Source organism: Flavobacterium sp. UBA6135 (assembly GCF_002428305.1).
GTDB lineage: Bacteria > Bacteroidota > Bacteroidia > Flavobacteriales > Flavobacteriaceae > Flavobacterium.
Genome location: NZ_DIVJ01000015.1, coordinates 1 through 55,930, shown reverse-complemented (window position 1 = coordinate 55,930; position 55,930 = coordinate 1). Strand labels below are relative to the sequence as shown.

General features: G+C 36.2%; 47 protein-coding genes and 1 pseudogene. 17 read left to right on the top strand and 31 right to left on the bottom strand.

Annotated features, from left to right (window positions below; all coding sequences use genetic code 11):
- From B3L86_RS04875 to B3L86_RS04850, 6 genes are all read right to left on the bottom strand, one after another.
- The coding region (locus tag B3L86_RS04875; RefSeq protein WP_291115691.1) for a hypothetical protein at positions 1 to 674 on the bottom strand (674 nt) is incomplete at its 3' end.
- Positions 671 to 2,038 carry a T9SS type A sorting domain-containing protein gene (locus B3L86_RS04870; RefSeq protein WP_291115688.1) on the bottom strand — a complete coding sequence of 456 codons (1,368 nt, stop codon included), beginning with the start codon at positions 2,036 to 2,038 and terminating at the stop codon, positions 671 to 673. The genes B3L86_RS04870 and B3L86_RS04875, both read right to left, overlap by 4 nt.
- 96 nt (positions 2,039 to 2,134) lie before the next feature.
- The gene (locus tag B3L86_RS04865; protein ID WP_291115685.1) at positions 2,135 to 3,505 is read right to left on the bottom strand and encodes a T9SS type A sorting domain-containing protein; all 1,371 of its coding nucleotides are present in this window, start codon (positions 3,503 to 3,505) and stop codon (positions 2,135 to 2,137) included.
- A gap of 113 nt (positions 3,506 to 3,618) precedes the next feature.
- Positions 3,619 to 8,583: a PKD domain-containing protein gene (locus tag B3L86_RS04860; protein ID WP_291115683.1), complete on the bottom strand. Its 4,965-nt coding sequence runs from the start codon at positions 8,581 to 8,583 to the stop codon at positions 3,619 to 3,621.
- Positions 8,584 to 8,810: 227 nt separating this feature from the next.
- On the bottom strand, positions 8,811 to 10,835 hold the full coding sequence (locus tag B3L86_RS04855) for a tetratricopeptide repeat protein (protein WP_291115681.1): 2,025 nt from the start codon (positions 10,833 to 10,835) through the stop codon (positions 8,811 to 8,813).
- A 69-nt stretch (positions 10,836 to 10,904) separates the two neighbouring features.
- Entirely contained in the window at positions 10,905 to 11,102 is a 198-nt protein-coding gene (locus B3L86_RS04850) for a hypothetical protein (RefSeq protein WP_291115678.1), read from the bottom strand.
- A gap of 115 nt (positions 11,103 to 11,217) precedes the next feature.
- On the opposite strand from B3L86_RS04850, the gene B3L86_RS04845 reads away from it, so the two are divergent.
- On the top strand, positions 11,218 to 11,886 hold the full coding sequence (locus tag B3L86_RS04845; protein ID WP_291115674.1) for a response regulator: 669 nt from the start codon (positions 11,218 to 11,220) through the stop codon (positions 11,884 to 11,886).
- Between the two features lie 187 nt (positions 11,887 to 12,073).
- Here the strand turns inward: B3L86_RS04845 and B3L86_RS04840 are convergent, their stop codons facing one another.
- The 7 genes from B3L86_RS04840 to recG form a co-directional block, all read right to left on the bottom strand.
- Positions 12,074 to 13,345, bottom strand: coding sequence for an adenylosuccinate synthase (locus B3L86_RS04840; RefSeq protein WP_291115671.1), 1,272 nt, complete (start codon positions 13,343 to 13,345; stop codon positions 12,074 to 12,076).
- A 42-nt stretch (positions 13,346 to 13,387) separates the two neighbouring features.
- A complete protein-coding gene (locus B3L86_RS04835) occupies positions 13,388 to 13,837 on the bottom strand; it encodes a Fur family transcriptional regulator (RefSeq protein WP_291115668.1) in 450 nt (149 codons plus the stop codon).
- Positions 13,838 to 13,968: 131 nt separating this feature from the next.
- A complete protein-coding gene (locus B3L86_RS04830; RefSeq protein WP_291115665.1) occupies positions 13,969 to 16,188 on the bottom strand; it encodes a RelA/SpoT family protein in 2,220 nt (739 codons plus the stop codon).
- Positions 16,189 to 16,302: 114 nt separating this feature from the next.
- Entirely contained in the window at positions 16,303 to 17,085 is a 783-nt protein-coding gene (locus tag B3L86_RS04825) for a TrmH family RNA methyltransferase (RefSeq protein WP_291115662.1), read from the bottom strand.
- Positions 17,086 to 17,097: 12 nt separating this feature from the next.
- Positions 17,098 to 18,399: an amidohydrolase family protein gene (locus tag B3L86_RS04820; RefSeq protein WP_291115660.1), complete on the bottom strand. Its 1,302-nt coding sequence runs from the start codon at positions 18,397 to 18,399 to the stop codon at positions 17,098 to 17,100.
- 11 nt (positions 18,400 to 18,410) lie between these two features.
- Positions 18,411 to 21,407: an amidohydrolase family protein gene (locus B3L86_RS04815; protein WP_291115657.1), complete on the bottom strand. Its 2,997-nt coding sequence runs from the start codon at positions 21,405 to 21,407 to the stop codon at positions 18,411 to 18,413.
- Between the two features lie 176 nt (positions 21,408 to 21,583).
- Positions 21,584 to 23,689, bottom strand: coding sequence for an ATP-dependent DNA helicase RecG (recG, locus tag B3L86_RS04810; RefSeq protein WP_291115654.1), 2,106 nt, complete (start codon positions 23,687 to 23,689; stop codon positions 21,584 to 21,586).
- 244 nt (positions 23,690 to 23,933) lie between these two features.
- On the opposite strand from recG, the gene B3L86_RS04805 reads away from it, so the two are divergent.
- Positions 23,934 to 26,000, top strand: coding sequence for a M1 family metallopeptidase (locus B3L86_RS04805; protein ID WP_291115652.1), 2,067 nt, complete (start codon positions 23,934 to 23,936; stop codon positions 25,998 to 26,000).
- 12 nt (positions 26,001 to 26,012) lie between these two features.
- Here the strand turns inward: B3L86_RS04805 and B3L86_RS04800 are convergent, their stop codons facing one another.
- Both B3L86_RS04800 and B3L86_RS04795 read right to left on the bottom strand, forming a co-directional pair.
- A complete protein-coding gene (locus B3L86_RS04800) occupies positions 26,013 to 26,615 on the bottom strand; it encodes a transglycosylase domain-containing protein (RefSeq protein ID WP_291115650.1) in 603 nt (200 codons plus the stop codon).
- Between the two features lie 11 nt (positions 26,616 to 26,626).
- Entirely contained in the window at positions 26,627 to 27,151 is a 525-nt protein-coding gene (locus tag B3L86_RS04795; protein ID WP_291115647.1) for a hypothetical protein, read from the bottom strand.
- A 264-nt stretch (positions 27,152 to 27,415) separates the two neighbouring features.
- Here B3L86_RS04795 and B3L86_RS04790 point away from each other — a divergent pair, with 264 nt between their 5' ends.
- The 11 genes from B3L86_RS04790 to guaB all read left to right on the top strand — a co-directional run bounded on the left by B3L86_RS04790 (position 27,416) and on the right by guaB (position 36,662).
- Positions 27,416 to 29,740 (top strand): ATP-dependent helicase, encoded by a 2,325-nt coding sequence (locus tag B3L86_RS04790; protein ID WP_291115645.1) that lies wholly within the window; start codon positions 27,416 to 27,418, stop codon positions 29,738 to 29,740.
- A gap of 114 nt (positions 29,741 to 29,854) precedes the next feature.
- On the top strand, positions 29,855 to 30,013 hold the full coding sequence (locus tag B3L86_RS04785; protein ID WP_291115641.1) for a hypothetical protein: 159 nt from the start codon (positions 29,855 to 29,857) through the stop codon (positions 30,011 to 30,013).
- Positions 29,995 to 30,372, top strand: a complete 378-nt coding sequence (locus B3L86_RS04780) for a GxxExxY protein (RefSeq protein ID WP_291115638.1) — start codon at positions 29,995 to 29,997, stop codon at positions 30,370 to 30,372. The genes B3L86_RS04785 and B3L86_RS04780 overlap by 19 nt, the downstream gene beginning before the upstream one ends.
- 263 nt (positions 30,373 to 30,635) lie before the next feature.
- Positions 30,636 to 31,112, top strand: a complete 477-nt coding sequence (locus B3L86_RS04775; protein ID WP_291115636.1) for a DUF6495 family protein — start codon at positions 30,636 to 30,638, stop codon at positions 31,110 to 31,112.
- 42 nt (positions 31,113 to 31,154) lie between these two features.
- Positions 31,155 to 33,161: an NAD-dependent DNA ligase LigA gene (gene ligA / locus B3L86_RS04770; protein ID WP_291115633.1), complete on the top strand. Its 2,007-nt coding sequence runs from the start codon at positions 31,155 to 31,157 to the stop codon at positions 33,159 to 33,161.
- 94 nt (positions 33,162 to 33,255) lie between these two features.
- Positions 33,256 to 33,501 carry a type II toxin-antitoxin system ParD family antitoxin gene (locus B3L86_RS04765; protein WP_291115630.1) on the top strand — a complete coding sequence of 82 codons (246 nt, stop codon included), beginning with the start codon at positions 33,256 to 33,258 and terminating at the stop codon, positions 33,499 to 33,501.
- A complete protein-coding gene (locus B3L86_RS04760; RefSeq protein ID WP_291115627.1) occupies positions 33,501 to 33,800 on the top strand; it encodes a type II toxin-antitoxin system RelE/ParE family toxin in 300 nt (99 codons plus the stop codon). Before B3L86_RS04765 ends, B3L86_RS04760 begins: the two co-directional genes overlap by 1 nt.
- A gap of 183 nt (positions 33,801 to 33,983) precedes the next feature.
- The gene (locus tag B3L86_RS04755; protein ID WP_291115624.1) at positions 33,984 to 34,154 is read left to right on the top strand and encodes a hypothetical protein; all 171 of its coding nucleotides are present in this window, start codon (positions 33,984 to 33,986) and stop codon (positions 34,152 to 34,154) included.
- A gap of 405 nt (positions 34,155 to 34,559) precedes the next feature.
- Positions 34,560 to 34,784 (top strand): type II toxin-antitoxin system RelE/ParE family toxin, encoded by a 225-nt coding sequence (locus tag B3L86_RS04750; RefSeq protein ID WP_291115621.1) that lies wholly within the window; start codon positions 34,560 to 34,562, stop codon positions 34,782 to 34,784.
- A 27-nt stretch (positions 34,785 to 34,811) separates the two neighbouring features.
- Positions 34,812 to 35,096: an addiction module antidote protein gene (locus tag B3L86_RS04745; protein ID WP_291115618.1), complete on the top strand. Its 285-nt coding sequence runs from the start codon at positions 34,812 to 34,814 to the stop codon at positions 35,094 to 35,096.
- A gap of 93 nt (positions 35,097 to 35,189) precedes the next feature.
- Positions 35,190 to 36,662 (top strand): IMP dehydrogenase, encoded by a 1,473-nt coding sequence (gene guaB / locus B3L86_RS04740; protein ID WP_291115616.1) that lies wholly within the window; start codon positions 35,190 to 35,192, stop codon positions 36,660 to 36,662.
- A 47-nt stretch (positions 36,663 to 36,709) separates the two neighbouring features.
- Here guaB and B3L86_RS04735 read toward each other — a convergent pair whose 3' ends face one another.
- The 3 genes from B3L86_RS04735 to purB all read right to left on the bottom strand — a co-directional run bounded on the left by B3L86_RS04735 (position 36,710) and on the right by purB (position 40,654).
- Positions 36,710 to 38,593 (bottom strand): monovalent cation:proton antiporter-2 (CPA2) family protein, encoded by a 1,884-nt coding sequence (locus tag B3L86_RS04735; protein ID WP_291115613.1) that lies wholly within the window; start codon positions 38,591 to 38,593, stop codon positions 36,710 to 36,712.
- Positions 38,594 to 38,596: 3 nt separating this feature from the next.
- Positions 38,597 to 39,199, bottom strand: coding sequence for an NAD(P)H-dependent oxidoreductase (locus B3L86_RS04730; RefSeq protein ID WP_291115610.1), 603 nt, complete (start codon positions 39,197 to 39,199; stop codon positions 38,597 to 38,599).
- 108 nt (positions 39,200 to 39,307) lie between these two features.
- A complete protein-coding gene (gene purB / locus B3L86_RS04725; RefSeq protein WP_291115606.1) occupies positions 39,308 to 40,654 on the bottom strand; it encodes an adenylosuccinate lyase in 1,347 nt (448 codons plus the stop codon).
- Between the two features lie 138 nt (positions 40,655 to 40,792).
- Between purB and B3L86_RS04720 the strand changes: the two genes are divergently transcribed.
- A complete protein-coding gene (locus B3L86_RS04720; protein ID WP_291115603.1) occupies positions 40,793 to 41,200 on the top strand; it encodes a hypothetical protein in 408 nt (135 codons plus the stop codon).
- Here B3L86_RS04720 and B3L86_RS04715 read toward each other — a convergent pair.
- The 3 genes from B3L86_RS04715 to B3L86_RS04705 are packed head-to-tail and all read right to left on the bottom strand — an operon-like array spanning position 41,187 to position 43,264.
- Positions 41,187 to 41,879, bottom strand: a complete 693-nt coding sequence (locus B3L86_RS04715) for an SIR2 family NAD-dependent protein deacylase (protein WP_291115600.1) — start codon at positions 41,877 to 41,879, stop codon at positions 41,187 to 41,189. The two genes, B3L86_RS04720 and B3L86_RS04715, sit on opposite strands and share 14 nt — an antisense overlap.
- Before the next feature lie 60 nt (positions 41,880 to 41,939).
- Positions 41,940 to 42,734, bottom strand: coding sequence for an anti-sigma factor (locus tag B3L86_RS04710; protein WP_291115597.1), 795 nt, complete (start codon positions 42,732 to 42,734; stop codon positions 41,940 to 41,942).
- Positions 42,731 to 43,264: an RNA polymerase sigma factor gene (locus B3L86_RS04705; RefSeq protein WP_291115594.1), complete on the bottom strand. Its 534-nt coding sequence runs from the start codon at positions 43,262 to 43,264 to the stop codon at positions 42,731 to 42,733. The genes B3L86_RS04710 and B3L86_RS04705 overlap by 4 nt, the downstream gene beginning before the upstream one ends.
- A gap of 54 nt (positions 43,265 to 43,318) precedes the next feature.
- Between B3L86_RS04705 and B3L86_RS04700 the strand changes: the two genes are divergently transcribed.
- Positions 43,319 to 43,993, top strand: a complete 675-nt coding sequence (locus tag B3L86_RS04700; protein WP_291115592.1) for a TrmH family RNA methyltransferase — start codon at positions 43,319 to 43,321, stop codon at positions 43,991 to 43,993.
- Positions 43,994 to 43,995: 2 nt separating this feature from the next.
- Here the strand turns inward: B3L86_RS04700 and B3L86_RS04695 are convergent, their stop codons facing one another.
- From B3L86_RS04695 to B3L86_RS04680, 4 genes are all read right to left on the bottom strand, one after another.
- Positions 43,996 to 44,769, bottom strand: a complete 774-nt coding sequence (locus B3L86_RS04695; RefSeq protein WP_291115590.1) for a carboxypeptidase-like regulatory domain-containing protein — start codon at positions 44,767 to 44,769, stop codon at positions 43,996 to 43,998.
- Between the two features lie 111 nt (positions 44,770 to 44,880).
- Entirely contained in the window at positions 44,881 to 46,755 is a 1,875-nt protein-coding gene (locus tag B3L86_RS04690; protein WP_291115587.1) for a DEAD/DEAH box helicase, read from the bottom strand.
- Positions 46,756 to 46,906: 151 nt separating this feature from the next.
- The gene (locus B3L86_RS04685) at positions 46,907 to 47,479 is read right to left on the bottom strand and encodes a non-canonical purine NTP diphosphatase (protein WP_291115584.1); all 573 of its coding nucleotides are present in this window, start codon (positions 47,477 to 47,479) and stop codon (positions 46,907 to 46,909) included.
- Between the two features lie 522 nt (positions 47,480 to 48,001).
- Entirely contained in the window at positions 48,002 to 48,367 is a 366-nt protein-coding gene (locus B3L86_RS04680; RefSeq protein ID WP_291115581.1) for a DUF2200 domain-containing protein, read from the bottom strand.
- Between the two features lie 193 nt (positions 48,368 to 48,560).
- Between B3L86_RS04680 and nhaA the strand changes: the two genes are divergently transcribed.
- On the top strand, positions 48,561 to 49,889 hold the full coding sequence (gene nhaA, locus B3L86_RS04675; RefSeq protein WP_291115578.1) for a Na+/H+ antiporter NhaA: 1,329 nt from the start codon (positions 48,561 to 48,563) through the stop codon (positions 49,887 to 49,889).
- A 337-nt stretch (positions 49,890 to 50,226) separates the two neighbouring features.
- On the opposite strand, the gene B3L86_RS04670 is transcribed toward nhaA, so the two are convergent.
- From B3L86_RS04670 to B3L86_RS04655, 4 genes are read right to left on the bottom strand one after another with little or no spacing between them, the layout of a single operon-like run.
- The gene (locus tag B3L86_RS04670; RefSeq protein WP_291115575.1) at positions 50,227 to 51,000 is read right to left on the bottom strand and encodes a sulfite exporter TauE/SafE family protein; all 774 of its coding nucleotides are present in this window, start codon (positions 50,998 to 51,000) and stop codon (positions 50,227 to 50,229) included.
- On the bottom strand, positions 51,001 to 51,432 hold the full coding sequence (locus B3L86_RS04665) for a DoxX family protein (RefSeq protein ID WP_291115572.1): 432 nt from the start codon (positions 51,430 to 51,432) through the stop codon (positions 51,001 to 51,003).
- Position 51,433: 1 nt separating this feature from the next.
- On the bottom strand, positions 51,434 to 51,913 hold the full coding sequence (locus B3L86_RS04660; protein ID WP_291115569.1) for a hypothetical protein: 480 nt from the start codon (positions 51,911 to 51,913) through the stop codon (positions 51,434 to 51,436).
- Between the two features lie 2 nt (positions 51,914 to 51,915).
- Positions 51,916 to 52,545 (bottom strand): class I SAM-dependent methyltransferase, encoded by a 630-nt coding sequence (locus tag B3L86_RS04655; RefSeq protein WP_291115566.1) that lies wholly within the window; start codon positions 52,543 to 52,545, stop codon positions 51,916 to 51,918.
- A 749-nt stretch (positions 52,546 to 53,294) separates the two neighbouring features.
- On the opposite strand from B3L86_RS04655, the pseudogene ltrA reads away from it, so the two are divergent.
- Positions 53,295 to 54,639, top strand: a pseudogene (gene ltrA / locus B3L86_RS04650) (group II intron reverse transcriptase/maturase).
- Between the two features lie 81 nt (positions 54,640 to 54,720).
- Here the strand turns inward: ltrA and B3L86_RS04645 are convergent.
- Together B3L86_RS04645 and B3L86_RS04640 are read right to left on the bottom strand one after the other, a co-directional pair.
- On the bottom strand, positions 54,721 to 55,326 hold the full coding sequence (locus B3L86_RS04645) for a hypothetical protein (protein ID WP_291115563.1): 606 nt from the start codon (positions 55,324 to 55,326) through the stop codon (positions 54,721 to 54,723).
- Between the two features lie 70 nt (positions 55,327 to 55,396).
- Complete coding sequence (locus tag B3L86_RS04640) at positions 55,397 to 55,876, bottom strand: hypothetical protein (RefSeq protein ID WP_291115560.1); 480 nt, start codon at positions 55,874 to 55,876, stop codon at positions 55,397 to 55,399.
- Positions 55,877 to 55,930 lie beyond the last annotated feature (54 nt).

Below are 55,930 nucleotides of genomic sequence, written 5' to 3'. Positions count from 1 at the left end.
GCTTCATATTGAATGTGTACTTCATTTTGAGCCGGGTTGGGATAGAGCAACAAGTCTCTTTTTTGAGTATTCGAGCTTGTGTCGGGTGTGTTGTTGGCTCCATGTTGGCTTTTTGCATTTTCACAACGTTCGATGTCGATTGGAAAGTTATATATACAAGGAAATGATTGTTCCCCGTCACTATATGAGCCCAGCAACTGCCAGGTGGAAGTTCCTCCCGTATGTCCGCTTAACGGAATAATTGTAACATAATAATTGTCGGTACCCGGAGTTATGGTGAGCGTTGACGGCACACTAATTAGCTGTTGGTTGCTGTTGGTTAGCGTTGCGGTAAAGTCTGTCCCCCAGTTACTTGTAATGCCAAGTTCCACGGTGTACCAGCATAAGCCGTTTTCGTGGGCCACTTCATCGTAGGTAATCGAATTTATCGTTATGTCCTCAATTGGACAATTTTCACAATTAGGCTCTACTTGCATCGTCATTGGTTCACTTTCCATCGTACATAAGCCGCTGTTGAGACCTAACGTATAGGTCCCTGAATCATTTAATGTGTAGCTATTAGGAATCCCACCTGTTCCGGAATCATCCGAAGACTCATTCCAATTCCAGCTCCAACTTTCCATTGGTGCATTTGGTCCTAATGTCTGATTCCAATGTGTACAGCAATTTATCAAATCTTACAAATTTTTTCAAAAGAACTATTCCCTTCCTCATCACTTACTTTAATTAAGTAGTAACCTGCCGCCAATGCATCCAGCGAGAGTTGGTTAGTACCGGACTCAAGTGAACCTTTTTTCAAAAGGAGTCCATTGAGGTTATACAGTTCATACGTACTCTTGTTTTTTAGTTCAACAGTTAGTAATCCTTTTGTAGGGTTGGGGTAGAGGCTTATTTGTTTTGGAGCAGCAATTTCCGGCGTATCCAAAACACAAATCGATGAAATTTGCACGGGAACATTAGAACCTACTGTTGTGCCATTGCCAAACTCACCATGAGTATTAAACCCCCATACCCAAACAGTGCCATCGGTTTTGGTAGCAACTCTAAAATTAAATTGATTTGTATCTATAGTTACCCAATCAGTATCAGTACCAATTTGTGTGGGAATTAATAAATTTGAGGTGGAGCCATGACCTAACTGACCGCTGTTATTATATCCCCAAGACCAAAGTGTACCATCTGATTTTATGCCATAAGAGGTATGTGTTCCTGCAGATATATATATCCAAGTATCGGTACTTATTTGAATTGGATTAAAGCTGGAGTTTGTGGCATTGTTACCTAATTGGCCATTATGTCCGGAGCCCCAAGACCAAAGATTTCCATTTGTTTTAAGAGCAAGTATGTGTGAAGCACCAGCCGATAATTTACTCCAATCGCTAGCTGTATTTAACTGAGTGGGAGTTGACAAACTTGAAACAGCAGATGATCCTAAAAGCATCCCCGAATTGGCTCCCCATCCCCATACTGTACCGTTTGCTTTTATTGCAAAAGAGGTATTGGTCGAAGTTGTTTCAACATCCACCCAATCATTTGCTGAACCAATTTGAACGGGATTGAGTTGATTGGCTACGGTACCCCCAATTACTTGGAAGAAATCGTTTTGCCCCCATCCCCAAATCGTACCATCTGTCTTCAGAGCAATAGTAAAAAATCTTGCGGCTGCTATTTTAGACCAATTGGAGGAAGTACCTATTTGTAAAAAAATATTGGAATTAATAGCTGTGCTTCCAATTCCTAAACCTCCGTACAAGTTGTCGCCAGATCCCCATAAAGTGCCATTGTTTTTGATAGCAAATGTATTAGCTACACCACTTAACACTATTTCCCAATCATTAGCAGTTCCCAACTGGATTGGTGTAGGTTCATTATATGAAGTATTACCCAATTGACCGTACTCTGCATAGCCCCAACCCCACAGCGTTCCGTTAGGCTTTATTGTTGTTACATGATTTCCTCCCACTGAAAGTTCGCCAAAGCATTGACTGTAAACTTGTGAAGTAATTATTAATAAAAGTAAGAGTATTTTTTTTTGCATGATGTTTATTTTTCCTCCCCCCAACCCCCTCCAAAGGAGGGGGAGACGAGACGGAGATTCGTTGTGTTTTAGTATTTGGATAAATTAAAATTTTAATTATTCTTTGATGACTTTTTCAACTCCACTATTCCCATTTTCATCATACACTTTAATATAGTAGCAACCGCTTGCTAAGGCATTTAAATCAATTGCATTGGCACCCGTTTCTAAAGCCCCTTTTTTCAAAAGCATACCGTTTAAAGCATATAATTCATACGTGCCGGTATTTTGTACTTCGATGGTTACAAGGTCTTTGGTAGGGTTGGGGTAGAGCGTTATTTTTTTTGGAGCAGCAATTTCAGGAGTATCAAGGACGCAAATAGATGAAATGAGCACCGGAACAGATGAGGATGTGGTTGTACCATTACCAAACTCTCCAAAGTAATTATCACCCCATGCCCAAACGGAGCCATCGGTTTTAGTGGCGACTGTGAAGTCATAATTTTTAGTATCAATAGTAACCCAATCGTTATCCGTCCCAATTTGTGTTGGAACTAATAAATTAGTGGTGGTTCCTTGTCCCAATTGTCCACTATTGTTTCTACCCCAAGACCATAATGTTCCATTAGATTTTATTCCGAATGATGTTTGACTGCCCGCGGCAATATAAATCCAAGTATCAGTGCCTATCTGTATTGGGTTAAAGCTTGAATTTGTCGCATTATTCCCCAATTGACCATATGTTCCATTACCCCAAGTCCATAAAGTTCCATTAGTTTTTAAAGCCAGTATATGAGAAGAACCCCCTGCTGCTAATTTACTCCAGTCAGTCGCGGTATTTAACTGGGTAGGCGTTGAAAAGCTAGAAACAGCAGATGAACCAAGTAGCATTCCGGAATTAGCTCCCCAAGCCCATAGCGTTCCATTTGATTTTATGGCAAAAGCGGTTCTATCGGATGTTGTTTCTATTTCTACCCAATCAGTTGATGATCCTATTTGCGATGGAGTTAGTTGATTGTTGATGGTACCATTGGCTATTTGAAAATAATCATTTTGACCCCATGCCCAAATCGTACCATCAGTTTTTAATCCAACAGTAAAAAAATTAGCGGCTGCTATTTTAGTCCAATTGGTAGCTGTTCCTATTTGTTGGAAGGAAGTAAATAGGATGGCTGAAGATCCTACGCCTAGACAACCATATTCGTTATTACCGGTACCCCATAAAGTACCATTGTTTTTGATTACAAATGTATTCGCTACTCCGCTTACCACTGTTTCCCAATCCGTTGCTGTACCTAATTGAATGGGTATTGGTTCGTTCCAAGAGGTATTGCCTAATTGTCCGTATTCTGCATAGCCCCAACCCCATAAGGTGCCGTTAGGTTTAATGGTTGTTACATGTGCTCCACCTACTGAGAGGTTTCCGAAGCATTGGGAGAAAGCTTGGGAAGTAATTAGTAATAAAAGTAAGAGTATTTTTTTTTGCATATCGTTTAGTATTACTGTTAAAAAGTAGATTTTGGTGTGACTAAATATAGTAATTTTTTTAAAAACCCAAAACCCTTCTCTTTTTGAGAAGGGTGTTTTGAGTTTTAAAATTTTTATTCAATTACTAACTTTTGTTGCCAAATCTTACCATCGGTTTGTTTAATTACAACCAAATAAATACCTGCAGGATAGACTCCCGTGGTTACATTCCATTCACCGGAAACAGTAGATGTACTATGTTCCGCTAATGCTCGACCTGTTAAATCATACAAAGTGATGGTAGCGGTTGTGCTTAGATTGTATTGCACTGCAACTGATTCTTTGGCCGGATTGGGGAATAAGTTTACTTGGTGTTCCAACCCTTCACCCACTTCTGTTTCCGCTAAAGCTGTTTTAGAAAATTCGTTGTTTTCTTCACACTCATAAGTCGTTAAACTAAAGTCGAGCTGACATAGGGTATACCCATTTTCACCTCCCGGTAAATTACCTTGCAACAACCAATCAGTGGTACCACCTATAATTGGACCTGTAGGTATGATGGTGAAGGTATAGAGTGTACTATTGGGATCGATTGTAAATGATGCGGGTGTAATGATCGCATTGTTGGAAGTGTTTGAAATTGTTGCTTGGTAAGGTGTCCCAGCAACATTTAAAATCTCCAACTCAACAGTGTTTGAACAATAAGGCGTATTGTTTACACTGATACTCTTCAAGAAAGGCTTAGAGGTTGGGCATCCATCACAAGAAACCGTTTGATACTGCAACGGTTCTGAAGTTACTGTGCAACCCCCATTGGCAATACTCATGGTATACGAACCCGGATTGTTAAAGAAAAAATCTTCGGGAACAGAATCGTTTCCTGCATTTTGAATTTGATTATCAAATTCCCAACTCCATTCGCCAAAAGTTACACTAGGTCCAATCAGCTGATTTAAATCTGTATCACAATCCGCAAAACAGCCTTTTGGGAACACCCATAAATAATTTTCAGGGTTTTTGGGAACATCTATTTGAGCAGAGGTACTGCAATTACCCAATACAGCTGTGACACGATAGGCACCCCCTTCAAGCACAGTAATCGTACTAGAGTTTCCTGTTTGAGTGACGCCATTACTCCAATGATAAGTAACAGGATTTCCATTGGAAGCAGTGGCTGTCAGGGTCACTTGATACGGGTTACAAGAAACACTCGTTGCTATATCAATATAATTAACCAACTCGGTAATTATAAATTGATGGGTAACAATTCTGGAACACCCATCTAAAATGGCTTCTAATTGTACCGTATTTACTTGTCCACCGTACAAAAGGGGATAAATAAAAAGAGGGTTCGAATTGTCTTGGTTATCAGTAGAAAGTACACCGTTAAGGGTCCAATTTAAAGTGGTTGCATTGCTTACTGCTTGAAGCGAAATGCCATTTTCGGATTCACAAAATGAAGTAGGCCCTACTATTTTTGCAGTGGGTGGAATTTTGAATAGTGGACTGATTCTTGAAGGTGTGTGGTATTCACAATTATTCTCACTAAATACTTTTACCCAGTAATTACCGGGAAGGGATACATCTATATGGTTGTTTGGTGTTTGTGCTGAGATTGCTTGGTCATTGTTCATCCAAATAAATGAAGTTGCCTCACAGTTATCGTTACCGGGTTGGTATTTTAATCGTATGTATTGGTTTTGGCACACTTCCGCCGGACTTGGGTCAGATATGATGTCCCCATCAAAGCAAGGTTCAGGAATGTCGACTTCATAATCTAACATAAGCGTACAGCCCAACGGACTTTTGATGACTACTTTTACGAGATAAGGACCTGGATTGTTGAACACACGGCTTGGAGATTCATTTGTATTGTTTACATCACTTTCAAATGTCCAAAAATAGGTAGAACCGGGAGGGGGTAAAAAATTAAATTTAAATCCTACTGCTGTATCATGACAAGTAGCAGGTGGATCTAAGTAAATCTCAATATTCGGATTTAACCCTTGTAAGTTAACCGTCATTGTTTTTATACAGGTAGGATACAGCACACCGTCATAGTAGCCATTGATGCTTAGTTCAAAGGTATAGTTTCCGGGAGCCAAACCATTTAGTTCTAAGTTAGAAATAGGCTGTAAACCGGATGGGTAATTGGATGTTAAGGAATACATCAATTGAACCGTTGTATTGGTTACTTCCGAGTAAATCACACTGTTGTCAAAAAATGTTACATCAAATGTGTTATTTGAGTTGCAGACAGTGCTATAGGAGAAATCAGGTTTGTAGGGAATGACTACTTGTTCTACGACAGAATAATAATAGATGCTACCACCACCTGGACATAAATATCCCACTTTGTAAATAATGTGGTACTTACCTGGTTCGCCAGTTAATACATTTCCGTTTACTGTATAGTTTCCACTTCCAGTGCCAAAAACATTCCATGTTTCACTGTAAGGAGTTCCGGTATAAGTGCCTTGAAAAGTAATTGTATTACAACTTGATAAATAGGAAGTGTTGGTAACTGTTTCAATAACTTCACAAGAACCCACACCTGGACATACTTCGACTATATTAATAATATTAGACGGAGCTTCACATAAATTATTACGAATAGCTATAAAATGATAGGCACCATAACTTAAACCTATGGATTCATCAATTACTAAACTACTCCCTGTTGCCTCTGAAATGGGATTCCCATTGTAGTACCATTGTACTGAAATGATATCTAATGGATTAGAAGCTACTTGCAATGTTGCATTGATGTTTCCAGTACCACAGAAAGCATTTCCAAAGGAACTACTTAAGGAAGCAATAGCCGGAGGATTGGGTAGTACATCAACACTTGCCGTAGCGATATTAGTTGCTCCGCAGCCGTTGGCATTGACAATGTAGGCAGTTATTGTTGGCGTAATAATGCCCGTGGTATTGTTAATGAACGATTTGGTATACGTTACATCATCGATTATATCAGCCCCACCAAAATTCCAAACCACCACGGAGCCAGGTGCCAAGGTTAAACCATTTAAACCTTTCACTTCAAAATGAACTTCATAATTAGAACCTCCGCAAATAGAGGTAACCGACTGGACAATTTCAATTTGAGGTACCGGAACGATTGTGATTGTTTTGAAGAATTGAGGAGCAGGGTTTAGTGTGCATTTGTTGATGGTTAGCACCAGATCTACTGTTTGTGTAGTAGTGATATGATTCCATAAAACTGAAACAGTTTGCGTTCCTTGCCCACTGATGATGCTACCTAAATCGGGGTTGCTTAGTGACCATGTGTAGGCATCGCCATCGGAGTGTAAATTACCCGACCCGGGGTCGATTACTTTATAAATGGCTGAGCTATTTGCACAAACGGTATAAGAATTGTTTGCGGGATTATCATTTACAATTGCTGCTTTGACTATTTTTTTGTTTACCGCAATAGATTTTGCCGTTGATTGACAAACAATTGGAGAGACCGATTCTGCCATTGCCGATACAGTAGCAGGAAAGGGCCCTTGGAATGTAATGTTTACAGAAGTTCCTGTATTGGAACCCACAATGGTTCCTCCAGAAGAAACACTCCAAACATAATTGTAATTGGGATTTGGGTTTGAAATAGTATAGGCAATTGGGCTGTTCGGACAAATAGAAGCTTCCCCAAAAATTGCTAACGGTGCGGGTGGTGTAGCTGTTACACTAATTGCTTTTTGAACTTGGCAAAAACCATTCGCACTAGCAATTAAAATGTAATCACCGGCAATAGGAAAATTATAGGTAAAATATTGATTTGTTACAGTTGTTTCCGTAGTCCCATTACTCCTTTTTAGGATCCAACTTGCTATTACGTTTTGAGATGTTGAAAATGAGGAAGAGCTATTTTGACAAACGGCATTATTACCTACAATTGCTAAAGGTTCGGAGACGGTAATTTGAAATTCAGCTTGACCTCCACATTTTAATAAGGTGTTCATGTAGGTGACACGTAAGGTTAATGTCCCTGATACTAAAGGTTTGACTACAATTTCATTCCGTTGGTCGGTCGTAAATACGTCTGCTAAATCTTCATTTTCGTTGCCGATAATTTCCCATTGGAAGTCAGTGGTAGGCCATTGCGGTAAGGAAAACACACCTTGTTTTCCAAGGCACAAAGAAGTAGGGCCTTGAATTGTTCCATTCGTTTGTATGACGGGAATTTTAATGGTTGTAGGTTCCGGGCATTCCACATCGCAATATTGCGGATTAAATGTTACATATCCAAAGCCATATTGGTCTACATGATTCCAAAGCACCTCTACATTACCATCACTTTGAGAAAGAATTTGTCCACCTTCAACCGACCAGTCAAAATTGTTTTGGCAAATTTGTGCCCCATCAAAAGGTAACGAATAAATTTGAGATTGATTTTCGCAAATTACACCCGGACATGTGATATCAAAACCTCTATTACCAACATTAATATTCATTTGGAATATTGAAGAACAATTACAATCATTAGTAACTTTTAAAACAACATGAAAAGTATCGCTGTACGAATAGGTGTGAGAAGGCTCAAATTCTGCTGAGGTTGTGCCATCCCCAAAATCCCAATGATACGTCATGTTAGGTGCAGAAAAATTGTTAAAATACACTACTTGATCAATACAAGAATTGATATCTTGTAGATTACTATAAGAAACAACTTCAAAATAGACCTCAGGTATAACTACTTTTTCAATACAAATACTTTTAGTAATGATTGAATTACCATTCGTTATTATGAATGATAAATTAGCTAAGCCAATTGCACTCCATTGTATTGTACGAGAATTAGCTGTTTGTCCGATAATTGAACCACCGCTTACATTCCATATAGTTGTTGAACCTGTGGGTAAATTGTTAATAGTATATGTAACAACGCTGTATTCACATACTCTGATACATTCCGTATCTTCGATGTCTTCAATATCCCATTTGTTTATCCGGATATTTTCTTGACATCCTACTTCTTTGTCCCAAGAGAGTGAAATGCCTGATTGTGCATTGCTGTTTTGGACAGTTATCCAAAACAAAACGGATAGCATGATTTTCCATACGAAGCCGTTTAATGAGTACTTGTTTTTCATATTCAGTAGTTTTTAGTTCTAAATACTTCAGTAGGTTTTTGGTTAGTTGAAGTATTTTTTGCTAAACTAAGGCTTGTGTTTTGAATAATTTTACGGTTTTTTTGGCTTTTTTTTACGGTTTTGGGAGGAGAGGGTGAGTTTAAAGGTTTAAGAGTTTAAAGGTTTAAAAGTTTAAGAGTTTAAAGGTTTAAGAGTTTAATGTCTTGTCCTAAAAAAGAGTACTGTTTTTAATGAATGTAGGTAATCATTAGTTGTGTTCCTGAAGGAGAAGTTGATTCAATTTTGTAGTGGGCACCAATGAGTTGGATTCGTTCTTTTAAGTGAACCATTCCGATGCCTTTAGAGGTGGGGTTTTCAGTTATACCAATACCATTATCACTAATGATTAGCGTAAGGTTTTTTTCTGATTCAACAGTCAGCGTTACAGAACACAGCGTAGCTTGTGCGTGTTTGTGGACATTTGCAATCCATTCTTGAAGAATGCGGTATATGTGTATTTTTGAAATATTTGAAATGGCATTCCATTTTTCAGGATCGTCACATTCGTACTTAAAAAGTGTAAGACCTATATTGTTGTTGTCTTTGGTGAATTCTTCCACTAAATTAGTAAATTGAGCTTTTTCAAAACCGTTTGTAATTTTTAAGGAATGGGATAGTTCTCTGATTTCATTTTCAATTTCATGCAAATGATTAATGTACCTTTTTTTCTTTTCTACCGCTGATTCTTCGTGGTTAGTAATTATGGCTCCCAACCCCATACGAACGGCATAGACCCTATTCATTATGTTGTCATGCAGTTCTTTTGCTATTTCAGCTTTTTGAAATTCTTTTGCTTGTGTTATTTTTTCTTGTTGCTTATTTAAAAGTTCAAATAATTCATCGTTGGCCAGTTTTTGTTCTTTTAAATGTGCTAGTTCCTTATTTTTTTTATTGATGTATCCTTTAATAAAGAAACCTATAAAAATACAGCCCAGCCCCACAAGAAAATAGAGGAGATGTAGATTTTGTTTTGACAACAATCTATTGTCATTTTCCAATTGTGCTGTTTCGTATTCAATTCGTGCAAATTGGTTTTTAGTTTTACGCTGTTGTTTGGTGATGCTATCTGTAAGGGAAAGGTATTCATTATTGTAGTGTTTTTTATCGGGGGCATATACCGTTAGCTTTCTGAGTGCTTTTAATCTTTCGTCATTACTTTTTACTACTACTGCTTTTGTGTATGCTTTTTTTAAATAGGAAACTACACGTGTTGTGTCTTTTTTAAGTTCGTAATAGTCAGCCACGTAGAAATCATTATACAATTTTAAAGTTTGATTGTTTAAGCTATCAGCCATCTTCATGGCTGTTAGTAATAAAGGATATGCTTTTTCCAAATCACCGCTTTTCATGTATGCATTCGCTAAATTGCCAGTAATTACTGTATATTCATACGGCCAATTGTTTTTTATGTTTATTGTAGTTAAAGGAAGTAGTTTATTAATGGAAAGGTTGTATTCACCCTTGATTTCGTGAAGATTACAGAGATTGACGGTTGAGGTTATGGTGCAATACGTTATTTGATCATCAGTGTAACCATTTTTTTTCAATACTTGAATTTCATCTAATGCCTTTTTGTGGTATTCAAATGCTTCCTTGTAATCTTCTAATTTTTCAAGACAATTTGCAAGCAATGTCAAACAATTGTATTTGAGGTCGTGTTTTTTTGAAGATTGTAATAAATGTAAGGCCTTTGAAACTTCTACTTCACATTCAGAGTAATTGCCGCTATAAAATAACATATAAGCTTTGTTAAATTTCATACCGGCGGTATTGTCATCATCATTCAAATTTTCATAAATTTTCTCTGCTTTCAGATAATAATAATAAGCACTATCTCTTTGGTTTAATTCAAATGTATCACCCAAGTAATAAAATGCTTTGGCCATTACTACAGAATCATTTACTGCTTTTGACAGGTTAAGAACTTTTTTACTTAAGTTATACGATGAATTGTAATCATCTAAATAGTAGTAGGAAACAGCAATTTTTAAATAGTCATTCCTTGTGATAGAATCATTAGGAAAAGAGCTTATTTTTAAACTTAAAGAATCTAAATGTTTTTTTTGTTGACTTGTATTTAGTGCTACATAAACAGAATCATTGAATAAACTTTTAGTAGAAAAAAATTTTAGATTTGTAGGCTTTTCTGAACATGAAAAGAACAGTATTAGCGTGATCAAGCTAAGCAAAATAAAAGAGGGGCGATCTTTCATAATTTTTAAAAAGTATAAATATAAAAAAAAACCACACTTTAAATGTGGTTTTTTAGAGAAAATGGCTTCTTAAATTTTAGTTTTAGGGTTTATAGGATTTCCTTCCTCATCAAATTCAGGGTCATCGTTAAATTCATCCAAGATTTGATTGTTACCGTCAGTAATTTCAGTTTGTACTTTTAATTCCATACCCTCTTCCTCAGCAGAACAAGATACGAGTGTTAGAAAAAATGCTACACAAGCGATTGCTACCAGATTGTTTTTCATAATTCAATGATTTTAAGTTTATATTGTAGTGCAAACTAGTACCATTGACTAAAATGATTTTACGGAAAAACCGTAAAAAATTGATTATATTTGTTGGAATTTGAATTAAATTGTTATGAAATTAACTGATATACTTATAGTTGATGATCACCCAATGACTGTAGATAGTTATGTTAGCTTATTACAATTAGATGCAACATTTGAAAATTGTACTTTTACTAAAGCCTATAGTTGTGGTGAAGCTTTTCAAAAGATTAAATTTATAAAAGCATCCAATAAAAGGATACAGTTTGCCATTTTAGATATTAATTTACCTCCTTTTGAGGATACTCATATTTTTAATGGAATTGACTTGGCTAGGTTTATAAGGAAAGAATTTCCGATGTGTAAGTTGTTATTTTTAACAATGCGAACCGAACCTGTTTTGGTTGATCAAGTTATAAAAATGGTAAAACCCGAAGGTTTTATTTCTAAAAATGATATTAATTACGAAACATTTTCACTTTTTTGCAATGAAATTATGAAAGGATTCTTTGTTAAAAGCAATGCTATTCAACATGCAATGGGGACACTTTTAAAGGAAAATATTCATTGGGATTCACATGACAGTCAAATTGTACTTTTATTGTCTGAGGGTGTAAAAACAATTGAATTGCAAGAGTATATTCCCTTATCTATGAGTGCCATAGAAAAACGAAAAGCATCGATTAAATTACAATTATTGAAAGGGAAAGGGAGTGATAAAGAATTAGTGAGCACTGCCAAATCTTTGGGCTTGATTTAGAGTTTAAGAATTTGGCTCCAACCCTACATGGCTTGTCTTTAATCTTCTTTAAAGTTATTGCAGTACAAGTCACAATGTGAACTTAAAATAAAAACATACAAAATTAAAAACAGCATCAAAAACGTTTTGATGCTGTTTAAATGTACTATATTTTGGCTATTAAGCTGTGTCGTTTATTGAGGACTAATTATTTCTGTATTGTCTGAGTTCTGTCAGGTCCTACAGAAACCACTTTGATTGGCACTTCCAATTCTTTTTCAATGAAAGCCACATAATCTTTAAATTCTTCCGGCAATGCCTCATAAGAAGTTAAACCCGTTAAGTCAGCTTTCCAGCCTTTTTTCTCCACAAACACAGGCGTTACATTTTCCGGCTCAATGTTATAAGGGAAGTGGTTGATGATTTCACCTTTATAGGCATAAGCAGTACAAACTTTTAACGTTTCAAAACCGGATAGTACATCGCCTTTCATCATGTATAATTGGGTGACACCATTCACTTGAACAGCATACTTTAAAGCTACTAAATCCAACCACCCGCAACGGCGAGCTCTTCCGGTAACGGAACCAAATTCATTACCAACGCGAGCCATTGTTGCTCCGTCTTCATCAAACAGTTCCGTAGGAAACGGTCCGCTACCCACACGAGTAGTATAGGCTTTGAAAATCCCGAATACTTCTTTCACTTTGTTGGGAGCAATTCCTAAACCGGTGCAAGCTCCGGCTGCGGTAGTGTTTGAAGAAGTAACAAAAGGATAGGTTCCAAAATCAATATCCAATAACGAACCTTGGGCTCCTTCTGCTAAAATGGATTTTCCTTCTTTTAGAGCTTGATTTAAAAAAGCTTCACTATCAATAAATTTCAACGTTTTTAAAACTTCTATGGAAGCAAAAAACTCATCTTCCATTTCTTTTAAGTCATATTGTAGATTTACATCGTAGAAAGCAATCATGGCTTCGTGTTTGTCGGCCAAGGCTCTATAACGTTCTTTAAAATCAGCCAATTCAAGATCGCCGATTCGGATTCCGTTTCTTCCGGTTTTGTCCATATACGTTGGACCAATTCCTTTTAGAGTAGAACCGATTTTTGCTTTGCCTTTGGCTGCTTCCGAAGCGGCATCAAGCAATCGATGGGTAGGTAAAATTAAATGGGCTTTTCTGGAAAGAAATAATTTTGAACTGATGTTTAAATTGAATTTTTCCAATCCTTCCAATTCTTTTTGAAAAACAACCGGGTCTATCACTACACCATTTCCAATAATGTTGATGGCATTTTTATGAAAAATTCCGGATGGAATGGTGCGTAATACATGTTTAATCCCATCAAATTCCAGGGTGTGTCCTGCATTTGGACCTCCTTGAAAACGAGCAATTATATCATAATTTGAAGTAAGAACGTCGACAATTTTTCCTTTACCTTCGTCGCCCCATTGTAGTCCTAACAGTAAATCTACGGTCATCTTTTTGTTGTTTGTTGTTTAGTTATAGTTAGTATAAATATTTTATTCAGTAGTTGCTTTTTTATTTCCATACAGATAAAGGGAATGGTGGTGTATTTCAATTCCAAAAATCTCTTCAATCGTTTTTTTGATTTGCTGAATTCTTGGGTCACAAAACTCAATCACTTCTCCCGTATCAGTCATTATAATATGATCGTGTTGTTTGTCAAAATACGATTTTTCATAGTGGGCTTGATTTTGACCAAATTGATGCCTTCTGACCAATCCACATTCCAGCAAAAGTTCTATGGTGTTATAAAGCGTAGCTCTACTGACACGATAGTTCTTATTTTTCATTTTGATATACAAAGATTCGATGTCAAAATGTTCGGTACTATCATAGATTTCCTGAAGAATTGCATAGCGTTCGGGTGTTTTACGATGGCCTTTTTCTTCAAGGTATTTCGTAAATACATTTTTTACTATATCCTGGTTGTTTTTTGTGTTGTCCATAGAAGAATTCTATCAATTGCGGCAAAGATAAGGATATTTTTAGGATTAGAATTTATTGCGATTTACTATTTTTTATACGATCAAAAAACCTAGCAAAATTGCTGTTTTAGCAAATTATTTTGTGTCCTTTTTTAGTTTCTTGTGTGAATTCGAGTTACTTTATCAATACCGTCAATTTTCTTGATATTTTCAATCAAACGTTTTAAAATGGTATTGTTTTGAACCACAACCGTTACTTGTCCGTTAAAAATTCCGGCGTCACCACTCAAGGAAATACTTTGAATGTTTACATGCATTTGGTTTGAAATAACTTTTGTCAATTCGTTGGTTAATCCCAACGTATCCATACCGGTAATGTTCAAGACGGCTTTAAATTCTTCCTGAGAGGAATCAATCCATTTGGCAGTGATAATGCGATAGGCATAATTGGACTGTAGACTGATGGCGTTTGGACAATCTTTGTGGTGTACTTTTATGCCGTCATTAATGGTTAAAAATCCAAAAACATCATCGCCGGGAATAGGGTTACAACAAGAGGATAATTTATAATCTAATTTGTCTTGCTCTGAACCAAAAACCAGCATGTCAAAGTTTTTGCTGATTTCATTTTTTTGAATTTGTTCTGAGGCAACAGAGGGAGAACGTTTAATCTTTTTGAAGAAATTGATTAATGTGTTTCCTTTTTGAGCCGCAAAATCTTTTAGTTGTTGGTTGTCAATGGTGCCAATTCCTACGCGATAAAATAAATCCAAACTGGTTTTTAAATGGAAATAATTGACCAATTCGTTGACTGTAGTTTCGTTAAGTGTCACTTTTAAATGACGCAACTTTCTGGTTAGTAGTTCCTTTCCGTCTTCGGCAATTTTTTTGGTATCCTCGTTTAAAACGTTTTTAATTTTGTTTTTGGCTCTTGAAGTTGTTACATAATCCAACCAGTGCGAATTTGGTTTTTGATTGGCAGAAGTTATTACTTCTACCTGATCGCCACTATTTAGCACATGATTTAAGGGGACTAACTTTCCATTTACTCGTGTGCCTCGGGTTCTGACTCCAATTTCGGAGTGAATGCTAAAGGCAAAATCTAAGGAGGTAGCTCCTTTGGGTAAACTTTTGATTTCTCCTTTGGGTGTAAAAACATAAATCTCTTTTGAATAGAGGTTCAATTTGAAATCTTCCACAAAATCGACCGCATTAGAAGCGGAATTTTCCAGAGCTTCTTTCAATAAATTCAACCAAGTATCAAGACTGTTTTCTTCACTCAGGCCTTGTTTGTATTTATAATGGGCAGCATACCCTTTTTCAGCAATTTCATCCATTCGCTCACTTCGCACTTGAATTTCCACCCAGCGTCCTTTTGGTCCCATCACCGTGATGTGAAGGGCTTCATAACCGGTTGATTTTGGAGATGAAATCCAATCACGCAATCTACTCGGACTCGGACGGTAATGATCGGTTACAATGGAATAAATTTTCCAAGCCAAGAACTTCTCATCGTGTTGGTTGGATTTATAAACAATTCGCAGAGCAAATTTGTCATACACTTCATCAAATGAAACACCTTGTGCCAGCATTTTTCTTCGGATAGAATAGATGGATTTTGATCTGCCTTTTAGTGTATATTCTATGCCTTCTTCATCCAAAGATTTTTTTAGTACATCAGAAATTGAAGCAATGTATGCTTCTTGTTCTTGTCGGCTTTCTTTTAATTTGCTGAGAATATCATGATACACCTCGGGTTCCGTATACTTTAAACCCAGATCTTCCAATTGCGATTTGATGTTATAAAGCCCCAATCGATGGGCAAGAGGAGCATAAATATATAAGGTTTCGGATGCAATTTTGGCTTGCTTATAATCCACCATAGCTTCCATGGTTTGCATGTTGTGCAAGCGATCGGCCAACTTGATAAGAATTACGCGAACATCATCATTTAAGGTAAGCAGCATTTTTCTGAAATTCTCTGCTTGCATGGAGATTTCCTGATCGGTTTTAACTTTAGCAATTTTTGTTAAACCATCAACCAATTGAGCGATTTTAGGATTGAACATTTTTTCAATATCCCTAACAGTAATGGCTGTATCTTCAACCACATCATGCATTAAAGCGGCTGCAATGGCTGTGGCACCAAGACCTATCTCTGAAGCAACAATTTTTGCAACAGCAATTGGGTGAAAAATATACGCCTCTCCTGATTTGCGTCGTTGGTCTTTGTGGGCGTCAACAGCTACATCAAATGCTTTTCTGATAATCTTTTTATCTTCAGCAGTTAATGTTTGATAACTAATGCGTAGTAACTCTTTATATTCCTTGGCAATAGCCTTATTTTCTTGTTCTATATCAATCTCTGTCATAGCAATCTCTATCTGTTACTAAAAGTAGGACAAAGTTTTTAATTGTGCAAATGTAAAATGGAACGATTTTACTACATTACTTTAATAAACCTAGGCGTAAAATTTTTAAAAAAATCAGAAACCTCGTTGTCTTTTTGCTTCAAACAATAAAATAGCGGCTGCAACCGAAACATTCATAGAGTCAATCTCACCTTGCATGGGTATCACAATATTTTGTTTGCTTTGCGTTCGCCAAGGTTCCGTTAAGCCTATAGCCTCTGTACCCACAACAAGTGCCGTTGGCGTGGTATAATTTTCTAAATGATAGCTGTTTGAATTTTGTAATGTTGCCGAATAAATAGCAATTTTATTCGATTTCAGATACGCAATAATTTCTTCCGTAGTACCCACAGCTATTTGATTGGTAAACAAGCATCCCACACTGGAGCGAATGATATTCGGATTGTATAAATCACTTTTTGGATTGGCAATAATCACAGCATCACTATTTGCTGCATCGGCTGTGCGAAGTAAAGCTCCTAAATTACCCGGTTTTTCAATGCCTTCAGCTACCAGAATTAATGGATTTTCAGAAAGTTTTAAATCAGCTAATTGATGATTTTTTGATTTTGCCACTGCTAAAATACCTTCGGTAGTATCGCGATAGGCTAATTTTTGATATACTTCTTTCGATAGTTCAATGCAGTCAATACCTGAGTAGGATTCTAATGTTTTTTTTGAAATCAATTCCGGTAAAAACAGTAGAGTTTCCAATTCATAACCGCCTTTTAGTGCCAATTCAATTTCTCGTTTGCCTTCCATTAAAAACGTGCCGGTTTGTTTGCGGGTTTTTGATTTTTCCTGCAATTGGACTAAGAATTTTATCAAAGGATTTTGAGAAGAAGTTATTTGTTTCAATGTCTTCCGATTTTATTTCTTTTGTTGTTCAAATTTACCTTTGTAACGCTCATACAATTCATCCTGACGGCTGTCTAAACTGATCATCCGGCCATCAATAAAAGCATGCGTCACTTTATTGGTTTTCATGTCTAAAGCATCACCTTCTGATATAAACAGTGTGGCACTTTTATTGTGTTCTAGAGTTCCGTAATTTTCTGAAATTCCCAGTATTTCTGCTGCGTTTGAAGTAATTAATTGTAACGCCTCTTCTTTGGTTAAACCCCAAGCCGCACAAGTTCCTGCATAAAAAGGCAAGTTTCTGGTTTGCATGCGTTCCATGTCCCCTTGGTTTTGAAGTGCAGTTAAAACCCCTTTTTTAACCAATAAAGAAGCATTTTTATAAGGCAAATTAACATCTTCATCTTCCAGTAGCGGCAAATCATGAACGCGTTTTAATAAAACGCTTACTTGATTTTGTTTTAAATCATCTGCCACTTTAAAAGCATAATACCCACCCACAATCACCATTTTAGCGATTTTGTTTTTTTGTTTAAATAAAAGAGCATCGCGTATTTCTTTTTCGCCATCAGCATGTACATACAATTTTTTTGTTCCGGCTTGCAAACCGTTCATCGCTTCCAGTGAAATGTCTTTGTTTTTTCTATCGCCACTCAAATAATTGGAGGAAAGCGAAAAGAAGTCTTGAATCGCTTTTATTTGATTTTCATACTCTTTATTGGCTTCAATGCCTCCCGGTTCTGCCCACCATCCGGTTCTGACATAGCTTCGTGGCCAGTTTAAATGAATCCCTTCGTCGGCTTTAATAACAGCATCTTCCCAATTCCAGGCGTCCAATTGCACCACGGAAGAAGTTCCGGAAATTCGTCCGCCACGAGGTGTGATTTGAGCTAACAAAACGCCATTCGGACGTGTGGTTTCCGTAATTAATGATTCTGCATTATATGCAATGATACTTCGAATGTGCGGATTCATTTCGCCCATTTCTCTAACATCATCACTGGCTCTTACCGCATCAATTTCTACCAATCCTAAAGTTGAATTAGGAGCAATAAAACCCGGATAAATATGGTGATTTTCATCGACTGTAATTACAACATCATGTTTGGCCGGTTTGGCTAACCTGCCATCAACAACATATTGAATTTTTCCGTCAATGATGGAAATCATGCTGTGTTCTTGAGTGGTTCCATTACCAATATGAGCCGTACCGCCGATAATTAAAATGGATTGGTTTTGTTTTGCAGCCGGAGTTTGTTGTCCCCAACTAAGTGAAACCAATACTAACGAGATATATAGTGTGTATTTTTTCATGAGTATAAAAATTAAAATTCTTCAAGTAGCGTGTCACAATGGTAATGTTTCACTTCTCTTCGTTTAGGGGTTTGCGTTTTACTGCCTTTGTTTTTAGCGTCAAGCAACTGATTGATCATCAGGTTACGCTCTTTTTGAATGTTTTCAATGATCGCTTCTGATTGTTCTAAATCATAAAAGACAATACCGTCAATAATTGTTTTTTCCACTTTGGCATAAATAGATAGCGGACTTTCGGACCAAAGCACCACATCGGCATCTTTGCCTACTTTTATACTTCCCAATCGGTTGTCAACCTGAAGTAATCGTGCCGGATTTAAGGTTACAAAATTCCAGGCTTCTTCTTCAGAAACATTGCCGTATTTCACAGTTTTTGCCGCCTCTTGATTCAACCTACGTGACATTTCAGCATCGTCAGAATTGATAGAAACCAAAACACCTTCGCCTTGCATCAAGGCAGCATTGTGTGGAATAGCGTCTTTTACTTCGAATTTATATCCCCACCAATCAGAAAAAGTGGAACCTCCAACGCCATGAGCCGCCATTTTATCGGCCACTTTATAGCCTTCTAAAATGTGAGTAAAGGTTTGAATTTTAAATTGGTACCTGTCGGCCAACTTCATCAGCATATTAATCTCAGATTGCACATAGGAATGGCAGGTAATGAATCTTTTTTTGTTTAAAATCTCAACCAAAACTTCCATTTCAATATCATATCTTGGTTTTATTTTAGTTTTACTTTTGGAGGCGTTATAGGTTTTCCATTCTTTTTCATACGCTAAAGCTTGGGTAAAATAATCTTCATAGACTTGTTCAACACCCATTCTTGATTGCGGAAAACGCGAGCCTCCAGTTCCCCAATTGGATTGTTTTACATTTTCTCCCAAAGCAAATTTGATGTATTTTGGAGCCTCTTTCACTAACATTTCTTCCGGTGAATAGCCCCATTTTAATTTGATAAAAGCAGCTCTTCCTCCAATTGGATTGGCAGAACCGTGTAATAAATTAGCAGAGGTCACACCGCCTGATAAATTTCTATAAATGTTGATGTCTTCGGAGTTGATTACATCTTCAATGGTTACTTCGGCAGATGAATTTTGACCGCCTTCGTTTACGCCACTTGAAATGGCAATGTGTGAATGTTCGTCAATAATACCCGCCGTTAAGTGTTTTCCGGTGGCATCAATAGTTTTGGCATTTGCACCGCTAATGTTTTTTCCAATTCGGATGATTTTACCGTTTTGAATTAAAACATCGGTTTCTTTTAAAATCCCTTCCGATTCACCGGTCCAAACCGTTGCGTTTTTAAACAAAAGGGTTTCCTGTTTTGGTTTTTCTTTGTTACCAAAAGCCACATTGGGATAGGCGATAGGTACCATTTCAGGAACTACAATTTCTTCTGTCGGTTTTTCTTTTACCTTATTGGGTTCTTTTAATTTTGCGGACCAAGGGATTACGCTTCCATCTTCTAAAGTTGCGGTTCCTTTGAAAGCGGCATTATCAAAAACACCGTTTAATCGCATGTAACCTTTTGCCGTGGTGTCTTTGCTTTTTACCAACAAATTAATCCAAGGGTCATTGAATTGTGTTTTGGTATCAAACGAAATACTGTCTTTTGTTATTTTGGCTTCAGGTTTTGCCGCTTCCCCTTCAATTTTTAATTCATAGTTTATTTGATTGATCACTAAGTCATAGGTTCCTCTGCTATCCAATCCGTCAAATTTTGACAGGATGGTTCGGTTACCTTGCACCCAATTTTCGTGAAGGATGGTTTTCGATTCAAATAAATCGCCGGAGGTTATAATGAAATTGGCTAAGCTTCCTTTTTTTAAACTTCCTAAATTAGCGGATTGATTCAATAATTGTGCAGGAATTGTGGTTAATGCAGCCAACGCTTTTTCTTTCGGCAAGCCATAAGCCACAGCTTTTCGCAATTGCGTTAAAAATTCTTTTTGATTTTTTAAATCGGAAGCCGTTAAAATAAAATTGACATTGTTTTCTGCCAGTATTTTTAAATTGAACGGAGCTTGGTTCCAAAATTTCATATCGGTTAAACTCACTTGATAGGCCAAAAAAGAGTTGGAAACATCATAAGCTTCCGGAAATTCTAATGGAATAATATAAGTGGCTCCTGTTTTTTTAATTTCTTCAATACGTTCAAATTCGTTTCCACTTCCTTTGATGAGGTAGTTGACGCCAAATTCTTTACCAATTGTTGCTGCTCGCAAGGCATTCAGTTTATCGCCTGCATTAAAAATTTGGAGCAATTTTTTATTTTGATTGAAAGCATCCAAAGACAAATCAACAGTTTTTGAATTTCCTTTTTCATACCATTCCGCATCGTGATAGACCTGACGAAGCAAAGCCATACTGCCCATTAATGACGATGGATACGCCTGACGGGAATTTCTACTACGTCTGAAAGTAAAATGTTGTGACACTTTTTGATTTAAAATACGCGTTGCATTATTATCAGCGTCGTTTAACGTCCAAAGTAAACCCGTTCCGGCAATAATGCCATCGCTATTGTGACTTACAACCGTTCCAAAACCAATTTCTCGAAGTCCGGCAGCTGATTTGGCATCATAGGTTACATTTTCAAACGCTTGGTATTCGGGTTTGATATGGTCATTCCAATAATAACCTTGTCGGGAAGGTTCGTAAGAGGTTGCATTCATTCCTCCGCCACGTGGTGTAGCCGGAGGTTTCGCCATACCAAATTCACTATACAAATCAATAAATGACGAATAAATGGTTTTGCCCGTTGCATCAATAACCGTTACATTTTTAGGAATAGTAATGTTGGTGCCAATCTCTACAATACGATCACCTTCCAACAAAATAGTAGCTTTTTCTAATTTTTGAGTTGGTGAAACATAAACAGTTGCATTGGTGATTGCAATTTTGGATTTGAAATTTTGACGAACACCGTCATTTTTTGGAAAATAGTCTTGTGCAAAAAGTGGGATTACAAACAAGATAAAAAACACGTGAATAAAGTTTCTCATGTACAGGGTTTTTAAAATAAAAGCCATAAATGTACAGAAAAATTAAATGATTGAAACGAAAAATACGTTTATAAATGATGAAAATCACTTCAAGACAAAAAAAAACTAAAGTAAATCAACTTAAACTCTTTTAAACTTTTAAACACTTAAACTTCTAAACTCTAAACTCCCAACTCCTAACTAATATAATTCCAAATAGTCTTCTTTTTGCTCATTTCTATAAAGACCATTCGCAAGGTTTGATGTTCCGGTAAGGTCATGGAAGCATCTTTTTTCAGGAGTTTCATCGCTTCATGTCGGGCAATTTGCAGAATATCACGATCACGCACCAAATCAGCAATCTGTAGATTCAACACACCGCTTTGTTGTGTTCCCATTAAATCTCCCGGTCCGCGAAGTTTTAAATCGACTTCGGCAATTTCAAAACCGTCGTTGGTACGACACATCGTTTCCAATCGGGTTTTGCTATCGTTACTCAGTTTGTGGCTCGTCATTAAAATGCAATAACTCTGTTCGGCACCGCGACCCACACGACCGCGAAGTTGGTGCAGTTGCGATAGACCAAATCGCTCGGCACTTTCAATGACCATCACACTGGCGTTGGGGACGTTAACGCCCACTTCAATCACGGTAGTTGCGATCATAATATTGGTTTTTCCGGCAGCGAAACGTTGCATTTCGGCTTCTTTATCCGCCGCTTTCATTTGTCCGTGCACCATAGAAACACTGTACTGCGGCAACGGAAAATCTCTTGAAATACTTTCGTAACCATCCATCAAATCTTTGTAATCCATTTTTTCACTTTCGTTAATCAAGGGATACACAATATAAATTTGACGGCCTTTAGCAATTTCATCTTTTAAAAATTTCCAAACTTTCAATCGGTTGGAATCATAGCGATGCACGGTTTGAATCGGTTTTCGTCCCGGTGGTAATTCGTCAATCACCGAAATATCCAAATCGCCATACAAACTCATTGCTAACGTTCGCGGAATAGGCGTAGCTGTCATGACCAAAACATGGGGTGGAATGTCGTTTTTCTTCCATAGTTTTGACCGTTGTTCCACACCAAAGCGATGTTGTTCATCAATAATGGCCAATCCCAAATTTTGAAATTGTACTTTATCTTCTAACAAGGCATGCGTTCCAATGATGATATGCAACTCACCTGATTCCAATTGTTCGTGAATGATTTTACGTTCCGATGTTTTGGAAGAACCGGTCAATAGTTTGATGTTGATATTCAAATCTTTGGCTAGTTCCGTTAACCCATTAAAATGTTGCGTTGCCAGAATTTCCGTAGGAGCCATCAAACAACTTTGAAAACCATTGTCTAAAGCAATCAGCATACAAAGTAAGGCTACAATGGTTTTTCCTGAACCCACATCACCTTGTAACAGTCGGTTCATTTGGGCATTGCTGCCTAAGTCGTTGCGAATCTCCTTCAACACTTTTTTCTGAGCATTGGTCAATTCAAACGGCAAATGATTTTGATAGAAATCATTAAAATAATCACCAATTTTTTCAAATGGATGCCCTTTAATTTTGTGTTTCCGAATAAGATTCTTCGTGATTAATTGCAGTTGAATAAAAAACAATTCCTCAAATTTTAAACGAAATTGGGCTTTAGCCAATAACTCTTGACTTTTAGGAAAATGAATGTTAAACAATGCGGCATTTTTGGGAATCAGTTTCAATTCATCCAGTAAATATGCAGGTAAAGTTTCCAAAAAACGGGCTTGTGTTTCCACAAACAATTGCTGCATCATTTTGTTGATGGAGCGATTGGAAATTCCTCTTTGTGTCAACTTTTCTGTAGAAGGATACACGGGTTGCATGGCCGAACGCAGACTTTGCTTGTGTTCTTCCAACAGTTCCAATTCCGGATGAGCCATGTTAAACTGTCCCGAAAAAGGGGTGACTTTTCCAAAAGCAACATATGGCGTGTTGAGTTTTAAACTTTCGCGAACCCATTTTTGACCTTGGAACCAAACCAATTCCATTTCGCCGGTTTCATCTACAAATGTGGCAACCAAACGACCTCGGCCTTTTTTTTGTTCAACCGTTTTGATGTGAATGATTTTGCCGACAATTTGTACCTCTGTATTTCCGGCTTGCAACTCATTGATTTTATAATACCGCGTTCGGTCGATATATCGGTTGGGAAACAACGTCAATAAATCACCATACCGATGAATACTGAGTTCCTTTCGCAGCATTTCGCCACGGGAAGGACCCACGCCTTTGAGGTATTCGATTGGTGTTTGTAGGATGTCGTTCATTTTCAATGGCAATTGCAATGTCAATGACAAGAGCAATTAAAAGCGAAGATAGTTTTTTTGTAAGGTATTTAAAAATTGAAGTAACTACATTTCTTAAACCATTAAGGAATTAAGGTTCATTAAGATTGATTCTAGTGTATGATAAAATCCGTTCTAATCTGCATTTGGCGAAGCCAATCTGTTTCATCCGCGTTCAAATCTTTGCGTATCTTTGTATAACTTTGTGAAACTCTGTGAAACAACCATGCGATACCTATTTTTATTCCTTTTTTCTTTTTCCTTCGCTCAACAAACCCAAAAAGTTGATTTTAAAACAGTACACGCTACTTTACAACCGAATGCCATTGAAAAATCCATTTATGGCGAAGTCAACTATCAATTTGAAGTTCTAAAACCAATTGATACCATCGCCATTGATGCCATCAAAATGGATTTTACTAACGTAAAAATCAATGGTAAATCCGTCAACTTTAAAAATACAACTAAAAAACTCCAACTATTCGAAGGCTTTAAAAAAGGGAAAAACACTTTGACTTTTAATTATACTGCTATTCCAAAGCAAACCCTTTATTTTATTGGCGAAGCTGAAAATTTACAAATCTGGACACAAGGACAAGGAAAATACACCAGTCATTGGTTACCTAGTTTTGATGATGTGAATGAAAAAGTGATTTTCAATTTGTCCATACAATTTGACTCGGCATTTGAAGTCCTTTCTAATGGAAAATTAAACAATAGCAATGTCAATGTCAATAACAATGTCAAAACCTGGCATTATAAAATGTCCAAACCCATGTCTTCCTATTTAGTGATGATGACCATTGGAAAATTTGCAAAGCAAACCACGAAAACCAAATTCGGCACACCTTTAGAATTTTATTTAGATCAAAAAGATGTCGATAAATTTGAAACCACTTATCAATACACCACGCAAATTTTCGATTTTTTTGAACAAGAAATAGGCGTGAAGTACCCTTGGGAAATCTATCGTCAAGTGCCCGTTCGTGATTTTTTATATTCCGGAATGGAAAACACCACTACTACCATTTTTGCTCAGGATTTTGTGGTGGATGCAATAGGGTTTAATGACAAAACGTACATCAACGTCAACGCTCACGAATTGGCTCATCAATGGTTTGGCAATTTAATCACAGCAGAAACGGGAAAACACCATTGGTTGCAGGAAGGTTTTGCTACGTATTATGCGTTATTGGCCGAAAAAGAACTCTTTGGCGATGATCATTTTCAATGGGAATTATACGAAATGGCCGAGCGTTTGCAACAAAATTCCAAAACAGATACGATTCCGTTGCTCAACGAAAAAGCCAGTTCGCTCACCTTTTACCAAAAAGGAGCTTGGGCATTGCATTATTTAAGAGAAACAATCGGAGCTGCTAATTTTCAAAAAGCAATAAAAAACTATCTAAAAAAACACAGTTTTAGCAACGTAAACACTGATGCTTTTTTAAACGAAGTAAAAGCGGTTGCATCTTTTGATACTAAAAACTTTAAACGCGTTTGGTTGGAACAATCCGGTTTTGAAGTCAATCAGGCTTTGGCTTTACTTCGAAAAAACAAGTTCATGACATCCTATTTGGAATTGGTAGAATTACAATCCAAACCTTTTTCGGAAAAGAAATCAACATTGGAAAAACTTTTAAAAAGTGACGCTTTTTATCCGCTCAAAGAAGAAGTGGTTTTTCAATTGGCCGAAGTACCTTTTGAAGAAAAAGAAGCCTTACTTACAATAGCATTGGATGGAAATAATGTAAAAGTACGTCAAGCCATCGCCCGAATTATGGTGGAAATACCAATCCCTTTTCAATCCAATTATGAATCACTTTTAGAAGATGCATCCTATATCACCAAAGAAATTGCATTAGGCACTTTATGGAATTTATTCCCCGAAAAACAAGCGGATTATTTAAATCAATCCAAAGATTGGATTGGGTTTAATGATAAAAACCTACGGATACTTTGGCTCACATTAGCGTTGATGACGAAAGACTATCAAAACGAAAATAAAGTGCATTTTTATGACGAATTAATGTCGTATAGTTCGCCTAAATTTGAAAGTTCCATTCGTCAGAATGCGTTAACCAATTTGTTGTTTTTGAATCCGAACGATCATAATATTTTGAAAAATTTAGTCAATGCCACGACGCATCACAAATGGCAGTTTACGCTTTTTGCCCGGAATCAAATTCGGGAATTAGTTAAAACCGAAAGGCACAAAAAGTATTTTGAAGAAATGCTTCCAAGTTTAAACGCTGCGGAACAAAGTCAATTGAAACGGTTGTTGTCGAATTAAGTTTAAAGGGAATTATTTACTTTTTTCTAAAAACTTTTCATAGACTAAAATTTTATTTTGTCGAATTTCTCTATTCCTTTTGGGGTTGTAGAGAATTGGGTTCTCCAACATAATGACTAATTCTAGCAATTCTCTTTCATTTAAGTCATGAAGTTTTTTATCATAAAAATAAATTGAAGCTTCTTTTATTCCTTTATTTCCATATAACAAATCAGCTTTTGTCAAAATTAACTTCAAACAATCTTCCTGTTTAAACTCTTTTTCTATTTTTAATGTATATAATACTTTAACAAAAGGTATTTTAAAATTTCTTAAATTATTTGCTCCATAATATCTAGCAACGTCTAAACAGGGACAATCCTCTTTTGGTAAACCTAATTTGCTATTTTTTAAACTGTAAAATTTAATGCTACTTGGAACATAAATTTTGTTGTAAAGATTTAAAAATGGTCTGTAATCTTCGTTTTTTGATTTATTAATTTCTTCTCTTATTGCAATAAAATCATCTCTTTTAAACATTGGATTATAATCACTTAAAAGCAATTGATAGATCACAACCAAGACCAAAAATAGTAATATTGTAATTTTTAAAACTTTTATTGCAATCTTTTTCATAAGATAGGGAACTAACTCATCAAATTAATCACTTCAGCTTTCAAATAGCTGATAGCCACATAACTTGGCGAAGGTTTTTCCAACAAATCACTTAAAATGACTTCGCGTAATTTGTTAGAAGTTTCCACTTTGTCACTCATTGCCGCTTTTCTAATGTTTTGAATAATGGTATTTTTGGCTGTTGAAATAACTGTCCAACAATCTTCCGTAATATAAATTTGTTGGGTTAAATTGTGTTCAAATTCTTGCTCAATTTGTTGAATTAATAAGTTTTCATACGCGGTTTTATCATCAGAAAGCGGTGCAATTCTAATCAGTAATTTGGCCGGATTGATACGTTCCAGATACAAAACCATCCGTTCATAGGCTTGTAAACGCATGGGTAAAGCTACTTTGTGCAATTCCTTTAGCAACAAATATTTTCGTTTGTCGGAGTCATTTTTTAAATTCAAATGAAAAAAAGAATAGGCCACAATTCCCGTTATAATTGCCGGCAAAGTATACGATAAAAGTTCAATCCATTTAATTGATTCCATAGTTTGTATTTTTTAATTTGGAGCTATTTCCCGCTATTCGTTTCAAAATTTTCTTGTAAAATCTTTTTTTCTAAAGTCAAAAAAAGAGCTTCCGTTGGTCGCTTTTTTTTGCCAAGAAAAAAAAGCCTTTACAAAAAAATGTTTTCCACTTCTATCGGGGCTAAAACGTTTCCTGCAAAAATAGAATTTTAGTTGATAATTCGTTACAATTTTAATTGTAATAAATCATAAGTAAGCTTATTTTTGAACTTTGCTAAAAACACTATGATAAACGAATATATTAATCAACTCAACGAAGCCCAACGTGCACCCGTACTCCAAAAAGACGGTCCAATGATTGTAATCGCGGGAGCAGGTTCAGGAAAAACAAGGGTTCTTACGATGCGGATTGCTTATTTAATGAGCTTGGGAGTTGATGCGTTCAATATTTTGTCGCTTACTTTTACCAACAAAGCCGCTCGCGAAATGAAGAAACGTATTTCTGATATCGTGGGAAGTAATGAAGCGAAAAACCTGTGGATGGGTACGTTTCACTCCGTTTTTGCAAAAATTCTTCGCATCGAAGCGGAGAAATTAGGGTATCCAAGCAATTTTACTATTTATGACGCTCAGGATAGTGTGCGTTTAATCGGGGCCATTATCAAAGAAATGCAACTCGACAAAGATATTTATAAACCCAAACAGGTTTTCAGTCGCATTTCATCTTATAAAAACTCACTGATAACCGTAAAAGCCTATTTCAATAATCCCGAATTGCAGGAACAAGATGCCATGAGCAAAAAACCGCGAATTGGTGAAATCTACAATAATTATGTGGAACGTTGCTTCAAATCGGGAGCAATGGATTTTGATGATTTATTATTAAAAACCAATGAATTATTGAATCGTTTTCCGGATGTGTTGGCCAAATACCAAGACCGTTTTCGCTACATTTTGGTGGATGAGTACCAAGATACGAACCATTCGCAGTATTTGATTGTTCGTGCCTTGTCCGATCGTTTTCAGAATATTTGTGTGGTAGGTGATGATGCCCAAAGTATTTATGCATTTCGTGGAGCGAACATCAATAATATCTTGAATTTTCAGAAAGATTATGCGGATGTACAGATGTTTCGCTTGGAACAAAATTATCGTTCTACGAAAAATATTGTACAAGCGGCCAATTCCATCATCGATAAAAACAAAACCAAGTTAGAGAAAGTCGTTTGGACGCATAATCAGGACGGACCCAAAATAAAAGTGAACCGCAGCATCACCGACGGAGAAGAAGGTCGATTTGTAGCTTCTACCATTTTTGAAGAAAAGATGCGTAACCAAATGAAAAATGGCGAGTTTGCTATTTTGTATCGCACCAATGCTCAGTCCCGTGCCATGGAAGATGCGTTGCGAAAACGCGACATTCCGTATCGTATTTACGGTGGACTATCGTTTTACCAACGCAAAGAAATTAAGGATGTGTTGTGTTATTTGCGTTTGGTCATCAATCCAAAAGATGAAGAAGCATTAGTCCGTGTCATCAATTATCCGGCTCGTGGAATTGGTGATAGTACGGTGGAGAAATTAACCGTTGCAGCCAATCATTACAAGCGTTCCATTTTTGAAGTCATGGAAAATATTGACAAGATTGACCTCAAACTCAATTCAGGAACCAAACGAAAGTTGGAAGATTTTGTGATGATGATTAAAAGTTTTCAAGTCATCAACGAAAATCAAGATGCCTTTTTTCTTGCCGAACATGTGTCTAAGAAAACAGGTTTGATTCAAGAATTAAAAAAAGACGGCACACCGGAAGGAATTGCCCGAATTGAAAATATCGAAGAATTATTAAACGGTATCAAAGACTTCACCGAAGGTCAAAAAGAAATTGACGGAGCTCGAGGAGCCTTATCGGAATTCTTGGAAGATGTAGCTCTGGCAACCGATTTGGATAAAGATACCGGCGATGATGATCGCGTGGCTTTAATGACCATTCACTTGGCAAAAGGGTTGGAATTCCCCACTGTTTTTGTAGTAGGAATGGAAGAAGATTTGTTTCCGAGTGCCATGAGTTTAAACACCCGTAGTGAGTTGGAAGAAGAACGCCGTTTGTTTTATGTCGCACTAACCAGAGCCGAACACCAAGCCTATTTGACTTATGCTCAATCGCGTTACCGTTGGGGAAAATTAATGGACAGTGAACCTTCTCGCTTTATTGAAGAAATTGACGACCAGTATTTGGAATACATCAGTCACACCGAAACGGGTTATCGCTACAAACCAATGATGGATATGGATATTTTTGGTGATGTAGACAAATCCAAATTGCGATTAGCAAAACCGACTAACGGAACTCCACCGAAACGTTATGGCGAAGAACCGTCTTCCACCATTCGTAAACTAAAACCCGTGACAGGAAATGCTCCGACAAGTGCAAATTTGTTTGATTCAAAGTTAGTCCCCGGCAACATCGTCATGCACGAACGTTTCGGAAAAGGCGAAGTGTTAAACTTAGAAGGAGTAGGAGCCGACAAAAAAGCAGAGATTAAATTTGATGTGGGTGGGATTAAGAAGTTGTTGTTGCGGTTTGCGAAACTTGACGTTATTGGTTAAAGTTTTTAATTTCTCACAAAGTTGAAGATTTGATTTCTCGCAAAGTCGCAAAGACGCAAAATTTTAGAGCCGCAAAGATTAGGAAATTTAAATATGTTTACAAAGAAGAACAACATGTTTAAATTAATTTATAAAGTTAATTTTTTTGCGTCTTTGCGAGAAACAATAGAAGCGAGAAACAAAAAAGAGAAAAACAAAAAAGAGAAAAACAAAAAAGAGAAAAACAAAAATGGGCGAGAAATAAAAGAAGAAATATGTCAGAAAACGAAATAGCCACAATAATTGTAGATTTATGTTACAAAATACATAAAAAGCTTGGTCCTGGTTTGTTAGAAAGTGTTTACGAAGAGATACTATATTATGAGTTAACGAAATTAAGTTTAAAAGTTGAAAGACAGAAAGCACTACCTGTTTATTGGGATGAGTTAGTTATGGATATTGGATTTCGAGCTGATTTAATTGTAGAAGATAAAGTAATAGTTGAATTGAAATCTGTTGAACAAATCTCTAATGTAGCTCCAAAGCAACTTTTGACTTATTTAAAAATAACACATTGTAAATTAGGTTTACTTGCTAATTTCAATGAACCATTAATAAAAAATGGAATCAGAAGAATAGTAAATGGGCTTTAAAATAGAAAATAGTAACAAAAAAATTATGACTCTGCGGGATTGCGAGAAACAAAAAGCGAGAAATAAAAAATAGTTAAGTATAATGAACACAAAGCCTTTGCGTCTTTGTGAGAAACAAAATCAGCGAGAGACAAAAACCGCGAGAAACAAAAACGTAAAAAAAAAACAGTTTAAGTAAAATAAACACTAAGCCTTTGCGTCCCTGCGAGAGACAAAAACCGCGAGAAACAAAAATAGACGCTAGAAAAAAAGCGAGAAATAAAATGAAATATTCAAGACTAACCAAAGAACAATTCGAAGCCCTCCACCAAGAATTCGCTAATTTTTTAGCCACCCAATCCATTGACAAAAAAGAATGGGATGATATTAAAACCAACAAACACGAAGTAGCGGAACAAGAATTAGATGTTTTCTCTGATTTAATTTGGGAAGGTGTTTTGAGTCAGACCAATTATTTAGAACATTTTTCAAAGAACCATATCTTCTTGTTTCATTGTTTGGAAACCGAAGTACAATCGATTGTTCTAAAAACACTAGAACCCGAAGTTGATTTCATGACTTCCAAAGGATTGGAATGGATGGTCAATAATTTGTTTACCGATGCTATCGACATTCATGTGGGACGAAAAGAATACCAAGGCGAACGCAATGCCGCTATTTTTGACATCATCCAACAAGGAGCGATTTTAAGTGACGGCCAATTGTACCAGCAAATTGATAAAATAGTCAACGCAAAGTAAAAAACTCAGCATCTCAGTAACTCAGAACCTCAGCAACTCAGTATGGATATCCAATCAAAAATTCAATCCCTTCGTGACGAACTTAACCAACACAACCACAACTATTATGTGTTGGACAAACCCACCATTTCCGATTTTGAATTTGATCAATTATTGAAACAATTACAAGAGTTGGAAACGCAACATCCTGAGTTTTTTGATGAAAATTCACCCACGCAACGCGTAGGAGGAAGCATCACTAAGAATTTCAATACGGTGGCTCACGAACATCGAATGTATTCGTTGGATAATTCGTATTCCACAGAAGATTTGATGGATTGGGAAGTTCGAATTCAAAAAATATTAGGAAATGTTGATTTGGACTATACGTGTGAATTAAAATACGACGGAGCTTCCATCAGCATCACGTATGAAAACGGAAAGTTAAAAAAAGCCGTGACGCGTGGCGATGGTTTTCAAGGGGATGAAGTGACGAATAATATTAAAACCATACGTTCCATACCATTGCAATTAAAAGGAAATTATCCACCGAAGTTCGATATTCGAGGTGAAATAATTCTTCCATTTGCCGGATTTGAAAAGATGAATCAGGAGTTGATAGAAATTGGTGAAACACCTTATTCCAATCCAAGAAACACAGCTTCCGGAAGTTTAAAATTACAAGATAGTGCTGAGGTTGCCAAACGACCTTTAGATTGTTTGTTGTATTTTATTGTGGGAAATAATCTTCCTTTCAAAACACAATTTGAAGGTTTGGAAACGGCTAGAAACTGGGGTTTCAAAGTACCAAGTCAAGCAAAACTGGCGAAGAATATGCAAGAAGTGTTGGAATTCATCACCTATTGGGATGTACATCGCCACGATTTACCTTATGAAACCGATGGTGTAGTAATCAAAGTCAACAGTTTGCAACACCAAGACGAATTAGGTTATACGGCCAAATCGCCTCGTTGGGCAATGGCATATAAATTCAAATCGGAACAAGTTTCCACCCGATTAAATTCCATTTCGTATCAAGTGGGAAGAACAGGAGCAATTACGCCTGTTGCCAATTTAGAACCGGTACAATTGGCTGGAACGATTGTGAAAAGAGCTTCGTTGCACAACGCCGATCAAATTGAAAAATTAGATATTCGCATCGGCGATAAAGTTTTTGTAGAAAAAGGCGGCGAAATTATTCCGAAAATTATTGCGGTGGCTGAAAGAGGAAATGAATCGTTTCCAACAGTTTACATTACAAATTGTCCCGAATGCCAAACCGCTTTAGAGCGAAAAGAAGGCGAAGCCAATCATTATTGTCCGAATTTTTATGGTTGTCCGCCACAGATTGTTGGTCGCATTCAGCACTACATTACCCGAAAAGCAATGGATATTGAAGGTTTGGGTGGTGAAACAGTGGCGTTGCTTTATCAAAATGGATTAGTGAAAAATTATGCGGATTTATATGATTTAAAGATCGAACAAATTCTTCCGTTGGAACGAATGGCTCAAAAAAGTGCAGAGAATTTAATCAACGGCATTGAAAAGTCAAAAGAAGTTCCGTTTGAACGGGTTTTGTATGCGTTGGGAATTCGGTATGTTGGCGAAACTGTCGCTAAAAAATTAGCCAAACATTATAAAAATATAGATGCTATTGCGAATGCCAGTTTAATGGATTTGATTTTGGTAGATGAAATTGGCGATAAAATTGCTCAAAGTGTGATTGAGTTTTTTGAGAATCCTGAAAATAGAATCACTGTGGAGCGACTTAAAAATGTTGGGGTTCAATTAACTTTAGATGAATCCAAATCAACAGTTGTAAGTGATGTATTAGAAGGAAAAACGTTTGTAGTTTCCGGTGTGTTTGAAAAATTCTCACGTGATGAATTGAAAAAAGCCATTGAAGATCATGGAGGAAAAGTAGGCAGTTCCATTTCAGCAAAAACGAATTTTGTAATTGCAGGTGATAATATGGGACCGGCAAAATTGGAAAAAGCATCACAATTGAAAGTTCCGATTATTAGTGAAGATGATTTTTTGGGGATGCTTTCTAATGATAAAAGTTTTTAAAAATGCAATTCAAAAGTTTTTTTTAACTCCAAAAAAATCTTAAAAATACTTGCTTTAAATACCAAAACTTGGTATTTTAGCAATAAAAAAAATTATGGCTCGAAATACTTCAATATTGTTGGGTGATTACTTTGAGAATTTCATTAACGAAAAAATAGCCTCCGGTGAATATAGCTCTGTTAGTGAAGTTGTTAGAACTGCGTTGCGGTTTTTTGAAGAGGAGGAAAACAAAAAAAAATCGCTAATAAACGAGCTTAAAATTGGAGAAAAAAGCGGTCGGGTTAAAAATTTTGACCGAAATAAAAACCTTGAACAACTTAAAGCTACTTTTCAAAAATAATGGCTGAATATATTATCAGCGAAAAAGCTATTGAAGATATCAATAAAATTTGGGTGTTCACAGCCGAGAATTGGTCTGTTGAACAAGCAGATCGTTACTATAATTTAATTTTAGACGAGATTGAATTTATTGCTCAAAACTTTCAAATGGCAAGAGATTTTGAATCTATTAGAAAATCATATCGGTATTCTAAAGTAAAATCTCATTTAGTATTCTTCAAAAAAAATAAGTTTAACGAGATTGAGGTTATTAGAGTTCTTCATGAAAAAATGGATATTGAAAGTAGATTAAAAGAATAAATGCTTAAAATCTTCAGTAAAATATCAAGCACATCATATTAAAACAGATTGAAAGAAAAACAAACTAAATTATTTAGTTTTTTAAATGCGAGGTCTTTAAAATTGGAGAAAGCCTCACAATTAAAAGTTCCGATTATTAGTGAAGATGATTTTTTGAGGATGTTAAATAAATAATTTAAATCTATGAATGTTACAAAAAATATAACCATATCAACTCTCGAAGAATTCAAAGAGAAAAATTATGGAAAGTTAGGAACTAAAGAACGTGATGAACTTGAATTAGGATATAAAAAATTCAAGATTGAAGAATTGAATCGTAATTCTTCCTTGGAAAAAGAAATATCTGAAGAATAGTAATTTAAAAGCACAATTCCCTAGCCCGTATTGCAGCGGAAATCTTTGTGCAGTTGCGGTTTAGTTTTTTCTTAAAAGCGGGAAGCGACTAATGGAAGGCCTCCCGATTTTTTAGAAAAACAACCCAAAACAAACAAATTCACGACATAAAACCTTGCTCTTCAATCGTCTCCAGACCTCGAAGAAATTGACTTTATCTTTGTAAGCGATATATTTAATTTTTACCGAAGTTCCAAAAATCGAATCTTAATTTTAAATAACCAAAAATTTTAAGTAACTTTGTATCCAACTAGATACAATGTGTATGTTTTTGATTGAAAAAACACAAGAATTTGACAAATGGTTGCAAAAGCTAAAAGATTTGAAAGCTAAAGCAAAAATTTTGTTTCGAATTCAGAAATAAAATTGGACGAACACTTTGGAGATTGTGAACCGGTTGGAGATGGCATTCGCGAATTGAAAGTGAATTTTTCCAAAGGTTATCGAATTTATTTTAAAGAAATCGACGGAAAAATAATTGTTCTCTTAATTGGTGGTGATAAATCGACCCAACAAAATGACATTAAGAAAGCTAAGGAATTAAGCAAAGCGTATCACGAACACCAAAAAAAGATTAAAACGCGTGAGTAAATTTGGAAAAAATTAAATAATTAAAAAATGAACACTACTAAATTTGATATTGCAGACTATTTAGATAACAAAGAAATGATTGCAGAATATCTCAATATTGTTCTTGAAGAAGGAAACGATGCTGATATTATTAATGCAATTGGTCATGTGGCAAAAGCGATTGGAATGACGAAAATTGCAGAAGAAACAGGAATGAGTAGACCGAGTTTGTACAAAGCCTTATCTGATGGAGCAAAACCACAATTTGCGACAATAATGAAAGTTTTAAAAGCAATTGGCGGACAAATTCAAGTGAATCCTATTTCTGCTTAAAAAATGTAATCTTACTAAGTTATGAAGACATTCAATTGCAGCAATTCAAAAAAAAGCGTATATTTGCACGCAATTTAACTACAAATTGCAACCATGAAAGCACATGAAACAAAAATCGTTGGAGAGGGTTTGACCTATGACGATGTTCTGTTGATTCCCAACTACTCAGAAGTTTTACCACGCGACGTAAGCATTCAATCTAAATTTTCTCGAAATATCACGTTAAACGTTCCAATTATTTCGGCTGCGATGGATACTGTTACCGAAAGTTCGATGGCAATTGCCATGGCTCAAGAAGGCGGCATTGGTGTTTTGCACAAAAACATGACCATTGAACAACAAGCCGCTAAAGTTCGTAAAGTAAAACGAGCGGAAGCCGGAATGATTTTGGATCCTGTAACTTTACCTTTAACAGCAACTGTTGGTGATGCAAAAGCAGCGATGCGTGAATTTAGTATTGGTGGAATTCCTGTGGTGGATGAAAACGGTATTCTAAAAGGTATTGTAACCAATCGTGATTTGCGTTTTGAGAAAATAAATTCCCGTTCGATTTTAGAAGTCATGACGGCCGAAAATTTAATTACGGCTGAAGAAGGGACAACCTTGCAACAAGCAGAAGGAATTTTGCAAAAAAACAAAATTGAAAAACTTCCGGTTATTGATAAAAACTACAAATTGGTTGGGTTAATTACCTTCAGAGATATTACAAAACTGACTCAAAAACCAATAGCCAACAAAGATAAATTTGGTCGTTTGCGTGTTGCTGCTGCTTTGGGAGTTACTCCTGATGCGTTAGAAAGAGCAACGGCTTTAGTAAATGCAGGTGTTGATGCAGTGATTATTGATACGGCTCACGGTCATACCAAAGGAGTAGTAACTGTTTTAAAAGAAGTGAAAGCCAAATTCCCTCATTTGGATGTAGTAGTTGGAAATATTGCCACAGCCGAAGCTGCTAAATATTTAGTTGAAAATGGAGCTGATGCGGTGAAAGTAGGAATCGGACCCGGTTCAATTTGTACTACTCGTGTGGTTGCCGGAGTTGGTTTTCCACAATTTTCTGCGGTGTTGGAAGTTGCTGCTGCTATTAAAGGTAGTGGTGTTCCGGTAATTGCTGATGGTGGTATTCGATATACAGGTGATATTCCAAAAGCAATTGCTGCAGGAGCGGATTGTGTCATGTTAGGTTCGCTTTTAGCTGGAACAAAAGAATCTCCGGGTGAGACGATTATTTTTGAAGGAAGAAAATTCAAATCCTATCGTGGAATGGGTTCTGTGGAAGCCATGCAAGAAGGTTCAAAAGATCGTTATTTTCAAGATGTGGAAGACGATGTGAAGAAACTAGTTCCGGAAGGAATAGTAGGTCGTGTTCCTTACAAAGGTGAATTGAATGAAAGTATGCAACAATTCATTGGCGGTTTAAGAGCCGGAATGGGTTATTGCGGTGCAAAAGATATTCCAACATTACAAGAAACCGGACGTTTTGTTCGAATTACAGCCAGTGGCATTGGCGAAAGTCATCCACATAATGTAACGATTACCAAAGAAGCTCCGAATTATTCAAGATAAGTTTTAAAACTAAATAAGTAGAAAAGGCGTCAAATTTGACGTCTTTTTTATTTGTCATCGTTGTTGATTTCTCTTTTCAAAAAGGCACTATCCCAGGCATGATCTTTAGCTTCGAAATTGGTGTACAAGTCATTTTTTAAAATTTGTTCCTGTAATTCAATTTGTTCTTGAGCTGTTACTAAATAAGCCATTTTATCATGACGTTTGGCAGCCAATTCTCTTATGGAGGCTTCGTCATATTTTATAAAACGTTGGCCTTGTCTTGTGGCAGAATATTTTCTGTGTCCCAATTGAGTTAACGCATCAACACCCAAATGAACCGCCGTATATAAGGTCTCACGATAAATGTTTTCCACTCCGTGGTCAATGAGTTCATAGGCATCAATTCTGTTTCGAGCTCGGGTAAGAATTTTGAGGTTTGGAAAGTTCTTACGGATGATTTCAACCACATTTAAATTCACCGAAGGATTATCAATGGCTGCAATAAAAAGTTTGGCGTCTTCTGCACCTGCTGCTTTTAATAACTCCAATCGGGTGGCATCACCATAATATACTTTAAATCCCATTTTACGAAGTAAATCAACCCGTTCTGAATCGTGATCAAGAATGGTGGCTTTCACTCCATTTGCTTTCAGAAGTCGACCAATGGTGCTGCCAAAATGGCCAAAACCCGCAATAATGACTTCGTGTTGTTCTTCTATATCATCTGCTTTCTTCTTTACTTTTTCTTTTACTCCAAAATAAGGGTCAATCCATCTTTCATTGATTAACAACAGAAAAGGTGTAGAGAGCATACTCAATGCAATTATGGCTAATATTTGATTGGCCAACATATTTGGAATGATGTTTAATTGCATGGAAAAACTCATGATGACAAATCCAAATTCCCCGGCTTGACTAAGTCCAAAAGAAAACAGAAAATTTTGGTCGGATTGTTTTTTATAAAGTATTCCAATAGTAAATAACACTAAAAATTTAATAATTAGTAATGTCAAACCAAAAACTAAAATAAAAAAAGGATTATCAATAATTAATTGAAAATTGATGGAGGCCCCAACGCCAATAAAAAACAAACCTAAAAGCAATCCTTTGAAAGGGGCAATATCTCCCTCGAGTTCATGACGAAATTCAGAATTGGCTAAAACGACTCCAGCCATAAATGCTCCAAGAGCAGGGCTCAAACCTACCAGTTGCATTAAGTAAGAAACCGCAACAACCAATAACAAAGCAGAGGCTGTAAAAAGTTCTTGAAGTCTTGTTTTAGCCACCACATGCAATAGTGGAACAAAAATATACCGCCCAGCAAAATAAACAGCCAGAATGGCTCCAACAACTATTAATGTTTGAATCCAAGCAGCAAAATCAGCTATAATGGATTGATTTATATCTTCGAGAGGTACGCTGGTATTGGCAGACACCAAAAGCGGAATTATAGCTAATATAGGAATTACGGCTATATCTTGAAATAACAATACTGCAAAAGAAGCCCGACCCATTGATGTTTGTGATAAACTTTTTTCTTTCAAAGTTTGCAATACAATTGCGGTTGATGATAAGGCTAAAGCCATTGCAATTATCAATGCTACTTGCCAAGACCATTCATAAAAAATTACACCTAAAAGAAATAATAAAAAGGAAGTGCTAATTACTTGGAGTGAACCCATTCCAAGAATAAACTTTCGCATTTTCCAGAACTTATGAGGGTCTAATTCAAGACCAATAAGGAAAAGCATCATTACTACTCCAAATTCAGCAAAGTGCATAATATCTTCACCTCTTTGACCAATAAGTCCTAACACAAACGGACCAATAATGATACCGGCAAAAAGATATCCCAAAATAGAACTCAGACCTATTTTTTTGGCAATAGGAACAAATACCACTGCTGCGGCTAAATAAATTATGGCTTGAACAAAGAATCCGTTATCCATGTTTTATTGTTTTGTTTGAATCCATTGGTTTAAATAAGGATAGTTTTCAAAAGTTTCCTTTCCAATTCCATTTTCAATTAAATGTTGAAGTAATTTATTGTACATTCTGCTCATATCAAGAGCTTCTTTGGAATTCATTTTATGCGTTCCGTGAATAACAAATGGAGGTAGGTAAATCATTTTACAAACCATCGCCGTTTGATTGAAAGGTTCCAGAAGTTGAGGAATGGTGAAACGATCTTTACCTTCTGAACAATAATTTTCCTCGCTTCCTCCCGTAGTAATTGTTTGGAAGATGATTTTGTCTTTTAAAGCATTTCCTGATTTGCCATACGCCCAATTGTATTCTAAAACTAAATCAATCCATTGTTTTAATAAAGGCGGACAACTGTACCAATAAAAAGGGTGGTGCCAAATAATGATATCATGCTCCATCAGTAAATCTTGTTCTCTTTTGATGTCGATATCAAATTCAGGATATTCTTCGTATAAATCGTGTAAAGTAACGTTGGGAGAATCCAGCAAATACTCAATTAAAATCCTATTTATCATGGATTTCTCAAACAAAGGATGAGCAAATAAGATTAAAATTTTATTTGTAGTCATAAAGTAACGATACAGCGTTAGTTGTCATCAATTGGATAATTTTTCAATTGAGACAAGGTACTAAATTCCGATTTAAAAAGCAATTCCTTTCGGATTTAAAAAAAGCAATTATATTCCTAAATAATTGGAAGGGGTTATTGCCAGTAGTTCCGTTTTGATTTCGTCTGAAACAGTTAAAGAATGAATGAACGTATGAATAGCCTTTTTATCAATAGCCTCATTGGTTCTTGTTAAGCCTTTTAATGCTTCATACGGATTTGGATACCCTTCACGTCTCAAAATAGTTTGAATAGCCTCTGCAACTACAGCCCAATTTTTTTCTAAATCTTCAGCAAATTTTGGTTCGTTGATCAATAGTTTGTGCAACCCTTTTAAAGTGGCTTCAAAACCAATTAAGGTATGTCCGATTGGCACACCAATGTTTCTTAAAACCGTACTATCTGTTAAATCTCTTTGAAGTCGAGATAATGGCAATTTGGCAGCTAAATGCTCAAAAATGGCGTTGGCAATTCCTAAATTTCCTTCAGAATTTTCAAAGTCAATAGGGTTAACTTTGTGCGGCATGGCACTTGAACCAATTTCTCCGGCTTTTATTTTTTGTTTAAAATAATCCATCGAAACATATGTCCAAATATCTCTGTCTAAATCGATTATGATTGTATTTATACGTTTTAATGCATCGAAAAATGCAGCAAAATGATCGTAATGCTCTATTTGTGTTGTTGGAAAAGAGTGGTGTAAACCTAACGTATCTTCAACAAATTCATTACCAAATTTTTTCCAGTCAATGTTTGGATACGCCACATGATGGGCATTGTAATTGCCTGTTGCTCCACCAAATTTAGCAGCAAAAGGCGTATTGAATAACAAACGCATTTGTTCTTCTAAACGTTCTACAAAAACTCCAATTTCTTTTCCTAATCGGGTAGGAGAGGCAGGTTGACCGTGCGTTCTGGCCAACATTGGGATGTTTGCCCATTCCTGACTTAAATCTTTTAATTTGGAAATTACACCAATTAAAAGTGGTAGGTAAACATTTTCAAAAGCTTCTTTTGTAGAAAGCGGAATGGCTGTGTTATTAATATCTTGAGAAGTTAATCCGAAATGAATGAACTCTTTGTAAGCTTCTAATCCCAATGCATCAAAAGCATTTTTGATAAAATACTCCACCGCTTTTACATCGTGATTGGTTGTTTTTTCAATTTCTTTGATAGCAAGAGCATCTTCTGAGGTGAAATTTTTATAGCAATTTCTCAACGCTTCAAACTTGCTTGAAGGAACTTCTTTTAATTGGGGTAACGGAATTTGACATAACGAAATAAAATATTCAATCTCAATCAACACGCGGTAGCGTATTAAGGCTTCTTCAGAAAAGTAAGGTGCAAGTGAAACTGTTTTAGATCGGTATCTTCCATCTATTGGAGATATGGCATTTAATTCGTTTAAAAATGTCATGAGTTGTGTGTTTGTGTCGAAGTGCAAAGATAGCTTTAAACTTCAAAAAGTAAAAGTAAATTTATTTTGTATTTTATGGTTTTATCCAAAAAATGTAGTACTATTGCAATTTAGAATTAATATAAATAACAAAATAGTATGAAACGTTTTTTCCAAGTAGCAATTGTAGTTTTGAGTATCGCTTTGGGGTTGTTTTTTATTTATAAAGGCATCAACAAGCACTTTTTATCGCCATGTAAAGTGTATGGACCGGAAAGTACCATTCCGTTGGAATACCAACAAGTTATTTCAGGAATGTGTAATTCAGGAATGTTGGTTGTGATTGGATTCTTTCAGGTTTTGTCTGGGATTTTATTAGTCATTCCGAGAACTCGTTTGATAGGAGCGATCGTTTTATTACCCATTATTTTAAATATCTTTTTATTGCATTATTTCTTGGATAACCGACCACATGAATTGGTTGAAACGGGAATTCCTTTAGCTATCACAATTTTAATCATCGTTTTTTATTATCCAAAATGGAAGACTATTTTCATTTTAAAATAGCCAACAATTTATCTTTTAACAAAGCCACTCCTTCTGAAGCTCCTTTTGGAATAACTTCCAAAGGATGACTGAGTTGATAAATTGTTGCCGGTTTTGGGTCGATGTAAAAAATAGGACAGTTAGGTTTTGCATAATGCACCAATCCAGCAGCAGGATACACTTGCATGGAAGTTCCGATAATGGCTATAGAGTCAGCTTTTTCAACAATTGTAATGGCTTCTTCAATAGCGGGAACGGCTTCACCAAACCAAACAATGTGTGGTCGAAGTTGATTGCCATCTTCATCTGTGTCACCCCAATTCAAATCGGATGTCCAGTCTAAGATGTAGTTTTCATTTTTGGTGCTTCTCACTTTTGTCAACTCACCATGAAGGTGAAGAATCGATGAGCTACCAGCTTTTTCATGCAAATTGTCAACATTTTGAGTGATAATGGAAACGTTGAAAAACGCTTCTAATTCAGCCAATAGAAAATGACCATGGTTGGGTGTTACTTCGTGCAATTGTTTTCTACGTTTGTTATAAAAATCGAGAACAAGTTCCGGGTTTTTATGCCAACCTTCGGGAGAGGCTACTTCCATAACATTGTGACCTTCCCAAAGACCGTCAGCATCTCTGAAGGTTTTTATGCCACTTTCTGCACTCATTCCGGCTCCTGTAAGTACAACTAAGTTTTTCATGGTATAAAAAAAATCCTTTCAATCGCAATGAGGAAAGGATTTTTAAAATTTGATTATTTTTTACACTTTTCCTAAAGTGAACAACTGTTCTAGTGTTGGTGTCGGACTTCCGCCGGCAGGTTCTAAAGTGATTCCAAATGCTTCAGAATCATAAGAAGCATTCATCTCAAAGAAACGTTTTTTGGAAGTACCAAAGTTGTCAATTAATCCAATACTTTCAGGAGTTAAAGGATTTAATTTTAACGACCATACTTGATACACCATTCCTTCCGGTGGATTTGGCAATCCTAAACCGTCAACATATACTTTTTTGGTGTCCTGATTCCAGTAAATTTTAGCATACGATTTTGGTGCAACGTCTTGGCCAAGCAATGGTACCACAATGTTTTTCGGGTCACGAATAATGGCGATTAACTCTTGATTTTCAGCGTTGGTTAATTCTAAATTAACAATGTCTTTTTGCAATTCAGATTTTTCATTTTCAATCGTAACAATTTGATTTGTAGCTTCTTCTTGTTTTTGCATGTGGTAATAATACCCACCTACTAGGAAAACAAGTGCAGCAGCCCATCCTAAATAGTTGGACCAACTTGATTTTGGTTTAATTTCAACCACTTTAGGAGCTACGGCTCCTTCAAAAATTTGTTTTTTAATGTTTTCATAGTTTTTGCCTGATAATCTGGGTGAAACACTACTGGACAAAAACAATACGGCACGTTCAATGGCAATAATTTCTTCTTTGATTTCAGTATGCTCTTCGGCCATTTTGAAAACTTCTTCCATTTCAGGTTCCGAAAGTTTACCGTAAACATACAGTTCTAAAATGCCTGATTCTATGTATTCTTGTGTGCTCATGCTACTTGTAATAAGTTTCTTAAATCAGTGATGCAATTTCTGTTTTGGGTTTTTACGGTTCCTAGTGGAATTTCGAGTTCATCCGAAGCCTCTTGTTGCGTGTAGCCTTTGAAAAACAGCAGGTCAATTAATTTAATACATTTGGGTTTTAGTTTTTTAACAAATTCCTGAATTCCAATAGCATCGATTCTGTTTGTCATTCTTGAACTGTCTTCCAACAGATGTACGAAATTGTCGGCCGAAAGGTTTTTTTGACTGTTGTTGAATCCTTTTGAACGCAGTTTGTCAATGGCTGTATTTCGGGCTATGTTAACTATCCAAGTATAAAAACGTCCTTTGTTTTCAGAATAGGTATCTATATTTTTCCATATTTTTACAAAAACATCTTGAAGGACATCTTCAGCTTCTTCTCTATCTTTTATTAAATTAGAAATAACGCCAAATAAACTTTTAGAATACATGTCATACAAAATAGTGAAAGCACCTTCTTCTTTTTTATAAATTAGCGGTAACAATTCTTCTTGTGTCATAGTTATTTTTTAGTGTTGCCAAGATATGAATTTACTGAAATAAAACCAATTTTGATGAATGAATTATTACAAACCAAAGAATACTTAAATTTCTTAGAAAACTTTCTAACCGAAAACAGAAGAAAACGCATTCATGACGTGTTGCAATCACGAACAAAACATTTTACTGTTGTGGTGGAAGATGTGTACCAATTGCACAACACTAGTGCCGTTATGCGAAGTTGTGAAGTGTTTGGAATTCAAGAGATTCAAGTGATTGAACAAAAGTTTGGAAAGCAAATTGATTCTGAAATTGCTTTAGGTGCACAAAAATGGGTGGATATCTATCGATTTGAAAATTCCATTTCCTGCATCAGAGCCATGCGAAAGAAAGGCTATCAAATTATTGCGACAACCCCTCATGATCAATCTACTGATTTAACTTCTTTTGATATTACTAAGCCTGCTGCACTTTTTTTTGGCACCGAAAAAGACGGACTTTCGGAAGCGGTTTTGCAAGAAGCTGACGGAATGATTCATATCCCGATGGTTGGATTTACAGAAAGTTTGAATATTTCCGTTTCTGCAGCAATTTTGTTACAACAATTATCTGATCGATTGCGAAAATCAAACATAGAATGGCGATTGACGCCTCAGGAAATTCTTTTAAAGAAAATTGATTGGGCACAAAAATCTATAAAAGATTATGTGAAAATCACGGAACGATTTATTGAAGAAAATTCAAATTAGAACTACGATTTCTTTTTTAGAATTTTATATTCTTCGTAGCAATCGCTAATGGCATCAAGCACTTGTAAGTCGTTTGCCGTTTTGATAAAAGTCTCAGAATAATTACAACGATGCAAGATTTCAGGAATTTCTTTTTTATCAACACCCAACATGATAGAAATTGTTTCTCGGTCAAACTTGTTTTCAAGCATAGTTCTTACCGTATCATCTTTTTTCATTTCTTTCAATTTTTTCAGCTCGTTTGGTTTTTTTCCAAAGAAATTATAGAGCAAATCTGCGGGGTTAAAGAGCGAACTTACCACGCGGCTGATTGCGTTTGGCGATTTGCTTCCCGCTTCATAACCATAGGAAAGTCCGGAAATACCATAACGATAATTCTCAGGAATAGGAATTATTTTGGCATCAATTTCCAAATAACCGGTAAGGGTGTAAGGTGTAACAATCACTTCTTCTAAGGCGTAGGCTTTTTCAGTAAGTTTTATTTCTGTAGATTTTGAATTGATCCAATCATTGGTCACTCGAACTCGGATGGATTGATAACCTAGTATAGAAATGTGAAGTGTGTCGTTTACTTGTGCATCAATTTCAAAGTAACCTTTTTCATTTGTAATGGTTCCTTTTACGGTATTAAAATTGATAATGTGAACATTATTTAAAGGTTTTAAAGAATTATCGTCTTTAATAACGCCATTCACTTTAACCAAATCGGGGAAAGTCTTTTGCGAAAAGGAGGCAAAAGAAACTAAAATAAATAGTAAAACTGTAAAAAATCTCATAAACTGATTTAACGGTTTAAAAGTAAGCATTCGCTTTGAGATTTTTTACAGTTTTTGGTCTATTATCAGAAAATTAACAATTTAAAACCCAAAATAGGGTATTCAAATGAATTAACTTCTTCTAGGTCTTCTGTTTTTTGCAGCTTCAAATGAACGGCCAGCCGGTCTTTCACTACGAGAATCATCAGAACGTCTAGCTGGTCTTTCTGAGGAACCACTTTCGGTTCTTGGTCTAAATCCGCCTTCTCTTCTGTCGCTTCTTGGAGCTCCACCTTCTTTTCTTGGTCCGAAACTTCCGCCTCCTCTTGGGCCTGAGCTTCTTTCGCCTCTAAAACCGCCAGAACTTCTACCATTATGGTCACGTCTACCGCCACCGTCATTTTTAGAGATTTCTACGTTGATTTTACGACCTTCCAATTGCATGCCATTTAATACATCCATTACTTTGTCTGTATGTTCAATATCGGTGTTGAAGAAAGAGAAACCTTCTTTAACATCTACTTTGTAAACGTCTTCGCGACCTAATTCTAACGTATCACGTAGAAAGTCTTTCAACTGCATCCAATCAAAATTATCTCTTGAACCAATGTTTACAAAGAAACGAGTTGCTCCGCTGGTATTTTCTCTTGGTTCTCTGTCGTCACGTCTTTCAGAACCTGATGATTGTGATGATAAATCTCTTGTTTTTTTATAGTAATTGATGAATCGGTTGAATTCTACCGATACCATTTTCTTAATCAATTCTTCTTTACTTAAACCTTCTAAAACCTCGTTGATAGCCGGAAGGTAATTGTCAATTTCGTGATCTACTTCGGTATCTTTAATTTTAGTAGCTAAGTGCAATAATTGGATTTCACAGATTTCAATTCCTGAAGGGATTGTTTTCTCTTCAAATTTCTGCTTGATGATTCTTTCAATAGCCGAAATTTTACGCAATTCACTTTTTGTAACAATTACAATGGAAGTTCCTAATTTACCTGCACGACCGGTACGGCCAGAACGGTGGTTGTAGGTTTCGATTTCATCCGGTAATTGGTAGTTTACCACGTGTGTGATGTTGTCTACGTCAATTCCACGAGCGGCAACATCTGTAGCTACCAACATTTGAATTTGACGGCCTCTAAATGATTTCATTACAGAATCACGTTGGGCTTGCGATAAATCACCGTGCAACGCTGCTGCATTATAACCGTCTTCAATTAACTTTTCAGCTACTGCTTGTGTGTCTCTTTTTGTTCTGCAAAACACTACGGAGAAGATGTCCGGATTGGCATCAGCTAAACGTTTCAACGCTTCGTAACGATCACGAGCATTTACTAAATAAAATTCATGAGAAACTGTGGCTGAACCTGAGTTTTTTGCCCCCACAGTAATTTCCTGTGGTTCATGCATGAATTTTTTAGCAATACGAGCTACTTCTTGCGGCATGGTTGCCGAGAATAACCAAGTGCTTTTTTCATCAGGTGTGGTAGATAAAATACTAACGATGTCTTCATAGAATCCCATGTTTAACATTTCATCGGCTTCATCAAGAATACAATAGTTGATTTCAGAGATGTTTACAAAACCTCTGTTAATCATGTCTTGCATTCTTCCCGGGGTAGCTACAATGATTTGAGCACCTCTTTTTACTTCACGAGCTTGTTCGGAGATGCTGGCACCACCATAAACAGCCACAACGTTAATTCCTTTTTCGTACTTGGAGTACAATTTAATTTCATTTGTAATCTGCAAACACAGTTCGCGAGTAGGAGATAAAATTAAGGCCTGCGTATTTCTATTGTTCGCATCAATTTTTTGGATAAGCGGGAAACCAAATGCTGCCGTTTTCCCTGTCCCTGTTTGAGCCAACGCAACTAAATCTGTTTCTTGTTCCAATAATAGGGGAATCGCTTTTTCCTGTACTTCGGTCGGATTTTCAAATCCTAGATCGATAATCGCACGCTGTAGCGATTCACTCAATCCTAATTGTTCAAATTTGTTCATATATAATTTTAAATTGGGTGCAAAGGTACGGTTTAAAAATCACATAAACTAATGGTGTTAGTTATTGATTTTTAAATAGTTGGAGTTGACGGGATGGAAGATGGAAGAGGGGAGATGGTAGAGACGACAGAAAATGAGTTTGAAATGTAAATTATTCATTTAAAAACGCAACTAATTTTTCTACTGCCAAACCGCGATGACTGATGATTGATTTCTCTTGAATTGTCATCTCAGCAAAGGTTTTATCGTATCCATCAGGTATAAAAATGGGGTCGTAACCAAAGCCTTGATTGCCTTTTTTTTCTTTGGTAATTGTTCCTTTAATGATCCCTTCAAAAAGGTGTTGTTGCCCCTCAATGTTAAGGCAAATGGTGGTTTTAAATTGTGCTTTTCGGTTGGTTTTATCGGATAGATTTAACAAAAGTTTATCCATATTGTCATTGGCGTTTCTTTGATTTCCGGCATATCGAGCGGAGTAAACACCGGGTTCGCCGTTGAGAGCTTCCACCTCAAGTCCGGTATCATCAGCAAAACAATTTAGATTGTAGTTTTGGGTAATGTAATTGGCTTTTAGAATGGCGTTGCCTTCAATGGTTTGGGCTGTTTCAGGTATGTCTTTGATACAACCAATAGCTTCTAAGCTAAGAAGCGTTATCGTTTTGGGTAAAAGCAGTTGTATTTCTTTTACTTTATTGGGGTTGTTTGAGGCGAAGACGATTTGCATAATTAAAATGTTTTTTTTAACCCGTTGGGTGTAATTATTTAATTCAATAGTATTCTGGATATTTTTGCCACGAATTCACAAATTATAAATTTAGTAAATGCAATAATTTGTTCATCTTTGATGAAAATTCGAATTTAATCGAATAATTAGTCAAAAAAATTGGTGAATTAGTGGTAAAATTATTTGAAAATTTAATTACACCCAACGGGTTTTTTTTAATAATATTATATAATATCTTAAAAACTTGAATTTATTTCAACAAAAAATAATAAATTACAGCCCAAATAGTAATAAAAAATAATCCTGGGAATACTATGGTTTTAAGTTTCTTTATATCTTTTTTAATCAGTAAAAGATAAAAGATGTAAAAAAAGAACAATGTGACAAGCACTATTGGAATTATTGGATACAACATGGTGTTTTTTTAGATTCTAAAATTACAAAATATTTTAATAGCTTAAATAGGACAACTAATCGGAAGTAGTTTTTTGATTTTTTGAGTTAATCGTATCAGTTTATACCTTAAACAACTCTCAAAATTTTATCCATTTTTTTGCCTTTGGCTAACTCATCAACTAGTTTATCAAGGTATCTCACTTGTTTGGTTAGTGGATTGTCAATTTCTTCAATTCGATAACCGCAGATAACACCTTTAATTGAATTGGCCAAAGGGTTTAGATTTGCTCTGTTGAAGAAATTTTCAAAGGTGACTTTCTCTTTAATCAATTCAGATATTTTTTTATCATCAAAACCGGTTAACCAAGTTATAACCTGATGTAATTCTTCTTTTGTTCTGCCTTTGCTTTCCACTTTGGTAACGTAATGCGGATAAACGGATGCAAACGTCATTTTTGCCATTCGTTCGTTATGTTCGGGAGTTATTTTCATAGTATAAGATACTTATTGTTGTGTTCGCTTATTTTACTTTTTTTAGACAAGTTTTGGTTTTTCAACGGCTATAATTTTAAAACAAAATTAACGAAATAAGAATATATAATCCACTTACTTTATCATTTAAATAGTTTAAATTTGTAGGAAGTGTCCAAATGATAAAGTCTCTTAATTTCAAAAATCAGTGACCATGAGAAAGTCTAAATTAGATCTTTTTTTTCTGAAGCCCATCCAAAATTTTATTGAGAAAAAAACATCCGTCGGAATTGTTCTGTTCCTCGCAGCTATGTTGGCAATGGTGGTGGCAAATTCAAGTTTATCCGGCTATTATTTTTCATTTTTAGATAAGTATATTTCTTTTGGAGTGCATAATTTCCAAATTAAAAAGAACATTTTGCATTGGATTAACGACGGACTCATGTCCATGTTTTTCTTTCTGGTTGGATTAGAGTTAAAACGTGAAATTTTAGAAGGTGAACTTTCCTCTTTTCGTGATTCTATTTTGCCAGCCTTTGCTGCCCTCGGTGGTATGCTGGTTCCGGCATTAATCTATACGTTAATCAATCATGGTACTCCCGGTGCTAATGGTTGGGGTATTCCGATGGCAACGGATATTGCTTTTGCTTTGGGGATATTGTACTTACTTGGAGACAAAGTCCCCTTGTCGTTAAAAGTATTTTTAACAGCTGTGGCTATTGTTGACGATATAGGAGCTATACTGGTCATTGCTCTGTTTTATACCGAGGAAATTGCTGTTCAAAACCTGTACTTAGGAGCCTCATTCATGCTTTTTCTAATCATAGGAAATATATTGGGAATACGAAACACGTTGTACTATGCTCTTTTTGGCATCGGTGGGGTATGGTTGGCCATATTGCTTTCAGGAGTACATGCCACGATTGCTGCTGTAGTAGTAGCCTTTACAATACCGGCCAATCGTAAAGTACACACCGGACTCTTTCTTAGAAAAATCAGATTGATGGCCTTTAAAATTGGACATCAACACGATACCATGCCACTTAATAAAAGTAGACTCAGCTCAGAAATTGAAAAAATTACCTTGTTGACCTACGATGCTTCTCCGCCGTTACATCGTTTGGAACACAGCTTTAATAGCTTTGTAAGTTTTGTGGTGTTACCCGTTTTTGCCTTTGCCAACGCCGGTGTTGTTTTAGGTTCTGATGTCTTTCAACAACTCATGAGCTCAGTGACTTTGGGAGTGGTTAGCGGACTCATCGTTGGAAAAGTGGTAGGAATCACCCTGTTTACTTTCATTATGGTCAAGTTGCGCATTTGCCATTTGCCTCACGGCGTTGACTGGCCTAAGATCATGGGTGTGGGATTGCTTGCTGCTATCGGGTTTACCATGTCAGTGTTCATCACCGATTTAGCATTCAAAGACGAACAACTTATCAAACAAGCCAAACTCGGTATTTTGGCGGCCTCTACTGTTGCGGGTGTACTTGGCTATTATTTATTGAAAGGAAACGGCAAGAAAGAAGTGGGGAGCTTGGAGTAGGGAATAGGGAGTTTGGAGAGGGCATTGGTAGTTTGTTTGACTTGCATCCGTAGAATGCATCTGAAAAGTTTTTCAAATAGTAAAAAAATACTTGTGTTATAAAGCTATTGAAAAAAAAGGGATTTGTTTCATTAACAGAAGTCTACATTCAACTCCACCCATCTCTTTGCGAACCGCCGAGTTTAGCCTGTCCCGATTTTTATCGGGATAATCCGCTTGGTTTATGCTGAGTTTAACGAAGTACTCGGTGATTTGAGAGGTTTTCCTTGTTAGTATATGGCAGGGCAGTTTTCTAGCTTTTGCCTTCGCCCTTGTTTTTTGTAGTGTTTGTTGTTCATTATATAAGTCCTGCACCCAATGCAAGTGAAATGAGTATCAGCATTATCGCTATCGTTACTTGTAAAAATCTAAGGGTCACTTTCTTTAGAAGTTTGTTGCCTATATAGGCTCCTGCAATTCCTGCAAGCGTTGCACAAATCACCAAAGTCAAGTTTTCGGTCAATCCCGATTTTGTAAATCGTGTTGCATAAATACTTAGTCGTGTGAAATCAACAAAAGTTGAAACAACAACTGCTGTTGCCACAAATGCTTCTTTAGAAAGTCCTGCTTTGATTAAAAAGGCACTTCTTAAAGCACCTTGATTTCCGGAAAGTCCACCAAAAAATCCGCTTAATACCCCGCCAATTGGCAGTTTGTCCTTTCCGAATTGCAAGGTGTTGAAATAGGGAATAAGGTCAATACTTGCAAAAATGATAAGCAAAATGGAAATGATAAATTTAACAGGATAAACTTCAAAATGCTTCCCGAATGCGTCATAAGAAAACAAAGGTTGCAAGTTGGTTATGTTTAATAAAATCCAAGAGCCAATGATTGCAGCAATAACTGCTGGAATACCAAAACGCATCAATACTTCTTTGTTTGCATTGCGGCCAACTAAAAACAGTTTAAAAATGTTATTGAAAAAATGAACAACTCCTGTCAGAGCGATTGCTAACTCCACAGGAAAGAATATCATAAATACAGGTGTCAAAATGGTGCCAAGCCCAAAACCTGAAAAGAAGGTAAGAATGGCAACTACAAATGCCGCTAATGATATGACTACAATTTCCATTTAACTTTTGATTTTATTTAGTTCATTATCAAGTGACCAATAGCCACCGCCTTTAATGAGTAGAAAAACATTACCTAATAGCATTGACCAATCTGTTCTGCTTCCGTGCATCATTTCCCAAAATCCTTTGTCGGCTAAAACTTCTGATTTTGTGGTGGCAATGGCAACAAGCATAATGACAATGAGCGGAATACTTGCCAAGCGTGTAAATAAGCCAAGTAAAATGAATGCTCCGCAAAGGATTTCAAAAGTGCCTACAAAACTTCCTAAAAATTCAGGAAAAGGCAAACCAATTTTTTCAAATCGTCCTGCACCACGAATGGCAGGGAACAAGAACTTTTGTATTCCTTCCGATAAAAATACTGCTCCAACAATCAAACGGATTATGATTGTAGTTTTTGAATGGTCTGTTTGAATAATTTTCTGAAACATATTATTTTCTAATTGGTGATTGTCTAACTGTTGGAATTTGAACACTGAAAAAAGGCACTTTTTCCATTGCATGACAACTGTTACAGTTGATAGTCAATGTTTGAAAGTTTTTATTGAAAACTACAGTGTCTTTTTCTTCTAATGCTTTTTTCATTTCGGGCAAAATAGAAGTCAAAAAGTGTTCGGCAGGTTTTGCTCTTTTGGGTCTTCGTTCCAACCCGTTTTCAATTGCGATTTTGATTTTTTCTAATTGATAGTCGGCATATTCCCAATTCTCGTCTTGCCCTGCCCAATACAACTCTTGGTAACGATAACCTGTTTCAACCATTGCATTGTCAAAGCCCCGAAATTGTTTTTCTATGGTTTGTATTTTTTCTTGTTCCGTTCCTTTAATCCACGCTCCTTCTGAATTTGAAGGTTCTGTCTGTTGATGGCATCCAAAACAAAGAAGAAGGATAAATGTGTAAATGGTAATCTTCATGATCAACTAACTTGTATTTTCCTGAAACTGCAAAAAACAAAATTTTGATTAGTGTCAAAGGGTGTCTTGTGGTCTACCGTGAGACACTCTATTTTTTCAAAAAAGTTTTTTAGTCGTTCAGTCATTGTAGTTTCCGAATACTGTTTGATTTCAATTCCGCTACATTTTTTTGGTCCTAATTCAGAAAATGTACCAATTACTAGAACACCTGTTGGCTTAATATTTTGTTGGGCAGTTTCCAAATAGTTTGAAATTTCTTTTTCGTCTGTCAAAAAATGAAATGCGGCTCGGTCGTGCCAAAAGTTATATTGCTCTGTCGGCTTGAATGTTGCTGCGTCTGCAACTATCCATTTTACGTTTTTTGCTCTATAACCAAGTCGTTGTTTTGCTCTGTCAATGGCAGCCGCTGAAATGTCGAGAACTGAAAGGTCTTGATAGCCCAAGTCGAGCAAATGGTCAACTAAAAAACTGTCGCCACCGCCAATGTCAATTATTTTTGCTGTTGTTGGCACATGAAACTGTTTAAAGAAGGCCAAGGAAGTCTCTGGCGTCGGTTGAAACCAACTTACGTCTTTCAATTCTTTTGTCTGATAGATATTTTCCCAATGTTTTTTGCGGTCAAAATTTTCCATTCTTCTATTTCGTTTTTATATTTTGGTGTCGCCTTTAGGGTGAGGCATTACGCTTTGCCTTTAGATGAAGGCAGATTTTTCAACACTAAATTTCATTAGAAGCACAAGGCTTGAACTTAGCACTTCACTGTCATAGAAGCACGAAACCCCTGCTTTTGCAAAACGGCTGTGTGTGCCCTGCATCCGCAGGACACACCCCGAAAGCTTTTCAAATAGTTCAAAAATACAAATTTCGACTACAAAAACTAATTTTCGGGGTGCTATTTTTCCAGAGGGTGTGAGTCCCTTAACCGCGAGAGTAACGTCTCGAAGGTTTAGTACGTGACAAGGTGGTTTACCGCGAGGTATGCACTGAAGGAAGTCAAACGGCAAAAGTCTGTACTGACGAACAGAAAGTACATAAGAGGCATAGCAGTAAGGATGAGTATCCACAGCAATACGAAGTCCAAAACAGTGTTCTGAACATGCTACTAAATCAGATTACTGTCATGTAAATGTACCAGGAATAGACGGAAGGAAAAAGCGGTTACCAGGGGAGGTCTCTTAATCCACGAGTTGGTTAGAAAGAGAAGTCAGCAGAGGTCATAGTACTTGAAAGCAACGAGGTGCGAATAGATACCGCATAGGTCTCACAAACAAGGAAGGACTGAACGTAAAGAGGTTTTCAATAAGTAACGGAATCAAAAGATAGCCCTACTTAACGAAAACAGGTTAACAAAGAATCTGAAACAAGTTCAGATTAAACAAAAATGATTGAAAAAGTAGTACATTCTTACAACCTCCAAAAAGCATTGGAACACGTCATTGCCAACAAAGGCAGTGCGGGTGTTGATGGCGTTTCTGTACGTGAACTCCGCAAGGTGTTTACAGAAAAGAAACTACAACTTATTGAAGAAATCAAACAAGGAAACTATCAAATTCAACCCATTTTAGGAATCGAGATTCCCAAAGGAAACGGAAAAACCCGATTATTGGGCGTTCCCACAACAAGCGAAAGAGTGTTGCAACAAGCGGTTTCACAAAGCATCGCACCTTTATTTGAACCCGAATTCAAACCCAGCAGTTTTGGATTTAGACCCAACAAAAATGCCCGACAAGCCGTTGGACAAGCACGGGACTACATTCATTCAGGACTGAACCACATTGTGGATATTGACCTGAAAAACTTCTTTGATGAAGTTGACCATTGTTTAGTGTTGAATCTGGTGTTTCAAAAAGTGAAATGCAAAACCACAATGCAACTCATTCGCAAATGGCTTCGAGCACCGATTAAAATCAACGGAAAGCTACGCAAACGAAGAAAAGGCGTTCCGCAAGGAAGCCCATTGAGTCCACTATTGTCTAACATCTTACTCCATCAATTGGATAAAGAAATGACCCGAAGAGGACATAAATTCGTTCGTTACGCTGATGATTTTAGTATCTACTGCAAAAGCCACAATCAAGCAAAAGCTACGAGCGTAGTGATTGAAAAGTTCCTTAAGAACAAGCTCAAACTAACCATCAACAAGGAAAAGAGTGGGATTAGAAAACCTTCGAACTTTACGTTACTTGGCTTTGGATTTGTGCCCGTTTACAATAAAGGAAGCAAGAATCAATACCAACTCGTAGTAGCCGAAAAGGCATGGAAAAACCTAAAGATGCGTCTCAAAAGCATTACCCGAAAAACCACTCCAGCCAAACTAGAAGAACGTATAACCAAGATAAAGGAAATCCAACAAGGATGGTTAAACTATTTTCGAGGAACCAATATCATAGGAAAATTACGAGATATCGATGGTTGGCTACGGAATCGCATCCGTTACTGTATTTGGAAGGATTGGAAGAAACCTGAAAGGAAAAGGAAAAACCTGATTCGATTGGGGGTTGACCAAGACCACGCCTATGCATGGAGCAGAACTCGAAATGCTCTGCATTCACGAACACCAAAAAAACAATAATAAAGCGTGAGTAAAAGGTGGTTGGGCGATTGCTCAAAGTCCCATTTTAGGAACAACCATTACCTTGAAACGCTTGAAACAGAAGGGATATGAATCCTTAACGGAAATCTACATTCAACTCAACCCATCTCTTTGCGAACCGCCGAGTACGTGACCCGTATGCTCGGTGGTGTGAGAGGCTCTCCCTGTCAGTTTCTGGCAGGGCAGTCTACTCGATTAGTGGCAGGACTTTTAATTAGTTTTCCCGATCACAAGTAAGATTATTTTTAGAAATTAAACTAAATTTATTTTCACCAATTTTTGAAATATAATATCCGGACGTACAATAATAAGTATAATATGTTGTTTTACTCCGATAGGTTGCTCCACTTCCGAAATTATCTTTTTCATCTTTCGTTAGTTCAAAATACTTATGAACATCTAAAGTGTCTAGTTGTTTACTAGCATTTGAGTTTTTATTTATTTCTACCTTTACTTCGTAGGTCTTCATTTTCAATGTATTTAAATAATACAGATAACCTCTTGAATGTCCATAAGTATGGGTTGTGCCAACATAAATAAAATAATCATTTTTATTTTTGAAAGTTGAAACTTCATCTACATAATAATCACCCAGCGGTAAATTTAAAAGTACCTTTTTAGCATTATTTTTTTTATAATAAATTGTTATGCCTTCAGATACTGTTTGTCTACAACCTATGCAATCATAGACTAACTCAAATCCATTAATTTTGCCTATTGGAATATCTAAAGTATCTGTTTTTTTTGCATTAAGTTGATTTTCATTTTGCTGAATCTTGAGTAAAGTTGGTTTTGTAGTTTCTTTTTTAGTTTTTTCCACAATTACTGCTTTTTTATCGTCTTTTAAATTGCAAGATAAAAACAGGAAAACAAGAAATAGAAAATAGATGTTATTCATAAAAATATGTTTTCGAAATTAATTTTCCCTCTTCATTATAAGACTTTGACCAAATAACTTTTCCTTTTTTATAATTGGCTATTTGTTTTACTTTTTTGTTTCTGTAATTCCAAATAGATTTTCCGTTAAGAATTCCTTTATTTAATTTGTAAATTACAGTTAACTCGCCATCATTATTATATTCCTTCCAAAATCCTTCTTTCTGTGAGTTTTTTATTAATCCATTGCTTCGTATTTTATTGTTAACAAAGACTTGATAATTTCCATCGGGAATATTTTTCTTAAACTCAAAGTAGAATCCATACCAAGCTCCCATGTCTTCTTTGTGTCCAACATTGAGATAAGTGCTGTCGCTGGTTTTTTTGAAGATATAATCTTTATTATTTTCAGTGGATTTTGTTAACTCAATTTTTATTTGAGAAAAACAATTAAAACTTGAAAAGTAGATTAAAAAGCAAATTATGTATTTCATACTTTAGTTCTTTTTTGCAGATTTTAGGTCTTGCCACTAATCGGGTCAGACAGG

Coding starts and splice junctions, on each gene's coding strand:
- B3L86_RS04835 (WP_291115668.1), bottom strand. CDS start 13,837: ATGGACAACACAAAAAACAACCAGGATATAGTAAAAAATGTATTTACG.
- B3L86_RS04755 (WP_291115624.1), top strand. CDS start 33,984: ATGAATGTTACAAAAAATATAACCATATCAACTCTCGAAGAATTCAAA.
- B3L86_RS04795 (WP_291115647.1), bottom strand. CDS start 27,151: ATGGAATCAATTAAATGGATTGAACTTTTATCGTATACTTTGCCGGCA.
- B3L86_RS04685 (WP_291115584.1), bottom strand. CDS start 47,479: ATGCAAATCGTCTTCGCCTCAAACAACCCCAATAAAGTAAAAGAAATA.
- B3L86_RS04830 (WP_291115665.1), bottom strand. CDS start 16,188: ATGACAGAGATTGATATAGAACAAGAAAATAAGGCTATTGCCAAGGAA.
- nhaA (WP_291115578.1), top strand. CDS start 48,561: ATGAGAAAGTCTAAATTAGATCTTTTTTTTCTGAAGCCCATCCAAAAT.
- purB (WP_291115606.1), bottom strand. CDS start 40,654: ATGACATTTTTAAACGAATTAAATGCCATATCTCCAATAGATGGAAGA.
- B3L86_RS04820 (WP_291115660.1), bottom strand. CDS start 18,399: ATGAAAAAATACACACTATATATCTCGTTAGTATTGGTTTCACTTAGT.
- B3L86_RS04865 (WP_291115685.1), bottom strand. CDS start 3,505: ATGCAAAAAAAAATACTCTTACTTTTATTACTAATTACTTCCCAAGCT.
- B3L86_RS04670 (WP_291115575.1), bottom strand. CDS start 51,000: ATGGAAATTGTAGTCATATCATTAGCGGCATTTGTAGTTGCCATTCTT.
- B3L86_RS04775 (WP_291115636.1), top strand. CDS start 30,636: ATGAAATATTCAAGACTAACCAAAGAACAATTCGAAGCCCTCCACCAA.
- B3L86_RS04850 (WP_291115678.1), bottom strand. CDS start 11,102: ATGAAAAACAATCTGGTAGCAATCGCTTGTGTAGCATTTTTTCTAACA.
- B3L86_RS04680 (WP_291115581.1), bottom strand. CDS start 48,367: ATGAAAATAACTCCCGAACATAACGAACGAATGGCAAAAATGACGTTT.
- B3L86_RS04840 (WP_291115671.1), bottom strand. CDS start 13,345: ATGACCGTAGATTTACTGTTAGGACTACAATGGGGCGACGAAGGTAAA.
- B3L86_RS04690 (WP_291115587.1), bottom strand. CDS start 46,755: ATGAACAAATTTGAACAATTAGGATTGAGTGAATCGCTACAGCGTGCG.
- B3L86_RS04710 (WP_291115597.1), bottom strand. CDS start 42,734: ATGAGCACACAAGAATACATAGAATCAGGCATTTTAGAACTGTATGTT.
- guaB (WP_291115616.1), top strand. CDS start 35,190: ATGAAAGCACATGAAACAAAAATCGTTGGAGAGGGTTTGACCTATGAC.
- B3L86_RS04700 (WP_291115592.1), top strand. CDS start 43,319: ATGAATGAATTATTACAAACCAAAGAATACTTAAATTTCTTAGAAAAC.
- B3L86_RS04800 (WP_291115650.1), bottom strand. CDS start 26,615: ATGAAAAAGATTGCAATAAAAGTTTTAAAAATTACAATATTACTATTT.
- B3L86_RS04870 (WP_291115688.1), bottom strand. CDS start 2,038: ATGCAAAAAAAAATACTCTTACTTTTATTAATAATTACTTCACAAGTT.
- B3L86_RS04815 (WP_291115657.1), bottom strand. CDS start 21,407: ATGAGAAACTTTATTCACGTGTTTTTTATCTTGTTTGTAATCCCACTT.
- B3L86_RS04715 (WP_291115600.1), bottom strand. CDS start 41,879: ATGAAAAACTTAGTTGTACTTACAGGAGCCGGAATGAGTGCAGAAAGT.
- B3L86_RS04745 (WP_291115618.1), top strand. CDS start 34,812: ATGAACACTACTAAATTTGATATTGCAGACTATTTAGATAACAAAGAA.
- B3L86_RS04785 (WP_291115641.1), top strand. CDS start 29,855: ATGTTTAAATTAATTTATAAAGTTAATTTTTTTGCGTCTTTGCGAGAA.
- B3L86_RS04780 (WP_291115638.1), top strand. CDS start 29,995: ATGTCAGAAAACGAAATAGCCACAATAATTGTAGATTTATGTTACAAA.
- ligA (WP_291115633.1), top strand. CDS start 31,155: ATGGATATCCAATCAAAAATTCAATCCCTTCGTGACGAACTTAACCAA.
- B3L86_RS04640 (WP_291115560.1), bottom strand. CDS start 55,876: ATGAAATACATAATTTGCTTTTTAATCTACTTTTCAAGTTTTAATTGT.
- B3L86_RS04860 (WP_291115683.1), bottom strand. CDS start 8,583: ATGAAAAACAAGTACTCATTAAACGGCTTCGTATGGAAAATCATGCTA.
- recG (WP_291115654.1), bottom strand. CDS start 23,689: ATGAACGACATCCTACAAACACCAATCGAATACCTCAAAGGCGTGGGT.
- B3L86_RS04730 (WP_291115610.1), bottom strand. CDS start 39,199: ATGACTACAAATAAAATTTTAATCTTATTTGCTCATCCTTTGTTTGAG.
- B3L86_RS04765 (WP_291115630.1), top strand. CDS start 33,256: ATGGCTCGAAATACTTCAATATTGTTGGGTGATTACTTTGAGAATTTC.
- B3L86_RS04655 (WP_291115566.1), bottom strand. CDS start 52,545: ATGGAAAATTTTGACCGCAAAAAACATTGGGAAAATATCTATCAGACA.
- B3L86_RS04805 (WP_291115652.1), top strand. CDS start 23,934: ATGCGATACCTATTTTTATTCCTTTTTTCTTTTTCCTTCGCTCAACAA.
- B3L86_RS04665 (WP_291115572.1), bottom strand. CDS start 51,432: ATGTTTCAGAAAATTATTCAAACAGACCATTCAAAAACTACAATCATA.
- B3L86_RS04790 (WP_291115645.1), top strand. CDS start 27,416: ATGATAAACGAATATATTAATCAACTCAACGAAGCCCAACGTGCACCC.
- B3L86_RS04695 (WP_291115590.1), bottom strand. CDS start 44,769: ATGAGATTTTTTACAGTTTTACTATTTATTTTAGTTTCTTTTGCCTCC.
- B3L86_RS04735 (WP_291115613.1), bottom strand. CDS start 38,593: ATGGATAACGGATTCTTTGTTCAAGCCATAATTTATTTAGCCGCAGCA.
- B3L86_RS04705 (WP_291115594.1), bottom strand. CDS start 43,264: ATGACACAAGAAGAATTGTTACCGCTAATTTATAAAAAAGAAGAAGGT.
- B3L86_RS04660 (WP_291115569.1), bottom strand. CDS start 51,913: ATGAAGATTACCATTTACACATTTATCCTTCTTCTTTGTTTTGGATGC.
- B3L86_RS04760 (WP_291115627.1), top strand. CDS start 33,501: ATGGCTGAATATATTATCAGCGAAAAAGCTATTGAAGATATCAATAAA.
- B3L86_RS04720 (WP_291115603.1), top strand. CDS start 40,793: ATGAAACGTTTTTTCCAAGTAGCAATTGTAGTTTTGAGTATCGCTTTG.
- B3L86_RS04845 (WP_291115674.1), top strand. CDS start 11,218: ATGAAATTAACTGATATACTTATAGTTGATGATCACCCAATGACTGTA.
- B3L86_RS04855 (WP_291115681.1), bottom strand. CDS start 10,835: ATGAAAGATCGCCCCTCTTTTATTTTGCTTAGCTTGATCACGCTAATA.